Origin of the sequence: Pseudomonas protegens CHA0, assembly GCF_000397205.1 — a bacterium.
GTDB lineage: Bacteria > Pseudomonadota > Gammaproteobacteria > Pseudomonadales > Pseudomonadaceae > Aquipseudomonas > Aquipseudomonas protegens.
The window spans coordinates 355687-412110 of sequence record NC_021237.1 but is presented as its reverse complement, the minus strand read 5'-3'; the positions used below and the strand labels follow the sequence as shown (position 1 = coordinate 412110).

General features: G+C 63.6%; 51 protein-coding genes and 1 tRNA gene (2 of these 52 cut by a window edge). 31 read left to right on the top strand and 21 right to left on the bottom strand.

Going from position 1 to position 56424, the window contains the following annotated elements:
- Positions 1-1139, top strand: the 3' portion of a protein-coding gene (locus PFLCHA0_RS01810; RefSeq protein ID WP_015633823.1) for a Fic family protein. The gene continues 16 nt to the left of window position 1, outside the view; the window shows 1139 of its 1155 coding nt (coding positions 17-1155); the start codon falls outside the window, past its left edge; the stop codon is at positions 1137-1139.
- 73 nt (positions 1140-1212) lie between these two features.
- Here the strand turns inward: PFLCHA0_RS01810 and PFLCHA0_RS01805 are convergent, their stop codons facing one another.
- The 4 genes from PFLCHA0_RS01805 to PFLCHA0_RS01790 form a co-directional block, all read right to left on the bottom strand.
- Positions 1213-1491, bottom strand: a complete 279-nt coding sequence (locus PFLCHA0_RS01805) for a hypothetical protein (RefSeq protein ID WP_015633822.1) — start codon at positions 1489-1491, stop codon at positions 1213-1215.
- A gap of 290 nt (positions 1492-1781) precedes the next feature.
- Complete coding sequence (locus PFLCHA0_RS01800; RefSeq protein WP_015633821.1) at positions 1782-2822, bottom strand: DMT family transporter; 1041 nt, start codon at positions 2820-2822, stop codon at positions 1782-1784.
- 202 nt (positions 2823-3024) lie between these two features.
- The gene (locus PFLCHA0_RS01795) at positions 3025-3483 is read right to left on the bottom strand and encodes a hypothetical protein (protein WP_015633820.1); all 459 of its coding nucleotides are present in this window, start codon (positions 3481-3483) and stop codon (positions 3025-3027) included.
- A gap of 252 nt (positions 3484-3735) precedes the next feature.
- A complete protein-coding gene (locus PFLCHA0_RS01790; protein ID WP_011058729.1) occupies positions 3736-4077 on the bottom strand; it encodes an isochorismate lyase in 342 nt (113 codons plus the stop codon).
- A gap of 122 nt (positions 4078-4199) precedes the next feature.
- Between PFLCHA0_RS01790 and PFLCHA0_RS01785 the strand changes: the two genes are divergently transcribed.
- Positions 4200-4529, top strand: a complete 330-nt coding sequence (locus PFLCHA0_RS01785) for a hypothetical protein (RefSeq protein WP_041751913.1) — start codon at positions 4200-4202, stop codon at positions 4527-4529.
- A gap of 49 nt (positions 4530-4578) precedes the next feature.
- Positions 4579-5556 carry an alpha/beta hydrolase family protein gene (locus tag PFLCHA0_RS01780; RefSeq protein WP_015633819.1) on the top strand — a complete coding sequence of 326 codons (978 nt, stop codon included), beginning with the start codon at positions 4579-4581 and terminating at the stop codon, positions 5554-5556.
- Here the strand turns inward: PFLCHA0_RS01780 and gltS are convergent, their stop codons facing one another.
- The 3 genes from gltS to PFLCHA0_RS01765 are packed head-to-tail and all read right to left on the bottom strand — an operon-like array spanning position 5557 to position 8500.
- A complete protein-coding gene (gene gltS, locus PFLCHA0_RS01775) occupies positions 5557-6765 on the bottom strand; it encodes a sodium/glutamate symporter (RefSeq protein WP_041120523.1) in 1209 nt (402 codons plus the stop codon).
- Between the two features lie 52 nt (positions 6766-6817).
- Entirely contained in the window at positions 6818-7756 is a 939-nt protein-coding gene (gene hutG / locus PFLCHA0_RS01770) for a formimidoylglutamase (RefSeq protein WP_015633817.1), read from the bottom strand.
- 18 nt (positions 7757-7774) lie between these two features.
- On the bottom strand, positions 7775-8500 hold the full coding sequence (locus PFLCHA0_RS01765) for an IclR family transcriptional regulator (RefSeq protein WP_019093890.1): 726 nt from the start codon (positions 8498-8500) through the stop codon (positions 7775-7777).
- A 259-nt stretch (positions 8501-8759) separates the two neighbouring features.
- Between PFLCHA0_RS01765 and PFLCHA0_RS01760 the strand changes: the two genes are divergently transcribed.
- Positions 8760-9170 carry a hypothetical protein gene (locus PFLCHA0_RS01760; protein ID WP_011058723.1) on the top strand — a complete coding sequence of 137 codons (411 nt, stop codon included), beginning with the start codon at positions 8760-8762 and terminating at the stop codon, positions 9168-9170.
- Positions 9171-9252: 82 nt separating this feature from the next.
- Here the strand turns inward: PFLCHA0_RS01760 and PFLCHA0_RS01755 are convergent, their stop codons facing one another.
- From PFLCHA0_RS01755 to gabP, 3 genes are all read right to left on the bottom strand, one after another.
- Positions 9253-9573, bottom strand: coding sequence for a hypothetical protein (locus PFLCHA0_RS01755; protein WP_011058722.1), 321 nt, complete (start codon positions 9571-9573; stop codon positions 9253-9255).
- A gap of 358 nt (positions 9574-9931) precedes the next feature.
- Positions 9932-11962, bottom strand: a complete 2031-nt coding sequence (locus tag PFLCHA0_RS01750; protein ID WP_015633815.1) for a DKNYY domain-containing protein — start codon at positions 11960-11962, stop codon at positions 9932-9934.
- A 187-nt stretch (positions 11963-12149) separates the two neighbouring features.
- On the bottom strand, positions 12150-13541 hold the full coding sequence (gene gabP / locus PFLCHA0_RS01745; protein ID WP_015633814.1) for a GABA permease: 1392 nt from the start codon (positions 13539-13541) through the stop codon (positions 12150-12152).
- A gap of 565 nt (positions 13542-14106) precedes the next feature.
- Between gabP and PFLCHA0_RS01740 the strand changes: the two genes are divergently transcribed.
- The 6 genes from PFLCHA0_RS01740 (at position 14107) to PFLCHA0_RS01715 (ending at position 20280) form a co-directional block, all read left to right on the top strand.
- Positions 14107-14880 (top strand): ABC transporter ATP-binding protein, encoded by a 774-nt coding sequence (locus PFLCHA0_RS01740; protein WP_011058719.1) that lies wholly within the window; start codon positions 14107-14109, stop codon positions 14878-14880.
- Between the two features lie 13 nt (positions 14881-14893).
- Entirely contained in the window at positions 14894-15646 is a 753-nt protein-coding gene (locus PFLCHA0_RS01735; protein ID WP_011058718.1) for an ABC transporter substrate-binding protein, read from the top strand.
- Between the two features lie 65 nt (positions 15647-15711).
- Positions 15712-16404, top strand: a complete 693-nt coding sequence (locus PFLCHA0_RS01730) for an ABC transporter permease (protein WP_011058717.1) — start codon at positions 15712-15714, stop codon at positions 16402-16404.
- Complete coding sequence (locus tag PFLCHA0_RS01725) at positions 16404-17093, top strand: ABC transporter permease (RefSeq protein ID WP_011058716.1); 690 nt, start codon at positions 16404-16406, stop codon at positions 17091-17093. The genes PFLCHA0_RS01730 and PFLCHA0_RS01725 overlap by 1 nt, the downstream gene beginning before the upstream one ends.
- A gap of 49 nt (positions 17094-17142) precedes the next feature.
- Positions 17143-18354, top strand: a complete 1212-nt coding sequence (locus PFLCHA0_RS01720) for a methyltransferase (RefSeq protein ID WP_041752715.1) — start codon at positions 17143-17145, stop codon at positions 18352-18354.
- Between the two features lie 294 nt (positions 18355-18648).
- On the top strand, positions 18649-20280 hold the full coding sequence (locus PFLCHA0_RS01715) for a BBE domain-containing protein (protein WP_015633812.1): 1632 nt from the start codon (positions 18649-18651) through the stop codon (positions 20278-20280).
- A 383-nt stretch (positions 20281-20663) separates the two neighbouring features.
- Here PFLCHA0_RS01715 and PFLCHA0_RS01710 read toward each other — a convergent pair whose 3' ends face one another.
- Positions 20664-22247 carry a zinc-binding metallopeptidase family protein gene (locus tag PFLCHA0_RS01710; RefSeq protein ID WP_015633811.1) on the bottom strand — a complete coding sequence of 528 codons (1584 nt, stop codon included), beginning with the start codon at positions 22245-22247 and terminating at the stop codon, positions 20664-20666.
- A 283-nt stretch (positions 22248-22530) separates the two neighbouring features.
- Here PFLCHA0_RS01710 and PFLCHA0_RS01705 point away from each other — a divergent pair, with 283 nt between their 5' ends.
- From PFLCHA0_RS01705 to PFLCHA0_RS01665, 9 genes are all read left to right on the top strand, one after another.
- Positions 22531-23448, top strand: a complete 918-nt coding sequence (locus PFLCHA0_RS01705; RefSeq protein WP_011058712.1) for a LysR substrate-binding domain-containing protein — start codon at positions 22531-22533, stop codon at positions 23446-23448.
- A 149-nt stretch (positions 23449-23597) separates the two neighbouring features.
- Positions 23598-24689, top strand: coding sequence for an ABC transporter ATP-binding protein (locus tag PFLCHA0_RS01700; protein WP_015633810.1), 1092 nt, complete (start codon positions 23598-23600; stop codon positions 24687-24689).
- A gap of 85 nt (positions 24690-24774) precedes the next feature.
- Positions 24775-25887 carry an ABC transporter substrate-binding protein gene (locus tag PFLCHA0_RS01695; protein ID WP_015633809.1) on the top strand — a complete coding sequence of 371 codons (1113 nt, stop codon included), beginning with the start codon at positions 24775-24777 and terminating at the stop codon, positions 25885-25887.
- A gap of 10 nt (positions 25888-25897) precedes the next feature.
- Positions 25898-26734, top strand: coding sequence for an ABC transporter permease (locus PFLCHA0_RS01690; RefSeq protein ID WP_015633808.1), 837 nt, complete (start codon positions 25898-25900; stop codon positions 26732-26734).
- A gap of 7 nt (positions 26735-26741) precedes the next feature.
- Positions 26742-27557 carry an ABC transporter permease gene (locus PFLCHA0_RS01685; protein WP_015633807.1) on the top strand — a complete coding sequence of 272 codons (816 nt, stop codon included), beginning with the start codon at positions 26742-26744 and terminating at the stop codon, positions 27555-27557.
- Positions 27558-27961: 404 nt separating this feature from the next.
- Positions 27962-28438 (top strand): formate dehydrogenase subunit gamma, encoded by a 477-nt coding sequence (locus PFLCHA0_RS01680; RefSeq protein ID WP_015633806.1) that lies wholly within the window; start codon positions 27962-27964, stop codon positions 28436-28438.
- Positions 28438-29997 (top strand): formate dehydrogenase beta subunit, encoded by a 1560-nt coding sequence (locus tag PFLCHA0_RS01675; protein ID WP_015633805.1) that lies wholly within the window; start codon positions 28438-28440, stop codon positions 29995-29997. The genes PFLCHA0_RS01680 and PFLCHA0_RS01675 overlap by 1 nt, the downstream gene beginning before the upstream one ends.
- Positions 29994-32891 (top strand): formate dehydrogenase subunit alpha, encoded by a 2898-nt coding sequence (fdhF, locus tag PFLCHA0_RS01670; RefSeq protein WP_015633804.1) that lies wholly within the window; start codon positions 29994-29996, stop codon positions 32889-32891. The genes PFLCHA0_RS01675 and fdhF overlap by 4 nt, the downstream gene beginning before the upstream one ends.
- A complete protein-coding gene (locus tag PFLCHA0_RS01665) occupies positions 32888-33109 on the top strand; it encodes a formate dehydrogenase subunit delta (protein ID WP_011058705.1) in 222 nt (73 codons plus the stop codon). Before fdhF ends, PFLCHA0_RS01665 begins: the two co-directional genes overlap by 4 nt.
- A gap of 53 nt (positions 33110-33162) precedes the next feature.
- On the opposite strand, the gene PFLCHA0_RS01660 is transcribed toward PFLCHA0_RS01665, so the two are convergent.
- Positions 33163-33807: a hypothetical protein gene (locus PFLCHA0_RS01660; RefSeq protein WP_015633803.1), complete on the bottom strand. Its 645-nt coding sequence runs from the start codon at positions 33805-33807 to the stop codon at positions 33163-33165.
- Between the two features lie 198 nt (positions 33808-34005).
- Between PFLCHA0_RS01660 and PFLCHA0_RS01655 the strand changes: the two genes are divergently transcribed.
- From PFLCHA0_RS01655 to PFLCHA0_RS01610, 10 genes are all read left to right on the top strand, one after another.
- Complete coding sequence (locus PFLCHA0_RS01655) at positions 34006-35391, top strand: sodium:solute symporter family protein (RefSeq protein ID WP_015633802.1); 1386 nt, start codon at positions 34006-34008, stop codon at positions 35389-35391.
- A gap of 29 nt (positions 35392-35420) precedes the next feature.
- Positions 35421-36377 carry an agmatinase gene (gene speB / locus PFLCHA0_RS01650; protein ID WP_015633801.1) on the top strand — a complete coding sequence of 319 codons (957 nt, stop codon included), beginning with the start codon at positions 35421-35423 and terminating at the stop codon, positions 36375-36377.
- A gap of 113 nt (positions 36378-36490) precedes the next feature.
- A tRNA-Thr gene (locus PFLCHA0_RS01645) sits at positions 36491-36566 on the top strand.
- Positions 36567-36831: 265 nt separating this feature from the next.
- Positions 36832-37815: a helix-turn-helix domain-containing protein gene (locus PFLCHA0_RS01640; RefSeq protein ID WP_015633800.1), complete on the top strand. Its 984-nt coding sequence runs from the start codon at positions 36832-36834 to the stop codon at positions 37813-37815.
- A 161-nt stretch (positions 37816-37976) separates the two neighbouring features.
- Positions 37977-39011, top strand: a complete 1035-nt coding sequence (locus PFLCHA0_RS01635) for a DUF1254 domain-containing protein (RefSeq protein ID WP_015633799.1) — start codon at positions 37977-37979, stop codon at positions 39009-39011.
- A gap of 213 nt (positions 39012-39224) precedes the next feature.
- Entirely contained in the window at positions 39225-40076 is an 852-nt protein-coding gene (locus PFLCHA0_RS01630; protein WP_015633798.1) for a MipA/OmpV family protein, read from the top strand.
- 35 nt (positions 40077-40111) lie between these two features.
- Positions 40112-40939 (top strand): acid phosphatase, encoded by an 828-nt coding sequence (locus PFLCHA0_RS01625; protein ID WP_015633797.1) that lies wholly within the window; start codon positions 40112-40114, stop codon positions 40937-40939.
- A gap of 13 nt (positions 40940-40952) precedes the next feature.
- Positions 40953-41747 carry a hypothetical protein gene (locus PFLCHA0_RS01620; protein WP_015633796.1) on the top strand — a complete coding sequence of 265 codons (795 nt, stop codon included), beginning with the start codon at positions 40953-40955 and terminating at the stop codon, positions 41745-41747.
- Positions 41748-41826: 79 nt separating this feature from the next.
- On the top strand, positions 41827-42213 hold the full coding sequence (locus PFLCHA0_RS01615) for a c-type cytochrome (protein WP_011058696.1): 387 nt from the start codon (positions 41827-41829) through the stop codon (positions 42211-42213).
- Between the two features lie 24 nt (positions 42214-42237).
- Positions 42238-43359, top strand: a complete 1122-nt coding sequence (locus PFLCHA0_RS01610; RefSeq protein WP_015633795.1) for a lysozyme inhibitor LprI family protein — start codon at positions 42238-42240, stop codon at positions 43357-43359.
- A 72-nt stretch (positions 43360-43431) separates the two neighbouring features.
- On the opposite strand, the gene PFLCHA0_RS01605 is transcribed toward PFLCHA0_RS01610, so the two are convergent.
- The 5 genes from PFLCHA0_RS01605 to PFLCHA0_RS01585 all read right to left on the bottom strand — a co-directional run bounded on the left by PFLCHA0_RS01605 (position 43432) and on the right by PFLCHA0_RS01585 (position 47642).
- A complete protein-coding gene (locus PFLCHA0_RS01605; RefSeq protein WP_011058694.1) occupies positions 43432-44127 on the bottom strand; it encodes a tetratricopeptide repeat protein in 696 nt (231 codons plus the stop codon).
- Between the two features lie 5 nt (positions 44128-44132).
- On the bottom strand, positions 44133-44798 hold the full coding sequence (locus tag PFLCHA0_RS01600; protein ID WP_230493583.1) for a hypothetical protein: 666 nt from the start codon (positions 44796-44798) through the stop codon (positions 44133-44135).
- A gap of 206 nt (positions 44799-45004) precedes the next feature.
- On the bottom strand, positions 45005-46291 hold the full coding sequence (locus tag PFLCHA0_RS01595) for an OprD family porin (RefSeq protein WP_015633793.1): 1287 nt from the start codon (positions 46289-46291) through the stop codon (positions 45005-45007).
- 238 nt (positions 46292-46529) lie between these two features.
- Complete coding sequence (locus PFLCHA0_RS01590) at positions 46530-46919, bottom strand: nuclear transport factor 2 family protein (protein ID WP_015633792.1); 390 nt, start codon at positions 46917-46919, stop codon at positions 46530-46532.
- A gap of 27 nt (positions 46920-46946) precedes the next feature.
- The gene (locus PFLCHA0_RS01585; protein WP_015633791.1) at positions 46947-47642 is read right to left on the bottom strand and encodes a DsbA family protein; all 696 of its coding nucleotides are present in this window, start codon (positions 47640-47642) and stop codon (positions 46947-46949) included.
- A 262-nt stretch (positions 47643-47904) separates the two neighbouring features.
- On the opposite strand from PFLCHA0_RS01585, the gene PFLCHA0_RS01580 reads away from it, so the two are divergent.
- Positions 47905-50004 (top strand): TonB-dependent receptor, encoded by a 2100-nt coding sequence (locus PFLCHA0_RS01580; protein WP_015633790.1) that lies wholly within the window; start codon positions 47905-47907, stop codon positions 50002-50004.
- Between the two features lie 81 nt (positions 50005-50085).
- On the opposite strand, the gene PFLCHA0_RS01575 is transcribed toward PFLCHA0_RS01580, so the two are convergent.
- From PFLCHA0_RS01575 to PFLCHA0_RS01560, 4 genes are all read right to left on the bottom strand, one after another.
- Positions 50086-50286 carry a hypothetical protein gene (locus PFLCHA0_RS01575; RefSeq protein WP_011058687.1) on the bottom strand — a complete coding sequence of 67 codons (201 nt, stop codon included), beginning with the start codon at positions 50284-50286 and terminating at the stop codon, positions 50086-50088.
- Positions 50287-50530: 244 nt separating this feature from the next.
- A complete protein-coding gene (gene aguA, locus PFLCHA0_RS01570; protein WP_015633789.1) occupies positions 50531-51637 on the bottom strand; it encodes an agmatine deiminase in 1107 nt (368 codons plus the stop codon).
- A gap of 5 nt (positions 51638-51642) precedes the next feature.
- Positions 51643-52521 (bottom strand): N-carbamoylputrescine amidase, encoded by an 879-nt coding sequence (aguB, locus tag PFLCHA0_RS01565; RefSeq protein WP_015633788.1) that lies wholly within the window; start codon positions 52519-52521, stop codon positions 51643-51645.
- A 269-nt stretch (positions 52522-52790) separates the two neighbouring features.
- Positions 52791-55709: an aminotransferase gene (locus PFLCHA0_RS01560; RefSeq protein WP_015633787.1), complete on the bottom strand. Its 2919-nt coding sequence runs from the start codon at positions 55707-55709 to the stop codon at positions 52791-52793.
- Positions 55710-55948: 239 nt separating this feature from the next.
- On the opposite strand from PFLCHA0_RS01560, the gene rfbB reads away from it, so the two are divergent.
- On the top strand, positions 55949-56424 hold the 5' end (the start) of the coding sequence (rfbB, locus tag PFLCHA0_RS01555; protein ID WP_015633786.1) for a dTDP-glucose 4,6-dehydratase. The gene runs 607 nt beyond the window's last position; only the first 476 of its 1083 coding nucleotides appear in the window; its start codon is at positions 55949-55951; the stop codon falls past the right edge of the window.

Below are 56424 nucleotides of genomic sequence, written 5' to 3'. Positions count from 1 at the left end.
ATCACGAACTTGAGCTGCTAAACCCATCCTTCGACTCCCCTCTGGTGGACGTGCTGAGCGAGCTTGAGCACCTTCGGCGCTTGCGATTGGAAGGCGATACGCCGCCTGCGGTCTTCTATCAGCTGAAAACGATCTTCCACATCCTGGAAAGCCTGGGTTCGGCGCGCATCGAGGGCAACCACACAACGCTTGCCGACTACATCGAGAGCAAGGTGGAAGGCACAGCCCAGGACACCGACCCGTTACGCGAAGTGGCGAACATCGAAAAATCCATGGATTACATCGAGCAAACCATTGGCCCGGGAACACCAATCACCGAGCTCACCATCAGAGAGCTGCACGCGATGACCGTCCAGGACCTGGAGCGAGAGGGCGATAAGACGCCTGGAGCGTATCGCCAGGGCGAAGTACAGATCGCTCAGGCCGCCCACCTACCTCCTGATGCCCTGATGGTGCCCAGCTACATGCAAGAGCTGGTGGAGTTCGTCAATCGAGAGGACCTACCCAAATACGACCTGATGAAAGTGGCCTTGACCCATCACCGGTTTGGTTGGATTCACCCATTTGGCAACGGCAATGGCCGCGAGGTGCGCCTCCTGACTTATGCACAGCTGATGAAATATGGCTTCAACGTCGATACGGGTGGCCGTGTACTCAACCCTACCGCTGTTTTTTTCAATGATCGGGAACGTTACTACGCCATGCTCGCCACCGCGGACCAAGGAACCAAGGCCGGGCTGGAGGCCTGGTGCACTTACGTTCTAGAGGGCATTAGGGACGACCTGGAAAAGGTCAATCGCCTCACCGACTATCGCTACCTGACCCGGCACATCCTGGCTCCTGCCATTACCTTTGCTCGGGATCGACAATGGATCACTGCAGCGGAAGAAACAGTACTGACCACAGCGATCAAGTCAGGCGTTGTTAAGTCGAGCGACATCGCCCAGGCACTGCCCAAGCTGACTGCCGGACAAAGGACCTATCAAATAAAGAAACTGGTGGACCAGGGCATGCTATTGCCCATCAGCGCCAACGCCCGGCAATACACCATCGGTTTCTCCAACAGCTACCTCATCAGAGGAATGATCAAGGCGCTTCGAGAGCAAGGGTTCATACCGGCACCGCTTGAGGCGCCATGACACTCTCTCGGGCTCTCCAAGGGCGCCCAGAATCAAACTGATCCTGGGCGCGCTGGCGCAGCGCCTGCGCCAATCAGAAGGCCTTATCCGCCCGCTCCATCTCCCGCCCCTGAGCCACATCGAGCAGGGCCACGCCATCACCGAGCAGCAGCGCGGCGATGTCGGCGATCTGGAACAGGTCGCTGGCGTCGGCCGTTTGCGCGGTCATGCAGGACAGGCTGTTCATCAGTTTGTGAAGGGCGCGTATGCGCTGATCGGCGCAGGCCAGGAGATCGACCAGCGGCGCATGGGGATTGATCAGCAGGACGGGGTTGTCCGCTGGCGTGTGGTGAAGAGGGATATATCCGTTCATTGGTGAAACTCCTTGTGTGTGAGGAGCTACCACCCAACTTCCTACCGGCCAGGTGGCAGCTGCACGCGGGGGTAGGAACCGGTCACAAGATCCGGCCACGCCGAAGCGTGCCCGCGTACAGCTGCCATAACGCATAGACAGCAAACAACACCCAAAGCGCTGGGTGCTGGTACGCATCTTATGATCGGGTTCCTACGCCCGGCCGCTGATTTGGCAGCGACCGGCGCAGAGCAAAGAGCAGGTCCGAGCAGCGCAAGCCCTCACCTGGTGACTGAAAGTAACCGGCCCGCTCAGTGCTTGTGCCGATGATGAATATCGGGGAAGTGCGCGTGGCTATGCCGGATCGGCGCGTGCTCATGGGGATGACTGTGGGGCTCTGAGCCGTCCCACTCAAAGCCGTGTTCATGCTGGTGGTGCTCGTCATGCCGGTGGCGATGGTTGTGCGCGAGAGGCTCATGCTGATGCTCGTGGGCATGATTCTCCATGAGGTGAATCCACACGCCGATGGCCATCAGTGCCGCCGCCACCAGGAACCACAGAGAAACCGGCTCGCCCAGGATCAGAATCGAGATCACTGCTCCCAGGAATGGCGCCGTGGAGAAGTACGCCCCGGTTCGCGCACTGCCCAGCCCACGCAGGGCCAGGACGAACAACACCAGGCTGACGCCGTACCCCAGAAACCCCACCAGCAGTATCGGGCCCAGCGTGGTCACAGCAGGCAGTTGCGCGCCGATGGCCAACGCCAGGCTGGTGTTGACCACCCCCGCCGCCAAGCCTTTGCTGCCCGCAATGAACAGCGCATCCGAGGCGGAGACTTTCCGGGTCAGGTTGTTATCAATGGCCCAGCAAAGGCAGGCGAAAGCCACCGCCAGCGGTCCCGTCCAGTCATGCGCAGTGGCGCTCTGGTGCGGCCATGACAGAACGATCCCGCCTAATACGATGGCAATCATGCCGATCACGATCCGTCGATCGGCGTTCTCCCTGAACACCACCCACGCCAGCAACGCCGTGAGTACCGACTCCAGGTTGAGCATCAATGAGGCGGTGGCACCCGCCGTCCGTGTCAGGCCGAACATCAGGGCGACCGGGGCAAGCACGCCGCCAAAGAGGATGGCTCCCATCAGCCACGGCCACTCGCGCACCGTCAGCCCCGTACGTTGCCAACCTCGATCCCGAGCGAAACGAACAATGGCCAGGCCGACACCACTGCTCAGATACAACAACCCGGCCAGGAGCATCGGCGCAACATCCACCCCCAACAGCTTGGCCAGCGGCGTACTGGCGCCGAACAAGGCGGCGGCAGCCAATGCATAGAGAACACTCAGATTCATATTCGGATCGCCTGTCAGGCTCGTTGCGTGCGGTGACGCATGATGGCTTGGCCTGTGTGGAAATGATGTGAATCGCCCCGCACCAGACAAGCGCGCCCTCTCCCAGCCAATAGCAAAAACCCTGAACCTTTCGATTCAGGGTTTTCAGACCTGGAATTGGGCATCACCCATGCTCAACGCCGGGCACCCCACCACCCCTCTCTCAGTAACCGTTATTCCAGTGGATGTTGAGATCGCGCATAGCCGCCACTTTCATGTCGACCATGCTGCGCTGTTCCAGCCCTTTGCGGGTGGTGATGACCTGGTATCTGCCGGCCGGCAACTGCACAAAGACGATCGGGCCCGCTCCGCTCAGGCTCAACAGCTGATGCCCTTGCGGGTTCTGGATCAGCACATCGACATCCGAGGTGTATTCATTCCCTGAGCCGACGGAAAAGGTCATGTGCAGGTTGTAACCCTTGGCCTGCTGAATGGCCCGCGACTCGTCCAGGCCGATGCCGCCGCTGACATAGGAAATGCCGTTCTGTTGCAGCGGCTCCAATTGCACGCCAGCCGGGTCGATCGGCTCATTGCTGGTGGAGGCGGAGCGCACGCTCACTGGTGCAGCCAATAGCAGCACCGCGATAACACCTGACAGGACACTCATAGAAAAGGACTTCATGATGACCACTCCCGGGTTCGTCTCGAACCACTGAATGGGACGCCACCGTCAGGCCTCTGGCCCCGGGACGGCAGCGCCCGGGTCTCCCCTGCTTCATCTTGAATGGCCAGGCCATGTCTCAGACCAGAAGCCGAATGAAAACCCTCGCTCGCCTTGTGCAACCAGGCTCGCCCATAGCTCCTGCTATTGAGTGTAAAACCTGACACAGGGCGGTTTAGATCGATTCGGCGTGAGGCCTTTAACCAAAGGTACCTAGGCTAGAGGACCAGCCCCTCGGCTCGGAGCCTGCGCCGCCTGCCAATGCTTCATCTCCTCGGCGATGAAATGCTGCACCAGATCGCTGTACATCTTCTCGATGGCATCCGGGTTCAGGCCTTCGGCCGCCGCCCAATCGCGACGAGTGGCCAACATGGCTTTGAAACGCTCCTCGGCGCGTACGGTGGCCGCCGAGGTCTTGAATTTCGATGCCGCCAGTACGTACTGGAAGCGCGCGCCGAGCAAGGCGATGACCGCTCGATCCAGGGCATCGATTTCCCGGCGGATATCGTCCATGCCCTGGCATTGTTCCGGGCTCATCTGGTTCTTCACTTCCATGCTCAAGGCTCCATCGACGAATAGGGATACCCGGGCTCGACCGGGCCCGGATTATTCCCATGGGCCCGCCTGGGAGTAAAGTTGCAGGCATCCGCCCATCCGGGCGCAAAGGAACTGCTCTCGTGAACCAGAAGCGAACCCGAGTCCGCCTGCCCCACCCCCAGCCCGGCAAGACCCGCAGCGGGGCCTGGTTTTTTTTGCTGATCGGCAGCGTGCTGCTGGCACTGACTGCACTGCTGGGCTGGACCCTGGTAAGCGCGCTGCTGGACGGACAGATCGTCACCAGCAACCGTGCCGGGCCGAAGCTCGCCTACAGCCAGGCGTTGCAGCCCACCAAGTTTTATATCGAGCTGCTCTGGCAGGGCACCAGCACCCTGTTGCTGGGTGCCCTGGCAGTTGCCGCGCTGTGGATCGCCCGGGTATTAATGGGCGCACAAAAAAATCGTCGCTGAACGCCAGGGGTCGCTCCGGCCCGTTACAGCCGCCAAGGAACAACCGCCCATGTCCCTGCTGCCCTCGCCCGACCTGCCTGCCGCCCGCCCCGCCACTGCCGAGCCGGCGCCCGGCCCCAGTGAACGCTTCAGCGAAGTGGCGGCGGACGGTTTCCGCCTTGGCGGCTTCAGCTGGCGCCACGCGCAAGCCGATCCGGCGCGCGCAGTGGTGATCATCAACGCCGCGACCTCGGTGCGCTGCCGCTATTACTTTCGCTTCGCCGACTACCTGTTCGCCAACGGCTTAGACGTGATGACCTACGACTACCGCGGCATCGGCGAGTCGCGCCCGGCCTCGCTCAAGGGGCTCAAGGCATCCTGGTCGGATTGGGGCGCGCTGGATTTCGAAGCCATGCTGCAACGCGCCCGGCGCGAGTTTCCCGGGCAACCGATCGACGTGGTGGGCCACAGCTTCGGCGGCTGCGCCCTGGGCCTGGCGGCCTCCGCCGGGGTGATCCGCCGCGCGGCCACCATGGGCGCGCAGTTCGCCTACTGGCGCGACTACGTGCCCGCCCAACGCTGGCGCATGCTGGGCAAGTGGCATGTGCTGATGCCCCTGCTGACCCGCCTGTACGGCTACTTCCCCGGCAAGCGCCTGGGCTGGATGGAAGACACCCCCGCCGGGGTGGTCCGCGACTGGGCCACCCCGCATCCACGCTACGAAGGCCGCCCCAGCGGCCGCAGGCTGGCCGCAGAGCGCAGTGGGCAGCCCTTCGCCCAGGTCAGCGCCCCGATCCTCGCCATCAGCGTCAGCGACGACCCCTTTGGCACCGTGGCAGCCATCGAGCGGCTACTGGGCTACTTCGACAACAGCACGCGCACCCATTGGCGCATTCGCCCCGAGGACATCGGTGAGGTCGAGATCGGCCACTTCGCCTTCTTCCACAGCCGCTTCGAAAGCCGGCTCTGGCCGCTGCTGCTGCACTGGCTGCAGCACGCAAGCCCGGCCCCGAACAGCCCGGGGCAAGAGCTGACGCCGGGGCGCTGATCAGGCAAAGGCGTTGATGAACCAGGTGATCAGCGGGATCGCCACGATGTCGATCAATACCGCACCGCACAGCGGCACGATGATGAAGGCCTTGTAGGAAAAGACCTTGTAGTGATCACAGATCGCGCCCATGTTGGCCACCGCATTGGGCGTGGCCCCCAGGCCGTGGCCCATGAAGCCGGCACACAACACCGCCGCGTCGTAGTTGCCGCCAAACAGGCGGAACAGCAGGAATACGCACAGCAGCACCATCACCAGCACCTGCACCACCAGGATCACCAGCAGCGGCAGGCCGAGCTGTTCCAGTTCCCAGAACTTCAGGCTCATCATGGCCATGGTCAGGAACACCCCCAGGCATACGTCGCCCAGGGTGCTCACGGCGCTGTCGGGGATGTCGATGATCCGCGCCCGGTCATTGAGATTGCGCAGGATGATCGCCACGAACATCGCCCCCACGTAGCTTGGCAGGACGATGCCCAGGTGCTCGTTCAGCGCGCTGCCGATCCAGAAACCCAGCACCATGATCAGCAGAATGCAGGTCAGCAGGCGCAGCAGGGTCGGCGCATCCAAAGGCGCCACCGAACCCTGGGCAGCGCTTTCCAGGTGCTGCAGGGTACTGACCTGATCGGCCTGGATCTGCAGGCGGTTGCGCTCGATCAGCCAGCGCGCCAGCGGGCTGCCCAGCAAGCCGCCGGCAACCATGCCGAAGGTGGCCGAGGCCAGGGCCGCCGTGGTGGCCCCCACCGCCCCGAGGTTTTCCGCGATCGGGCCAAAGGCCGCCGCCGCGCCAAAGCCACCCTCCAGGGACACCGCACCGGCCATGATGCCCAGCAGCGGGTCGATGCCCAGCGCCTTGGCGGCACCGACCCCCACCAGGTTCTGCAGCAGCGCCAGGGACCAGCAGGCCCCCAGGTAGACGAACAGGATCTTGCCGCCACGACGCAGCAGGCCGAGGCTGCCCCCCAGGCCCACGGTGGTAAAGAACGCCACCATCAAGGGCGTCTGGATCGCGGTGTCGAGCTTGATCGCCAGCAGTTGCTGATCGCGCAGCAGCCAGACGATCAGGGCAAAGCCGAAACCGCCGATCACCGGCGCCGGGACACAGAGCTGGGTCAGCCAGCGGCTGCATTTCTTCAGCTGGGCTCCCACCCCCAGCAGGATCAGGGCCAGCGCCAGGGTGGTCAGCGCGTCCAATTCAAAAGTCGGCATGGCAAACATCTCTTCTTGTCATTGTGGTGTTGCGCGGCGAGGGGCATGCCCCTCAGTGAATCAGGCTGGCCAGCAGACGCGCGGCCACGCGGGCGGTGCGCTGGTCCTGGTCGAGCCCGGGATTGAGTTCGGCAATGTCGGCCACGCGCAATTTGCCGCTGGCCCGAGCACGGCGTACCAGGTGCTCGACCACCTGCACATCCACCCCATAGGCCGAGGGCGCGCTGACGCCGGGAGCCTGGCTGGCCGGCAGCACATCCAGGCACAGGGTCATGTAGAGCACGTCGATACCGTCGAGAAAAGTGTCCAGGCAGGCCTCGACTGCCGGCAGGTTCCAGCCCTGCATCTGCCGGTCCAGCAAGTAGCGCACATCGAGCTCCCGGGCTTGCTCGAACAGCGCCTGGGTGTTGCTCAACTCGCTGACCCCCAGGCAGCAATACTCGAAAGGCATGCCGGCCTGCCGGCAGTATTCGGCGATCTGCCGGAACGGCGTGCCCGAACTGCTTTGCGGCGCATGGCGCAGATCGAAGTGGGCATCGAAATTGAGAATGCCGATGCGCGGGCAGGGCTGTTGGCGGCGCAGGTGATCGGCCAGGCCACTGAAGCTAGCAAAGGCGATTTCATGACCACCGCCCAGCCCCAGGGCCAGGTGCCCCTGTTCGAGCAACAGGCCGAGGCGCTCGGCGTAGCGCTGCTGGGCGCTTTCCAGGTGGTGGTCGGTGCAGGTCACGTCCCCTGCGTCGTACAGCGGGCCGGTGCCGTGCCAGGCCAGGTTGGCCAGGGCCGCGCGCAAGGCTGCCGGGCCCTGGCTGGCACCGGTGCGCCCCTGGTTGCGCTTGACCCCTTCGTCACAGGCCAGCCCGAGCAAGGCGATACCCGCCGGCTGCTGTTCGGCCCAGGGCTGCACCCACTGGTGCCAGCGCCGGGCGGCAAGGCCTTCGGCCAGGTCGATACGACCCTGCCACAGGTGCATGGGGGCGGTGCTGATCATGGTCTTGCTCCAGTCAATTCAATCCAGTCGGGCGCTCAGGCGCTGGGCCGCTTCGCGGGTCCAGCGGATCAGCCGCTCACTGCGCTGTTCGGCGCGGAACGCCGGGGCCATGAGGCTGATGGCGCCTTGCAAGCGGTCACGGCTGTCCAGCAAGGGCGCGCTGACACCCCAGATGCCCAGATCGATCTCGCTCAGGCTCACCGCATGCCCGGCGGCGCGAATGGCCCCGTAGCTGTCCAGGTGCGCGGCGAAATCCGCCTCCTCGACGCCCTGCTGGCGCAGGATCGACAAGCACAGCTCAGGCTCCATGTAGGCCAGCAACACCTTGGCCGAGGCGCCCAGCAGCAGCGGCTGCGCCAGGCCTTTCTGGTAGCAGCAGCGCAAGGGCTGCGGGCTGTCCACCAGCTCGATGCAGATCGCCTGCCCGTTGCTTGGCACCATCAGCGCGACGCTTTCCTGGCTGAGTTCGGCCAGACGGTTGAGCTCCGGCTTGGCCAGGGTCACCAGCAGGCCTTCGCGGTCGAACTTCTTCGCCAGTTGCAGGCAAGCAGGCCCGGGCAGGTAACGGCCCTGGCCATTGTCCTGGGCCAGCCCCCAGCGCAGCAGGGTCTTGAGGTGGCGATAGGTGCTGCTCAGGGGCTGCTGCAGGTTCAGCGACAGCTCCTTGGCAGACATGGCCTCCGGGGATTGCCCCAGGGCCACGAGTATTTGCAGCAGACGGTCAGTGGGCGTGTGGTAGTGCATAGCGGCCTCTTGCAGCCATGGTGCATGGAGATTCCCGGCAAATGAAATCAGATTCCCAGGCAGTGGGAAAAGGCTGCAAAAAACCTTTGGCACAGGTGCTGCGCCGCAATGGACCTCGGCCCATGCAGGATCGTCGGTACTCGCCTTGAGGCCTTGGCGGGTGCCAGCGCAGCGATTTGCTGGCATCCTTTCCCGCCTGACCGGCCGTTCGCCCCGAATCCGCGAGCGCCGCCCCTTTGCGCAACAAGGTAAGACGCCCATGGCATCGATCGACAAACAACACAAACGTGCCGCCCGGGCAAAGGCCAAGGCCAAGCAGAACCGCGCCAAGCGCACTGCACCGACCTCGGAGCTGGAACTGGACCCCAACGACAGCCGCATCGACTTCGAATCGGTGGACCTGACCGAGCTGTTCGTGAAGATGCGCGACGCCGAGAAAACCAGCCAGCAGGCGCTGTGCACGGTCTTCCTCTCGGACCCGCTGCTGGAACTGGTCTATGAGCAGGAGGGCGAACAGGGCGCCACGGACTTCATCCTTGCGGCGCTGATCGAATACCGTAACTGGTCCACCGAGGCCGACGAGGCCACGGCCCTGGCCTGGATCGAGTCAGAGGCCTTCCAGGCCGACTACATGGCCGCATCCCAGGCACTGTTCAGCGCCGAAGGCTGAGTTTCTTCCGGGAATGAAAAAAGGGCGCATTCAGCAATGAATGCGCCCTTTTCCGTTTCAGCTAAACAGCCTGGCGTGATGCTCAGGCAGCTTCCAGCCGAGGGATTTCCATGCCGATGCGCGAGCTGGCGAAGTTCAGGTCGCCGCTGGCGATGGACTGGGCCTTGAAGCCTGCGCCGATCAGGTCGCGGACATACAGCTTGTTGTAGATGAACATGAACACCAGGTTGCTCAGGCCGAAGGTGAACATGGCCAGCAGGAACATGATGGCAGCCCATTTCCAGTCGGCGCGGAACAGTGCCGGGATGAAGCCGAAGAAGAACACGGTCCAGGAGAAACCAACTGGCGCTTCCTTGATGGCTCCGGTGTTCGGGTTTTTGAAGATGATTTTAGTGAACGCCATGCGCGTCTCCTTGCCGCCCTTTCTTTAAGGGACCAATGGCCGGGCGATCACCATTGAACCCTGAATGCTCGTTCTTCGAACCGGGACTGTCAGGCAGGCGCTGACACTCAGGAACCATGGCGGCTACGCAGGGAACAAGGGACAGAGGCAGAAGGCGGATTCAGGGCCCCGACAAGCATTCAATCCCTTGCAATACAGCGCTATTCCATAGCTCCTCTCACGCTGGCACGCAAGAGCTCTTATCGAAGAGCGCGCAGGCTACTATTTCGCCAGCGGGCTGTCCATGAAACGCCATGTAACAAGTCACAAATCCAGCAAAAAGGCCACCGTCAATGCTGACGGCAGCCTTTTTTGCCTTTCAGAACGCCAAACTCTCAGAGCCGGCGTCCCCTGCCGGGGCCTTCTTCAGTGCCTGGTGGTACTGCTCGGCGCTGATTTCGCTGAGTGTCGCGTAGCCGTCGTACTGGTAGAAACGCTGTTTGTCGCGAGCATAGCGGTCCGCGACAAACTCCAGGCTGGCCAGGTCGATGCGCTTGGCACTCACCGGCCGCCGGCCACAGAACAGCTTGCGCGTGCCCAATTGCAGAAAGTCCGGATGAGGAACCATCACTTCCTCCGGGCTGAATTCCACCTCCAGCGGTTTGCCGGCAGCAAACATCAGTGTCGCGGTGAAGGCGTAGCTGCCCATGACGCGAGTGTGCGCCGGGTCGAGGGGCTTCTTTCTTGCGCCGTAGTAATACACCGCCCCCTTGTCCCGGGCCCAGCCATGCCCGCATGACTCGAAGCTGGCCAGATCCGCTTTGGCCATAGGCTCGGGCACCTGATAAAAGACACTGTGGCAAAAAACCCTCTGGCCATCTGTCAGGTACGGGCCGCCCAGGGCACGGTAATGATCGGCGCAGGCCGAAGAGAATCGCTCCGGCACCCGGGTCTCGGCGCGATGAAAGGGGATCAGGTACAAGCCATTGGCGTCGCCACACAGGTGTGTGTCCAGCAGCTTGAAACTGCCGGCATCCAGACCATTGATGGGGCGGCCATGGAAGTGCACCTGGCTCCCCAGCTCGAACCCGGAGCCGATGGAACGCAAGGCCTGGGCTGTTGACGCCGATGGTGCCTGCAAGCGATGCCACCAATAACCTTGCAACTGCGGATGCGCCTCGAAGTACGCCGACCACTCTTGCAGCATGGTGTCATCGATCACCCCATCCGAACCGAGCGGGCCGTGCCTGTCACCCACCAGCAACGGCGAATAGTTGCCTTCGCCACGCTCCAGCTGGGCCACTACAAAACTCTCTACATCCACGTCCAGCGGCTTGCTGCGCCGGTAGACGCGATGCCGGTCAGCGTAGTAGTCGAATCCCAGGTGACGGAAACTCGGGCCATCGGCACCACGCAGGCGGGTGCCATTGCGGTAGACGAACTGATCATCCACGGCAAAGTACGGGTCCGCCGCTTCACTCTGGCTCAAGATCCGGCCACCGGCATCGAACACCGACTGAACACGGTTCAGCAGGCGGAAGTCACCGACATAGCGCAGGGTTTTTCCGGTCAGGTAATAAGCCCGCCGTGCGTCCTTGGCGTAGCGCTCGTTGAGCACGCTGAAAGTCGCCAGATCGACGTTGTCGATGCGGTAGAAATACTCATAGGCGATGCTCGAGCCCTGCTGCGCCTGGACGATCACCGAATGCCCATCCGTACCCCAGCGCCAGGCCAGCATCTGGAAGCCATCCGGATTGGCAATCGGCAACGGCGAACCGTCCTTCTGATGCAGCACAACGCCGCCCCGGCAGACTTGGCCGCTGATCACTTGATAAGCCGGATGGTTGGTACCGCGTACCTGCTGCTCCGCGCTGGCGATCGCCCGGGCGCCGAGGAAGACCTTGTCCCCGTCACTGAACAGCACCGACCCCGCAGGCCAGTTTTCTGGCACCGGGTGCACAAGCGCCAGGCGCTCAGGCTGCGCGCCGTCGATCACCTCCTGCCCGTAGTCATGACAGAAGTAGGCACGGCACTGATCACGCCAATGGTCATGGCCCAGGCTCTGCAAGCCCCGACACACACGCACCGGCAAGGCTTGCAACGGGTGGTAGCCATAACGCGCGAAGTAACGGGGCAACGCATAATAATCGGCCCGCGCATCACGCAGCAGGTGCCGATGAACACGATGTCGCCAGAGCGGCTCGCCCTCTACCAGGGGGGAAGCCGGGAATTGCTCGGTCGCGGCCTGGCAAGCCTGCTCAGCCGGGGTCCGCCCTTCACGCTGCAGCATGAGGTACACGTCCCGGGCTCGCTCCTCCACCAACAGCGCCCCCTCTACGAAGGCGAACCCTTGATGCCATTCGAGGTCGAGCAGTTCCCACTCGGCATTATCCATATCCAGGTCTTTCATCGCTGCATCCCAAGCTAACCGAGTGGCGGATTATCAGCAGGCGCCCCGGGTGGGTAAAGCGTCCCGTCGCCAGGCCGCGAGCGAGCCTCTGCCCGCCACCAGCAGCCCCCCCCAAGTTGCATCCGGACATGAAAAAGGCCGCGGTCATTTCTGAGCGCGGCCTTTTCATAAAGAGCGGAGCAAACCGTCAGTTCAGTGCCAGGGCACCATTGCGCTCGGCCTTGCGCCGACGGGCCACCAACAGGCCGGCAGCGATGACGATGACACTGAGCAGGCCAGTGGCAAGGATCTCCACCCGGTGCTCTTCCTGGAACAGCATGATGCCCAGCACCGCGACGATGAACACGATCACAGCGTAAGTCAGGCCCGGGAACAGCCACATGCGGAAGGCGATCTTCTCGCCGGCAGCCATGCGCTTGTGGCGCATGCGCAGTTGCGAGACGGCAATCACCAGGTACACCAGCAAAGCGATGGCGCCGGAGCTGGCCAGGAGGAATTCGAACACCGCCGCCGGAGCGACATAGTTGGCGAACACCGCGAGGAAGGCCGCAGCGGTGGACAGGATCACCGCCCAATAAGGCGTGCCGCTGGCGTTGGTGCGCTTGGCGGCGGCCGGGGCATCGCCACGCTTGCCCAGGGAGAACAGCATGCGCGAGGCAGTGTAGAGCGCCGAGTTCAGGCAACTGGTCACGGCCACCAGCACCACCAGGTCAACGATCAGCTTGGCATTGGGGATGCCCATGCGGTCGAGCACGGTCTGGTAGGAGCCGACCTGCGCCAGGCTCGGGTCGTTCCACGGCACCAGGGCCACAACGATAAAGATCGATACCAGGTAGAACAGGCCGATCCGCCAGATCACCGAGTTGGTGGCCTTGGAGATCTGCTTGCCCGGGTTGTGGGATTCCGCCGCGGCGATGGTGACGATCTCGGTGCCCATGAAGGAGAACATGGTGGTCAGCATGGCGGCCAGCACCGCGCCCATGCCGTTGGGCATGAAGCCTTGGGTGTCCACCAGATGCGAGACGCCGCTGACCTGGCTGTTGGGCAGTAAGCCGCAAATGGCCGCCAGGCCGAGGATCACGAAGCCGATGATGGCTACCACCTTGATCAGGGCGAACCAGAACTCGAACTCACCGTAGTTCTTCACGCTGAACAGGTTGGTGGCGGTCAGCAGCAGGGTGATCACCAGAGTGAAGACCCAGATCGCCACGTTGGGGAACCAGGCATGCAGGATGGTCGCGGCAGCGTTGGCTTCCAGGGGAATCACCAGCACCCAGAACCACCAGTACAGCCAACCGATGGTGAAACCGGCCCAGTGGCCGATGGCGCGGTCCGCGTAGGTGGAGAACGATCCGGTGTCCGGCGAAGCCACGGCCATTTCCGCCAGCATGCGCATCACCAGCACCACCAGGGTGCCGGCGGCAGCATAGGCCAGCAGCACGGCGGGGCCGGCTTCGGCAATGGCGTGGCCGGAGCCGACGAAGAGGCCTGCGCCGATCACACCGGCAATCGACAGCATGGTCACATGCCGCGGTTTGAGCCCCTGTTCGAGGTCATTGGAGAGTTGCGTACCGCTCATGAAAAGCACCTTTGCAACGAAAAAAGAGTAACTCCACCCGGTCTGCATTCGTTCTCGTAAAAAGAATCCAACAGGGCGTTCTTTATATCGCACGCAAGAATTGCGCCAAAATGTTACAGAACCCCGGGCAACAAGGGTTGGCGAGCCGACCGATGGAAATCCCAAGCCATTGAGAACAATGGCATTTCGCTATTTCGTTACCAGCCGACTCACTTGCAGGACGAAATGGCGCACCAAAAACACACCCGAAAAGCAGTCGATGAGCGATTAGAGTGCAGATCCATGACCTTTGGCCCGTTAACCCTTCCAACACCCGGCCAAAGCTGGCACCATCGCGCCTTTTTTTACGCGACACCTACCGGATTTCAGGCGGATCCAGGGTTCAAACAGGCGTTCGGTTGTTGATGGGGCGACAGTCTTCTGTGCTGATGCGACAACCTGCCACACACCGTCTGTTTACCTCCGGTAGCGCTGTTGGCTGCGCTTGGAACCCTATGCTAGCTTGGCGCCTCGCCAGGAAGGCCGCCCAACAGCAGGAGCACAATGAACTCAATGAGGACCGCACATGGCTGAGGCCACGCCCGCGCTTGAAATCCGCAACTTGCACAAACGCTACGGCACTCAGGAGGTACTCAAGGGTATCTCGCTGACCGCACGCGACGGTGACGTGATATCGATCCTGGGTTCCTCCGGCTCCGGCAAGTCCACTTTCCTGCGCTGCATCAACCTGCTGGAAAACCCGCACCAGGGCCAGATCCTGGTGGCCGGCGAAGAGCTCAAGCTCAAGGCCGCGAAAAACGGCGAGCTGGTAGCCGCCGACGGCAAGCAGATCAACCGCCTGCGCAGCGAAATCGGGTTCGTCTTCCAGAATTTCAATCTCTGGCCGCACATGAGCGTGCTCGACAACATCATCGAGGCGCCACGCCGGGTGCTGGGCCAGAGCAAGGCCGAGGCCATCGAAGTGGCCGAGGCGCTGCTGGCCAAGGTCGGCATCGCCGACAAGCGCCACGCCTACCCGGCACAGCTGTCCGGCGGCCAGCAGCAACGCGCCGCCATCGCCCGGACCCTGGCGATGCAACCCAAAGTCATCCTGTTCGACGAGCCGACCTCGGCCCTGGACCCGGAAATGGTCCAGGAAGTCCTCAACGTGATCCGCGCCCTGGCCGAAGAAGGCCGCACCATGCTGCTGGTCACCCACGAAATGAGCTTTGCCCGTCAGGTCTCCAGCGAAGTGGTGTTTCTGCACCAGGGTCTGGTAGAAGAGCAAGGATCGCCACAGCAGGTCTTCGAGAACCCGCTTTCGGCACGCTGCAAACAATTCATGTCCAGCAACCGCTAACGGAGCTACACGCATGCAGAGCTATAAGAAAATCCTCCTGGCCGCTGCCGTCACCCTGGCCTTCAGCGCCAGCGCTGCCGCCGAGACCCTGAAGATGGGCATCGAAGCAGCCTACCCGCCGTTCAACAACAAGGATGCCAGCGGCCAAGTGGTCGGCTTCGACAAGGACATCGGCGACGCCCTGTGCGCCAAGATGAAAGTCGAGTGCACCGTGGTCACCTCCGACTGGGACGGCATCATTCCGGCCCTGAACGCGAAGAAGTTCGACTTCCTGATCTCCTCGCTGTCGATCACCGATGAGCGCAAGCAGGCGGTGGACTTCACCGACCCGTACTACTCCAACAAGCTGCAGTTCATCGCTCCCAAGGCCAAGACCGACTTCAAGACCGACAAGGCCTCGCTCAAGGGCAAGATCATCGGCGCGCAACGGGCGACCCTGGCCGGCACCTGGCTGGAAGACAACCTGGGCGACGACATCACCATCAAGCTCTACGACACCCAGGAAAACGCTTACCTGGACCTGACTTCCGGCCGCCTGGACGCGATCCTGGCCGACAAGTACGTCAACTACGAGTGGCTCAAGAGCGACGCGGGCAAGCCTTATGAGTTCAAGGGCGAGCCTATGGTGGAAAGCGACAAGATCGGGATTGCCGTGCGCAAGAAAGATCCACTGCGCGAAAAGCTGAACGCCGCCCTGAAAGAAATCGTGGCCGACGGCACCTACAAGAAAATCAACGACAAGTACTTCCCGTTCAGCATCTATTGATACTGACTTGCCTGACCGGCGCTCGCCCCCTGGGCGCCGGTCCTTAGCAAAGCCATCCAGACCCCATGAATATCGATCTCTACGGATTCGGCCCGGCGCTCGCCGCCGGCGCGCTGATGACCGTCAAGCTGGCCCTCTCGGCGTTATGCCTGGGACTGGTGCTCGGCCTGCTCGGCGCCTTGGCCAAGACTTCCCCGTACAAGCCATTGCGCTGGCTTGGCGAAACCTATTCGACCATCGTGCGTGGCGTCCCGGAACTGCTGTGGGTGCTGCTGATCTACTACGGCACGGTGAACATGATGAGCGCGCTGGGCGAGCATTTCGGCAACCCCGATCTGGCCCTCAGTCCGTTTCTCGCCGGGGTGATCGCCCTCGGGCTGTGCTTTGGCGCCTATGCCACTGAAGTGTTTCGTGGCGCGATCCTGGCCATCCCCAAGGGCCACCGCGAGGCCGGCACCGCGCTGGGCCTTTCCAAGTTTCGGATATTCAGCCGCCTGATCCTGCCGCAGATGTGGCGCATCGCCCTGCCGGGCCTGGGCAACCTGTTCATGATCCTGATGAAGGACACCGCGCTGGTGTCGGTAATCGGCCTTGAAGAAATCATGCGCCACGCGCAGAACGCCGTGACCTTCGCCAAGCATCCCTTCACCTTCTTCATGGTCGCGGCCTTCATGTACCTGGGCCTGACCGTGCTGGCCATGACCGGCATGCACTTCCTGGAAAAACGCGCCGCCCGCGGCTTTGTGAGGACGACGTAATGGAATGGGAAGTCATCTACAAATGGCTGCCGAAGTTCATCCAGGGCGCGACGCTGACCCTGGAGTTGGTGGGCATCGCCGTGATTCTCGGTTTGCTGCTGGCCATCCCCTTGGGCATCGCCCGTTCGTCCAAGCTCTGGTACGTGCGCGCCCTGCCCTACGCCTACATCTTCTTCTTTCGCGGCACGCCGCTGCTGGTGCAGCTGTTCCTGGTGTATTACGGCCTGGCGCAGTTCGATGCGGTGCGCGACAGCTTCATGTGGCCCTACCTGCGCGACCCGTTCTGGTGCGCGACCGCCACCATGACCCTGCACACCGCGGCCTACATCGCCGAGATCCTGCGCGGCGCCATCCAGGCCATTCCCCCCGGTGAGATCGAAGCCGCGCGGGCCCTGGGCATGTCCCGGCCCAAGGCGCTGTTCTATATCATCCTGCCGCGGGCGGCGCGCATCGGCCTGCCGGCCTACAGCAACGAAGTGATCCTGATGCTCAAGGCCAGCTCCCTGGCCAGTACCGTGACCCTGCTGGAACTGACCGGCATGGCGCGCACCATCATCGCCCGCAACTACCTGACGGTGGACATGTTCTTCACCGCCGGGGTGTTCTACCTGTTGATGTCGTTCATCCTGGTCCAGGCGTTCCGCCAACTGGAACGCTGGCTGCGGGTCGACGCCTGCCAGGGACGCTGATCTTCTCCCGCTCCCGCCAGGGAGCGGGCCTGCCCCGGACGCCATGACCATGCCTGCGATTCTCCAAGGCCCTGCGCTGCTCAGCCGTTTCCAGGCCCTGGACCGTTTTTTGCTGGAACACCAGGCCCTCTGGCGCCCGCGTCCGTTCAACCACCTGCAACTGCCGTGGGAAACCGCTCATCCCGAACTCGCCCAGTGGTTGCGCCAGCGCTCCCTGGAAGACGCCGAAGCGGCCCACAACCACCCGGAGCAACTCCAGGCACCGGCCCCCTTTACCCCACTGGCGGATCAAGCCCGAGCACTCGGTGCGGTGGGCGAACTCCCCATAAAGGCACTGCCCGCGCCTCACCCACGCCTCAATGTCGACGTGCCCGGGCGCAAGTGGCAGCAGATCGAAGCCTTCGCCGCCTGCCTGCAATTCGACCGCACACCGACTCACTGGCTCGACTGGTGCTCCGGCAAGGGCCACCTCGGCAGGCGCCTGCTGCAACCCGAGCAGCAACTGACCTGCCTGGAATACGACCCGGCGCTGATCGAGAGTGGCGAGCAACTGAGCCGGCACCACGGTTTGCCCGCCCGCCATCTGCAACAGGACGTGCTGGCCGATGACACAGCCCTGCGCCTGCACGCCGAGCACAGCCCGGTGGCCCTGCACGCGTGCGGCGATCTGCATGTGCGCTTGATCCAGCTGGCCAGCCAGCAGGGTTGTCCACAGCTGGCCATCGCCCCCTGCTGCTACAACCGCACCCGCGCCAGCCACTACCAGGGCTTATCCACAGCCGCCCAGGCATCCCCCCTGGACCTGTCCCTGGAAGACCTGGCCTTGCCCATGAGCGAAACCGTCACTGCCGGTGCCCGAGTTCGGCGTCAGCGCGACACCTCCATGGCCCGCCGCCTGGCATTCGACCTGCTGCAACGGCAAGTGCGTGGCCTCGACGAATACCTGCCGACGCCATCCCTGCCCAGCCACTGGCTGGACAAACCCTTCGCCGACTACTGCCGCGACCTCGCCGCCCTCAAGGACTTATCCACAGTCGATTGCCAGGATTGGGCCGCGCTCGAAGCGGCCGGCTGGCAGCGCCTGGCCCAGGTGCGCAACCTGGAACTGCTGCGGGGCCTGTTCCGCCGCCCCATGGAGTTGTGGCTGGCGTTGGACCGCGGGCTGTTCCTGCAAGAGCAGGGCTATGCCGTGCGCCTCGGAACCTTCTGCGAGGCCCCCTTGACCCCGCGCAATCTGCTGCTGCTGGCAGAGCGCCCGTAACCGCCTGGTACGACAGGTCCGACCCAAGCTGTTTATGCATAACCACTGCGGCCAGTGACCTCACTAACGGACGTCGGACACCCCATGGGTAACCCACAACCCATTGAAAGTCGCCGATCAAGCCGGGGGATTCCCCTCAACTTCACGAAAGAAAAAAACCAAGCTCATTACGCCTACTAGTCTCTAAGGCGAGCTGGACACCAGCAGCACTCAAGCCACAGCTCTGGCGCAACTAAAGCGGTCATTTTTCGACAGGAAGTCGCCAAGTCCCAACACACATACAGGGAGTTACTCATGAACGTCATAGACCCTCAGTCACACACCTACGAAACCCTGCAAAAGGGGTTCAACTTGCGCTGGCCGCCCAGTATCGAACAGGGCGCAAAGCGGATTTATGTGTGTACGACACCCGATGAAGTTCTGGCCGCAGCCAATACGGCACTGCGTGACGGCTATCGCATCACGGTGCGCAGTGGCGGCCACTGCTACGAGGGTTTTGTTTCCAACAAGTTAAGCGGCGAGACAGAAAGCCTGGCAATTATCGACATCGGTGAAATGAAAGGCCTGAAGTACGAAGAGAGCCAATCCATCACATCTCCCTGGGACAACCAGAACAAGAAGTATCGATTCATGGCATTAACCGGCAATCAGAACTGGGACGGTTACCTGTCGCTGTACAAGCAGGCCGGGCGCACCATTCCTGGTGGCTCATGCTATTCGGTCGGTTTGGGCGGGCACATCAGCGGCGGCGGTTACGGTTTGTTATCGCGCCTTCAGGGCTTGACCGTGGACTGGGTAACCGGCGTCGACATTCTTGTGCCTGTGGAAAACTCGCGGCAACTTAAGTTCCGGCATGTTCGCGCAGACAGTCCATCGAACGAAGACAAGGCATTGTTTACCGCCTGTTGCGGGGCCGGCGGTGGCAACTTCGGCATCATCATCGGCTACTACTTCGACCAACTGCCCCAAGCCCCGCAACAAGCCTACTGGATTCCCCTGGCCTACCCGTGGAAAGAGCTGATTCCCAACTTCTCGAACTTCCTGCGGGCCTATTGGCAATGGTTCTCGGATAACGACGCCGCCGCGACCAGCCCAGTGGAAGGGGTTGGCAATGGTGGATTGTTCACCCTGCTGAAACTGAACCATGTGGATACCTCCGACCATGTGGTGCTGGCGATCCAATACACCGGTCCCAATGGCCTGGTCGGCGGCGCAAACGATGTACCGCTCAACGACTTCATCAGCAAGATGAATGCCGCGGCGGGCATCACGCCGACTCTCCATGACGGTTTCATCGCACCCAACATTGCACCGCTCAGGCACCCGCTTGCCGGCAGGAAGTTCAAAGGGGCGGTGGCTGAACACACGGCGATGGATTGGCTGTACGTCACTCAAATGATCAACGGCTCGGGCAACAATCAGCGGGGCAAATACAAGTCTGACTATCAGGTCGAACAGTTCTCCGAGCAGGCCTGCAACGCGTTGCTGACGCACTTGACCGAAGCCACGCCAGACAAACGCTTCAGCCAGTCGCTGGTACAGATCGACTCCTACGGCGGGGCGATCAATAAAAAGGGCATGGGAACAACTGCCGTTCCTCAAAGAAGCTCACTGCTTAAAGCCCAATACCAGACGTACTGGACCAACGCTGCCGATGACGCGGTGCAAATAGCCTGGATTCGCAACATCTTCAATGCCGTACACGGCGGCAAGCCGAAAAGACCCGCCTACGATGGCTGCTACATCAACTACCCCGATGTCGATATGAAGTACACCGCTACAGGCGCTGTAGACCCCGACTGGTTGAACTTGTACTACGGCTGGAACACACCACTCATCAACACACTTTGCAACCTGAAGGCCTCAATTGACCCCAACAACCTGTTCCGTCATGAAATGTCCATCCCGGCCACAAAGGCGGAATAGGTACCGACCCGAGCACAGCACAACGGCATAACCACAGCGTGCTCGATTGAGCCTCCAGGCGTCCGTGCGCCATTGGCTCGATGAGCATGCTGTGCGCTTGTGCGACAGGCTGTCGCGACCTGTGGATAAGTCTGTTGATGGAATTCTGGCAAAGCCTTGGATTGCTTGGCCTTGGATGACCTTCACGGACTGGTCATTTTTTGTTCACAAAATAAAAGCCCGAAAAAACAGCCAGTTGCATAAAGATGAGAACGGCTCCACAAATTCGACAGTTCCCGGCCCTGGCAACCCATCCGTTGTGCATAAACACCTGAGCGAACAGGCATAACGCCATTCGCCCAGGTGCCATGGGACGATCTCAGGCAAGGGCCTGATAGCGGCGGCTACTCATCGGCCCGCGCCGGAATCCACCACTCTTCGCCTCGGGCCGTGCTGATGTACTCCGGCCAGCGGAAGTCGTGGGGCACCTGGAAGTCCTTGGGCAGCAGCGGCGCCTGCCAGCGACTGCCGCCGATACCGCCACCGGTGCGCTCGACGAACTCGGCCTTGGCCGCGCTGAGCAACGCCTCGTCGGTCAGCAGGTCCACCAGGGTCGCGGCAATGGTCTTGGCCGCCACTTCGATCATCGGGTCGATGGTCTGGCGGATGCCGCCCAGGGCGTTGGACACCCAGTCCGGATAGACCGTGCCAGCTGGCGCGCTGAGCATCGGCCGGGCCACCAGCAGGCGCACGGTGGGGCAGTGCCAGGTGTATTCCGGGTAGTCATCGGAGGTCAGGTAGTTCTGCCAGGCGGGCATTTGCAGGCGCATCTGGCGCTCGCATTCCTGGGGTTCGATCAAGGCTTCGGTGGCCGGCAGAAATGGCCGTTCCATGGCTTCGAGGCCAAGGTTGCGCTGGATTTCCCGAGCGATCTCCCGGGCTTCTTCGTCCCACTGTGGAGCACCCACCGCCGCCAGGTTGTCGTAGGTGACCTGGGCCATGACGTAGTTGGGCAGGCCGCCCCGGGACTTGCACACCCAGGTCTTTTTCCAGCGGCAGCCGGTGGCCATGGCGGCCGCTGCGGCGTTGTTGTCCATGACCTGGGAGATGGTCTCGGCCTGCTCGATGGAATCGCAGCGCAGCAGGTACTGGATCTGCGACAGGTGCGGCGGCAGGTTGTCCGCGGTGGCCTGGCCGGCGGTGAGAATCGCCTCGTTGTAGCTCCACAGGCCGGTGAACGGCAGGGTCGAACGGCGCAGGCTTTCGTTCAGGGTGTAGAAATGCACCAGGGCGTCGTTGGCCCCCGGCGCCCGGGCCGCCAGATGGTTCTGCGGGATCGGGCTGTAGCGATCGGCGGCGATCCAGTTCTGCGGATCCTCGCAGGTAAAGCTGTAGATGTAGGCGTAGGCGATGCCGCAGTGGGTGTCCCAGGTGGTGGTGTTGTTCAGCGGCAACATGTAGGTGGGGTGGAAGCTGATGGCGGCATCCAGGTCATCGTAGTAGCCCTTGGCGGCGTGGACCGGCTTGGAGGCGCGGAGCTTTTCCGCCGGCTCGCCGAAGAACCTGATACTGCCCTGCAGGCCGAATTCCACCATGGTCGCCTTGGCCGCCAGGGCCCCGCCCAGGGCGCTGATGCCCAGGGCCGAGTGCGGGTCGGTGTGCCCCGGAGCGAAGCGCGACAGACCATCGCGCGGCTGCTTGCGGGTAGTGGCCGCCTGGCAGTTGCCAGGCACCGCATCGTATTCGCCGTAGGTGGCCAGCAGCGGTCCCTGGCCCTGGGTGAAGGTGGCGCAGAAGGCCGTGGGCATGCCGCCGCTGGCGCGCTCGACGGTGAAGCCCTCGGCTTCCAGCAGTTGCACGTACCAGGCGCTGGACTTGTATTCACGAAAGGCCGGCTCGGCGTAATGCCAGATGATCTGGTGCCAGTCCGACAGTTGCTGGCGGTGGCGCTCAACCCAATCCATGGCGAATTCTTTGTAACGGGACATCCGCGGCACTCCTGGTTATCCAGGTTCCGGCCGGCCGGCGCCAGGACGCCACAGCGCCCCCACTCGGCCTGCGGGACCTCTTGTTGTTATTAGGCTTGTCCGGTCGGCTACAGGCCGGATCGAGGCTCAGTATTGGTGAAGCACCGATTACATCAATCGAATTTTTTAGGCGGCAATGTCAAAGTAAATTGACCAGTTTGCCGAGAGGTCGGCCCATACTGCGCCGCACTATGTGCGGAATACGAACGCCGTCGAACACAGGTTCCCTTGACCCGGAGGTTGTATGCGCTACCCCTCGATCACCGCCCTGCGCGCCCTCGACGCGGTCGCCCGGCTGGGCAGCGTCACTGCTGCCGCCCAGCAACTGAGCCTGACCCGCAGCGCCATCAGCCACCAGATCATCAGCCTGGAACAGAGCCTGGGTTTTGCCCTCACCGAACGGGTCGGGCGCGGCATCGGCCTGACCTACCAGGGCCAGTGCTATGCCCGGGAGGTGCGGCGCATCCTGGCCGACATCCAGGACGCCGGGCGGCGTTTCGACGGCCTGTCGGTGTCCGGAAAACTGCGCATCAGCTGCAACCCGGGGTTCGCCAGTTTCTGGCTGTGCAATCACATCAACGGTTTCCTGCGCCAGTACCCCCAGGTGCAGTTGCAGGTGGTCAGCCCGCGCTCCCAGGACGACACCAGCGACGCCGAAGCCGACCTGTTCATCGCCTATGGCATCGGCGACTGGCCGGGGCTGCTGGTGGAGCAGATCGTTACCCTGCGCTTCTCGCCGGTGTGCAGCCCGCGCCTGATCAACGCCATCGGCGGCCTGAAGACCCCACTGGACCTCAAGGACTTCCCGCTGATCCACATGAGCGACACCAGCGACTGGCGGGTCTGGCTGGCAGCGGCGGGCGCCAGCCAGGTCAACGCCGACAGCGGCATCACCTTCTCCGATGCGCACTGTGCCCAGTCGGCCTGCATCGCCGCCCAGGGCGTGGCGATTGGCGACAACCTGCTCAGTGGCGACGCCCTGGCCCGGGGCCTGCTGGTGCGCCCGTTCGACATCAGCATCAGCGCCTTGCGCGGCTACTTCCTGGTGATCGACCCGGCCAAGGCCGAGCGCTCGGTGGTCCAGGCCTTCAGCGCCTGGTTGAAGAACCAGTTGCAGACCAGCGCCCAGCACATCTCGGACGCCCCCTCCGGCGAACCCTGAGGCGCTCGCGACTGGGAAATTTCACTCACCAATGAGACAAAAATTATTCCATTGATGTGGCGTTGCTTTTCACAATAATGAGCCGACCGCCTGCTGTTCCGACAATAAAAATTCCATAGCGCAGGCCGGCTTTGCGGGAGATCTCCGTAGTGTCCAGCAGTCCCTCGACTCAACTCAGCGCCCAAGGAATCAGCCAGTTCTACGGCAACTTCACTGCCCTGGACGGCATCGACCTCGACGTTCGCCAAGGCGAATTCCTCACCCTGCTCGGCCCCTCGGGCTCAGGCAAGACCACCCTGTTGATGATCCTCGCGGGCTTCCTCACCCCCAGCGTCGGCAAGCTGCTGGAGCGCGGTGTGGACATCAGCCGGCGGCCGGCGGAAAAACGCAACTACGGCATGGTGTTCCAGGGCTACGCGCTGTTTCCCCACATGAGCGTGGCCGACAACGTCGCCTACCCGTTGCGCATCCGAGGCGTGAAAGCCGAGGAGCGCCAGCGCCGGGTCAAGCACATCCTCGAAGTGGTGGGCCTGGGCGCCCACCTGAACAAGAAGCCGTCCGAACTTTCCGGTGGCCAGCAACAGCGCGTCGCCATCGCCCGGGCCCTGGTGTTCGAGCCGGACATGCTGCTGCTGGACGAGCCGCTCTCGGCCCTGGACAAGAACCTGCGCGAGCAACTGCAGACCGAGCTGCAACGCATTCATCGCCAGGTCGGCACCAGCTTCGTCTTCGTCACCCATGACCAGGGTGAAGCCCTGGCGCTGTCGACCCGCATCGCCATCTTCAACCAGGGGCGGCTGGCACAGATCGACACCCCGGAAACCATCTACGACCGCCCGCGCAACCGCTTCGTCGCCGAGTTCCTGGGCAAGATGAACCTGTTCCCGCTGCAGGGCATTTCCCGTAACGGCAGCCAGGCCAGCGGACGCTTTGGCGACAGCCCGTTGCAGGCCACCACAAACGGGGAAATCAGCAACCAGCCGCAGTTGCTGGCGGTACGCCCGGAACACATGACCCTGCACACCGAGCGCCCGCAAGCCGGCGAACACAATGTGCTGCCCGCCTGCCTCGGCGAGCGGGTGTACCAGGGCTCCAGCACCCACCTGGCGCTGAACATCAGCCCGGAACTGGCACCGGTAAACCTCTCGGTGCCCGGCGATCACCCCGGCGCCCGATTGCCCAGCGGCACCCCGGTGTGGCTGAGCTGGCCGGTACGCCACAGCTTCCTGCTGGAAGCCTGAGCCGGCCGCTCCCCCATCGCGCACAGCTCTCCCATAACAATAATCGGCCGGCGCGCCCTGCACCGGCCTCGCGAGGACTTGCCCCATGAGCCAGCACCATCAACGCGACTGCATTGAAATCCTCATCGAAAAAGCCCGCGGCGGGCAGGTCAGCCGCCGCACCTTCCTCCAGGCCATGGGCCTGCTGGCGGCGGTGCCCCTGGCATTGCGCAGCGGTATCAGCTGGGCCGCCGACAAGCCCCTGGTGGTGGTCAACTGGGGCGGCGACGCACTCAATGCCTTTCGCAGCGCCTGGACCGACAGCTTCACCAAGAGCACCGGCATCCCGGTGCGCATCGACGGCGCCGGCCCCACCGAAGGGGCCATCCGTTCGCAGCTGGCCAGCGGCCGGCCGAGCTGGGACGTGGTCGACGTGGACAGCTACAGCGCCATGACCCTGGGCCGCGACAAGGTCCTGCAACCCCTGGACTACAGCGTGGTGCAGCGGGACCTGGTGGCGCCGTCGCTGTCCCACGAGCACGGCATCGCCGGCTACCTGTTCAGCTACGTGATCGCCTGGGACAGCCAGAAGTTCGGCGACAACGGCCCCAAGGACTGGGCGGACTTCTGGAACGTGGAGAAATTCCCCGGCAAGCGCACCCTCTACAAGTGGATGAACGGCATGCTCGAAGCCGCGCTGCTGGCCGATGGCGTGGCCGCCGAGCAGTTGTACCCGCTGGACGTGCCCCGGGCCTTGCGCAAGATCGATGAGCTCAAGCCCCATGTCCTGTCGTTCTGGGGCTCGGGCGCCGAAAGCCAGCAGTTGATGATCGAAGGCGAAGCCTCCATGGGCGCCATCTGGCACACCCGCGCCACCCTGCTCCACGAAGACAGCGGCGGCCGCATCAAGTGGGGCTTCGACCATGCCTTCCTCAACGCCAGCAGCTGGGGCGTGCTCAAGGACAACCCCGCGGGCACCGCACCGGCCATGCAGTTCATCCAGCACGCCTTGCAGCCGGCCGGGCAACTGAAGCTGTTCGAGGCCCTGGGCAACGGCCCGTCCAACGCCGCCACCCAGCAATTGATGAGCGCCGAACAGCGGGAGATCAACTGCGCCTCCGAAGCCAACATGAAGAAGCAGATCTTCCTCGACACCCAGTGGTACGCCGACCACTACTCCAGCACCCTGGAGCAGTACCTGACCCACCTGTCCAAATGAGCCGCCGACCATGAGTGCAACCCGAACCGCACGCCTGGAACGCAGCCTGCTGCTGTTCCCGCTGCCGCTGCTGCTGGTGGTGTTCTATCTGTTGCCGTTCTTCGGCGTGGTGAGCTGGAGCTTCACCCTGCCGGAGACAGGCTTCGGGCAGTACCAGCGCATCGCAACCGACCCGGCGATCCACGACATGCTCCTGCGCACCCTGCGCCTGTGCCTGATCGTGAGCCTCTTGGCCCTGGTGATCGGCTACCTGCTGGCCTACTGCTGGGTGTTCAGCCCGCCGTTCTGGCAGCGCATGGTGGAGATCTGCGTGTTCATCCCGTTCTGGATCTCGGTGCTGGTGCGGGCCTTCGGCTGGCTGATCGCCCTGCGCAGCAACGGCGTGGTCAACGACAGCCTGCTGTCCCTGGGCTGGATCGATCACCCCTTGCAACTGACCCGCAACGAACTGGGGGTGGTGATCGGCATGCTGCACTTCATGATCCCCTATGCCCTGTTCCCGCTGCTGTCGAGCATGCGCCAGCTGGATCAACGGGTGCTGCTGGCCTCACGCGGCCTGGGGGCCGGCGCCCTGCGCACCTTCTGGCAGGTGCTGCTGCCGCAGACCCTGCCGGGGCTGCTGGGGGCCTTCATCATGGTCTTCGTGTTCTGCCTGGGCTTCTTCATCACCCCGGTGCTGCTGGGCGGCGGGCAGACGGTGATGATTGCCGAATACGTGTTCCTGCAGATGTTCCAGACCAGCAACTGGGGCCTGGGCGCGGCCCTGAGCCTGGTGCTGCTGACCCTGGTCAGCGCGCTGATCTGGCTGCTGATGCGCATCACCCGTGTCAATCGACTGGTGGGTTGAGATCACTATGAATACACATCGCACTGCCCTGAGTACCCGCTTGATCGCCGTGGTCGCCATGGCCTTCATGCTGTTCCCGCTGCTGACGGTGATCCCGGTGTCCTTCACCGCCAAGCGCTACCTGTCGATGCCCGAGGGCAACTGGTCGCTGCGTCACTACGAGGCGTTGCTGAGCAACCCCGACTGGCTGTCGAGCATCGGCCAGAGCCTGGCCATCGCCAGCGCCACCAGCCTGATCGCCACCTTGCTGGCGGTGAGCTTCAGCCTCGGCATCTGGTACCTGCGCTCGCGCCTGGCAACCCTGCTGATCGGTCTGGTGCTGCTGCCCATGGCCATTCCGCCGGTGATCTCGGCGCTGGTGCTGTACTTCATGGAAACCAACCTCGGGCGCATCGCCCCGGGCTGGGGCTACGACACCCTGCCCGGGGTGGTGATCGCCCACGTGGTGATGGTGGTGCCCTACGGCGTGGTGACCATGCTGGTGGCCCTGAGCCAGGTGGACCGGCGCATCGAGCTGGCCTCGCGCAACCTGGGGGCGAGCCTGATGCAGACCGCCTTCCTGGTGATGTTGCCGAACCTCAAGCTGGGGATCTTCTCCACCGCGCTGCTGAGCTTTGCCCTGTCCTGGGAGGAAGTGGCGGTGACCCTGTTCATCACCAGTGTCGACGTCAACACCCTGCCGCGGCGGATCTGGAGCGGCCTGCGCGATAACGTCGACCCCAGCGTGGCGGCGATCTCGGTGCTGCTGATCGGCCTGACCCTGCTGGTACTCATGGGCCGCCTGGCCTTGCAGTACGCCGCCCAGCGCCGCGCCCGCTCCTAGCGCCCGTGGCGAGGGAGCTTGCTCCCTCGCCACGGGGCCCACCCTACTCCCTGGCTATTCGCTTCCGAGCTGACCGAAGTCATCCCTCACTCCCCGCGTTTTATCCGATAGTGCCCCGCTCGCCCACCCGGTTGCCCAGGCTCTTCTAGACTCAATGGGTGGTCGTAGATGGAACCGAACAAGTCGCTTTCGTGCAGATGAACCAGAAGCAGCGTGTCAAGCTGCCCTTTATGCCCTGAACAGGTGCGGCAACGACCGCGCCGGGTACAACAAGATGCCCATTCAGGGTGCATGGCCAACGGCCTGAAACGCCGCGCTACCGTGACGCGGCAACCAGCGCCGCAGCCGACACTTTCGGACAGCCGACAACCACCAGGTGCGTCCGTGACCGTGAGGAATGCTGTATGCCTGATGAAACACTGCACCTGCCTCTGATCCAACGCCTGCTGGAGCGCCACAAAGACTCCCCGGGCGCGCTGCTGCCGATCCTCCACCAGATCCAGGAAGAGCTCGGCTACATCCCCGATCCCGCCATCCCGGAAATAGCCCACAGCCTCAACCTGAGCCAGGCCGAAGTTCGCGGGGTAATCAGCTTCTACCATGACTTTCGTACCTCGCCGCCGGCGCGGCACATCCTGCGCCTGTGCCGCGCCGAATCCTGCCAGAGCCGCGGCGCCGAGCAACTGGCGGCGCAGCTGCGCGAGCGCCTGCAACTGGACGACCACGGCAGCAGCGCCGACGGCAACATCAGCCTGCGGCCGGTATATTGCCTGGGGGCCTGCGCCTGCTCGCCAGCCCTGGAGCTGGATGGCCAGCTGCATGCACGCCTGAGCGCAGAGCGCCTGGACGCGCTGCTCGACAGCTGCCGGGAGGACGCGTGATGCCCAGCCTCTACCTGCCCTGTGATTCCCTGGCCCGCGCCGTGGGCGCCGATGAAGTGGCCAAGGCCATCGCCACCCAGGCCGAACAGCGCCAGCTACCGCTGCAACTGCAACGCACCAGCTCCCGTGGCCTGTACTGGCTGGAGCCGCTGCTGGAAGTCGACACCCCGGACGGGCGCCTGGGCTTCGGCCCGGTGGGCGCCGCCGACGTACCGGCGCTGCTGGACGCCCTGCAAGGCGATGCCGCCAGCCATCCCCTGGCCCTGGGCCGGGTCGAAGACCTGCCCTACCTGAAGAACCAGCAACGCCTGCTGTTCGCCCGCGCCGGCATTACCCGGCCGCTGTCCCTGGCCGACTACCGGGCCCACGGCGGCTTCGAGGGCCTGACCCGCTCCATCGCCCTGGGCGGCGAGCAGACCGTGGCCGCGGTGCTCGACTCCGGCCTGCGTGGCCGCGGCGGCGCGGCCTTCCCCGCCGGGATCAAATGGCGCACCGTGCGCGACACGCCGCCGCAGCAGAAGTACGTGGTGTGCAACGCCGACGAAGGCGACTCCGGCACCTTCGCCGACCGCATGCTGATGGAGGGCGACCCGTTCCTGCTGATCGAAGGCATGGCCATTGCCGGCCTCGCGGTCGGCGCCAGCTACGGCTACATCTACGTACGCTCGGAATACCCCCAGGCCGTGGCGACCCTGCGCGAGGCCCTGGACATCGCCCGGGATGCCGGTTACCTCGGGGCCAACGCCGGCGGTAGCGGCCAGGCCTTCGACATGGAAGTGCGGGTCGGTGCCGGGGCCTATATCTGCGGCGAGGAAACCGCCCTGCTGGACTCCCTGGAAGGCAAGCGCGGCATCGTCCGCGCCAAGCCGCCGATCCCGGCGCTGCAAGGCCTGTTCGGCCAGCCGACCCTGGTGCACAACGTGCTGACCCTGGCCTCGGTGCCGCTGATCCTGGCCAAGGGCGCGGCGTTCTATCGCGACTACGGCATGGGCCGCTCCCTGGGCACCATGCCCTTCCAACTGGCGGGCAACGTGCGCCACGGCGGTCTGGTGGAGCGGGCCTTCGGCCTGACCCTGCGCGAGCTGGTGGAAGGCTATGGCGGCGGCACCGCCAGTGGCCGGCCACTGAAGGCGGCGCAAGTCGGTGGCCCCCTGGGCGCCTGGGTACCGCCTTCGCAGTTCGATACGCCGCTGGATTACGAAGCCTTCGCCGCCATGGGCGCGATGCTCGGCCACGGCGGTGTGGTGGTGGCCGATGACAGCCTGGACCTGGCCCGCATGGCGCGCTTCGCCCTGCAGTTCTGCGCCGAGGAATCCTGCGGCAAATGCACCCCGTGCCGCATCGGCTCGACCCGCGGCGTGGAGGTCATCGATCGCCTGCTGGCCGCTCCCGATCAAGGCCGCCGCGATGAGCAGGCGCTGATCCTCAAGGACCTGTGCGACACCCTGCAATACGGCTCGCTGTGCGCCCTGGGCGGGATGACCTCCTACCCGGTGGCCAGCGCCCTGAAGCACTTTCCCGCCGACTTCGGTCTGGCGTCCTCGGAGGCCGAGCAATGATCAGTATTTTCGACCCAGCCACAGACATCGATCTCAATGCCGTGGACTTCGGCACCCCGGCCCGCGACAGCCAGGTGCAGGTCAGCCTGAACATCGACGGGCGCAGCATCAGCGTGCCCCAGGGCACCTCGGTGATGCGCGCCGCGGCCCTGATGGGCACCACCATTCCCAAACTCTGCGCCACCGACAGCCTGGAAGCCTTCGGCTCGTGCCGCATGTGCCTGGTGGAGATCGACGGCATGCGCGGCTACCCGGCCTCCTGCACCACCCCGGTCAGCGAAGGCATGGTGGTGCATACGCAAACGCCGAAACTGGCGACCCTGCGCCGCAACGTGATGGAGCTGTACATCTCCGACCACCCGCTGGATTGCCTGACCTGCTCGGCCAACGGCAACTGCGAACTGCAGACCGTGGCCGGCCAGGTGGGCCTGCGGGAAGTGCGCTACGGCTATGACGGCGCCAACCACCTGCAGGATCAGAAAGACACCTCCAACCCCTACTTCGACTACGACCCGAGCAAGTGCATCGTCTGCAACCGCTGCGTGCGCGCCTGCGAGGAAACCCAGGGCACCTTCGCCCTGACCATCAGCGGCCGCGGCTTCGAATCCCGGGTTGCGGCGGCCGGTGGCGACAACTTCCTGGACTCCGAATGCGTGTCCTGCGGCGCCTGCGTGCAGGCCTGCCCCACCGCCACCCTGATGGAAAAGAGCGTGGTGCAGATGGGCCAGCCGGAGCGGGCGGTGATCACCACCTGCGCCTACTGCGGCGTGGGTTGCTCGTTCCGCGCCGAGATGAAGGGCGACCAGCTGGTGCGCATGGTTCCGGACAAGAACGGCCAGGCCAACCACGGCCACTCCTGCGTCAAGGGCCGCTTCGCCTGGGGCTACGCCACCCACCCGGACCGCATCACCAAGCCGATGATCCGCAAGCACATCAGCGACCCTTGGCAGGAAGTCAGCTGGGACGAAGCAGTGTCCTACGCCGCCAGCGAACTGCGGCGCATCCAGTTCAAATATGGCCGCGATTCCATCGGCGGCATCACCTCCAGCCGTTGTACCAACGAGGAAACCTACCTGGTGCAGAAGCTGGTGCGGGCGGCCTTCGGCAACAACAACGTCGACACCTGCGCCCGGGTCTGCCACTCGCCTACCGGCTACGGCCTCAAGCAGACCCTGGGGGAATCCGCCGGGACCCAGAGCTTCGACTCGGTGATGCAGGCCGACGTAATCCTGGTGATGGGCGCCAACCCCAGCGACGCCCACCCGGTGTTCGGTTCCCAGCTCAAACGGCGCCTGCGTGAAGGGGCCAAGCTGATCGTCATCGACCCGCGGCGCATCGACCTGGTGGACTCGGTGCACGCCCGCGCCGAGCTGCACCTGGCCCTGCGCCCCGGCACCAACGTGGCCATGCTCAATGCCCTGGCACATGTGATAGTCACTGAAGGGCTGGTCGACCAGGAGTTCGTCAGCGCCCGCTGCGAGCCCGAGGCCTTCGCCCTGTGGAGCGCCTTCGTCAGCCGCGCGGACAACTCGCCGGAAGTGCTCGGCGCCATCTGCGGCGTGCCCGCCGCCGATATCCGTGCCGCCGCCCGCCTCTACGCCACTGGCGGCAACGCGGCGATCTACTACGGCCTGGGGGTCACTGAGCACAGCCAGGGCAGCACCTCGGTCATGGGCATCGCCAACCTGGCCATGGCCACCGGCAACATCGGCCGCGAAGGGGTGGGCGTGAACCCGCTGCGAGGGCAAAACAACGTCCAGGGTTCCTGCGACATGGGCTCCTTCCCCCACGAGCTGCCGGGCTATCGGCACATCTCCAACCAGGCGGTGCGCCAGCAGTTCGAGCAGGCCTGGAACGTCACCCTGCAGGCCGATCCCGGGCTGCGCATTCCAAACATGTTCGAAGCAGCCCTGGGCGGCAGCTTCAAGGGCCTGTACTGCCAGGGCGAGGACATCGCCCAGAGCGACCCCAACACCCAGCACGTGACCGCGGCCCTGTCGGCCATGGAATGCGTGGTGGTGCAGGACATCTTCCTCAACGAAACCGCCAAGTTCGCCCACGTGTTCCTGCCGGGCAGCTCGTTCCTGGAAAAGGACGGCACTTTCACCAACGCCGAACGGCGCATCTCCCGGGTGCGCAAGGTCATGGAGCCGCTGGGCGGCAAGGCCGACTGGGAAGGCACCCTGGCCCTGGCCGCGGCCCTGGGCTACCCGATGCACTACAGCCATCCCTCGGAAATCATGGATGAGATCGCCCGCCTGACCCCGACCTTCACCGGCGTCAGCTACGCCAGCCTGGACCGCCACGGCAGCCTGCAATGGCCGTGCAACGACGCCGCGCCTGACGGCACGCCGACCATGCACATCGACGAGTTCGTGCGTGGCAAGGGGCGCTTCATGCTCACCGGCTACGTGCCCACCGACGAGAAGGTCAATGGCCGCTACCCGCTGCTGCTGACCACCGGCCGCATCCTCAGCCAGTACAACGTCGGCGCCCAGACCCGGCGTACCGACAACGTCGCCTGGCACGCCGAGGACCGCCTGGAAATCCACCCCACCGATGCCGAGAGCCGGGGCATCAACGAAGGCGATTGGGTGGGCATCGGCAGCCGCGCCGGGCAGACCGTGCTGCGGGCCCGGGTCACCGAACGGGTGGCACCGGGGGTGGTCTACACCACCTTCCACTTCCCCGAGTCGGGGGCCAACGTGATCACCACCGACAACTCCGACTGGGCCACCAACTGTCCGGAATACAAGGTCACCGCGGTGGAAGTCAGCCGCGTCTACCACCCTTCCGAATGGCAGAAGCGCTACCAGGCATTCAGCGAAGAGCAGCATCGCCTGCTGGACAAGCGTGGCCGCTCCCGGGGCGGCAAGGCGGAGGTGCGCCGATGAGCACCGCCAACCTGATCAAGATGGCCAACCAGATCGCCTCGTACTTCGCCAATGAGCCGGACCAGGTACAGGCCGTGCTCAGCGTGCGCAACCACATGCAGATGTTCTGGACCCCAGGCATGCGCAAGGAACTGCTGGCCTGGCAGACCGAGCAGCAAGGGGCCGAACTGCACCCGCTGGTGCAGCAGGCGGTGCGCGACGCGGGCTGGGAGGCCTAGACAAGCCATCACCCCCGGCCTGCTACCCCAGGCCGGGGCTACCCTCCAACGGCTCAGCTACCCGGGCACTTGCTGTCCACCGGCGGCTTGGCCTGGACCGCCATCGGCATGACCGCTCCCGGCTTGCCCAGGGGCAACAACTGGTACACCGCAAAGGCACACATGGCTGCGGTTTCGCCGTTCGCCTGGGGGATGTAGTTCAGACCGACATAGGCCTCGTAGCTCTTGCCCGGCTCGAACAGCACCACCTTCCTCACCTCAGGGCAGGTGCTGTAGGTGCTGCCATAGCCACCTGCCGCCACGCCCCCGCCTTCCAGCAGGAAAGGCCGGCCCGCCGGTACCCGGTACTCGGTGGCGATCTCGTTGTAGGCGCCCTCGCCCCTGCGGATCGCCCCTGCGTAGGCCGGCAGTTTCGGCGCGAACCTGGGCAGCATGTCGATCTGCCGGGGCTGCACCGGGAACTGCGGGTAGTTGATGTTGGCCTGTTGATCGCTGCCGAAACGCCCGGCCTTGGCCAGGCGCTTGCTGTCCCCCAGGCACCCGGCATAGGCGTCCCCGCGCACCTCGCCGTTGGTGATCACCCGCAACTGCGCGGTCGGCACGCTCAGGGGCGGTTCCGAATAGGGCTGTACCGGTTTGGCACTGCAAGCGCCGAGCAACGCCAACGCGGCCAGCAGGGTGGGAGTTGCGAGATTCATCACTGAAGTTTCCTTTGACTGAGGCGGCCACCGGGCCCGCACAGGCTATCGGCCGAGTGCCCGCAGCCTTCACTGCCACCCAGGCACTTTCCACAAAACACAAGCCAGCTTGTGCCCGCCGGGATGTACCCGGCAACCCCTGCCACCTACGCTGCGCCGACCTGCCTTCAACAACAAAAACAAAAGGAAGCGACGGTTATGGCACTCGATTATCTGGTAATGGCGATCTACGTCCTGCTGATGGCCGGCCTCGGCTGGTGGGGCATGCGCAAAGTGAAAAACCAGGATGACTTTCTGGTGGCCGGGCGCCGCCTGGGCCCGGCCCTGTACCTGGGCACGCTGTCGGCGGTGATGCTCGGCGGCGCTTCCACCATAGGCTCGGTGCGCCTGGGCTACAGCTACGGCATTTCCGGGCTGTGGCTGGTGTTCATGCTGGGCCTGGGGATCATCGTGCTGAGCCTGGTGTTCTCCCGGCAGATCGCCCAGTTGCGGGTCTTTACCGTGACCCAGATCCTAGAGCAGCGCTACCAGGCGTCCTCGCGGCTGATCGGTGGCTGCGTGATGGTGGCCTACGACCTGATGGTGGCGGTGACCGCCACCATCGCCATCGGCTCGATCACCGAAGTGGTGTTCGAGATCCCGCGGATCACAGCGATCCTCTGCGGAGGCGGCCTGGTGATCTTCTACTCGGTGATCGGCGGCATGTGGTCGCTGACCCTCACCGACATCATCCAGTTCGTGATCATGACCCTGGGGATCTTCGGCGTCCTGCTGCCCATGAGCCTGGGCCAGGCCGGCGGCCTGGAAGCCTTGCAGGCCAACCTGCCGGCGGGCTTCTTCGAGCTGGGCAATATCGGCCTGGACACCATCCTCACCTACTTCCTGCTGTACTTCTTCGGCGCCCTGATCGGCCAGGACATCTGGCAGCGGCTGTTCACCGCCCGCAGTGAAAGCGTGGTGCGCTACGCCGGGCTCGGCGCCGGGATCTACTGCATGTTCTATGGCGCCGCCTGCGCCCTGGTGGGAGCCGCCGCCAAGCTGCTGCTGCCGGACCTGGCGGTGGCGGAAAACGCCTTCGCCGAAATCACCCGCAGCGTGTTGCCCGCCGGCCTGCGCGGCTTGGTGGTGGCCGCTGCCCTGGCCGCCATCATGTCCACCGCCAGCGCCTGCCTGCTGGCTTCGGCCACGGTGCTCAAGGAAGACATCTACAGCCGCTTCCTTACCCGGGGCGGGGAAAACCACCTGGCCAGCAGCCGCTGGATCACCCTCGGGCTGGGGGCGGCGATGCTGTTGATGGCGTGCCTGGTGAACGACGTGATCGCCGGGCTGAGCATCGCCTACAACCTGCTGGTGGGCGGCCTGCTGGTGCCGATCATGGGCGCGCTGCTGTGGCGCCGCGCCTCGGCCAGGGGCGCCATCGCCTGCATGCTCACCGGCAGCCTGACGGTGATCGCGTTCATGGTCCGCGACGGCATTCTCGCCAACACCCCGATCTACTACGGGCTCGGGGTCAGCCTGCTGACCTTTGTCGGCGTCAGCCTGACAAGCCGGGCGGCACCGGCACTGCGCAGCGCCACCGAATAAATCCTTCACAGCGAACAAGGAACCCCGCCATGTCCAAGCCCTTTCCCCAACCCGTGGATGCCGCCCTGGTCCCACGCTTCGCCGGCATTCCAAGCTTCATGCGCCTGCCGCTGTTCAACGACCCGGCCCAGGTGCAGATCGCCCTGGTGGGCGTGCCCTGGGACGGCGGCACCACCAACCGTGCCGGTGCCCGCCACGGCCCGCGGGAGGTGCGCAACCAGTCGAGCCTGATGCGCAAGGTGCACCATGTCAGCCGCATCGCCCCTTATGACCTGGTCCGGGTCGGTGACCTGGGTGATGCACCGGTGAACCCCATCGACCTGCTGGATTCGCTGAAACAGATCGAAGGTTTCTTCAGCCAATTGCACCAGGCCGGCGCCGTGCCCCTGGCGGTGGGTGGCGACCACCTGGTGACCCTGCCGATCTTCCGCGCCCTGGCCCGCCACCGCCCCATCGGCATGGTGCACTTCGATGCCCACTCCGACACCAACGACCGCTACTTCGGCGACAACCTCTACACCCACGGCACGCCCTTTCGCCGCGCCATCGAAGAAGGCCTGCTGGACCCCAAGCGCACGGTGCAGATCGGCATTCGCGGTTCGATCTACAGCGCCGACGACGAGGCTTTCGCCCGGGACTGCGGGATTCGCGTGATCCACATGGAAGAGTTCGCCGACATCGGCGTCGAAGCCACCCTGGCCGAAGCCCGGCGCGTGGTGGGCGACGGCCCGACCTACATCAGCTTCGACGTCGACGTGCTCGACCCGGCCTTCGCCCCCGGCACCGGCACCCCGGAGATCGGCGGCATGAACACCCTCCAGGCCCAGCAGATGATCCGCGGCCTGCGCGGCCTGAACCTGGTCGGCGCCGACGTGGTGGAAGTCTCGCCGCCCTTCGACGTCGGCGGCGCCACCGCCCTGGTGGGCGCGACCCTGATGTTCGAGTTGCTGTGCATCCTCGCCGAATCGATAGCGCAAGGCTCCTGAGGAGGGCCAGCCAATCGTTTGCCAGCGGACGCGGCCCTGAGCGCTTCGCAAAAATAGTCAGATTTCAGGGGTTTACAGAAGCCCGCCAATCGCTATAATCGTCGCCCTGACACGCCGGTATAGCTCAGTTGGTAGAGCAACTGACTTGTAATCAGTAGGTCCCGGGTTCGACTCCTGGTGCCGGCACCATACAAAACAAAGCCCTCGCAGCGATGCGAGGGCTTTGTTGTTTCCAGGGTCAAACAATCCTCTCCCGATGCCTTCAGCACCTTGCTGGACCCGGCATCACTGCGCTTCAGCCCCCCTTACCCTTCTTCGCAAGTCCCACAAGCACAACGTCCTTCGTGTTTAATGCACATCGCCAGCACGACTCCGGCAGGTGTTTTGCGCTAGTGTTTCCTGCGGACTCGGACGTTCCTCACGTGCACGGCCTTTGAACCAGGTGCAAACGCTCATGACCCATGCAACGCCCTCCATCAAACTCAGCACGCTTCAGCAAATAGCGCCCTACCTGAGCATGCGCGGGGTGTCGCCGCTGGAGTTCTTCCGGCGTTACGGGATTTCCCCGCAGGTTTTTCAATACCCGGATGCCTGGGTGCCGCGAGCGACCTGTTTTCACATCGCCAATGAAATGGCCGCGGTCGCACAGGACCCCTTCGCGGGTGCAACGGTGGGGCACCTGATCGAAGTACGCTCACTCGGCGCCTGGGGCGGGTTGATCCTGGGTTCGACCAACCTTGCCCAGGCGTGCGCAGTGGCAGCGATCCATACGGACTTACTGCATCAAGGAAGTGACGTAAGAATCGTTACCGAAGGCCGTACGACGAAGCTGATCCAGCAATTCACCGGGCAGCACGGGGCTGATCCGAAGCAGGTCATTCTCGGCACTCTGGCGCTGCTGAGGAAAGTGCCGCTCATGTCCGGCGAGCCTTGCGCCATACGGGTGCATCTGCAAAACCCGCGGGAGCGAGGAGATGAGGCGCTGGAGGAGTACCTGGGGCCGAATCTGCACATGAACGCGAAGCACAACATGATCGAATTCGACCGTGAGCTGCTCGACACCCCACTGCAACCTGCCCGGGATGACGCCTGGAAAGTCACCGAGGCCTTGAAGTCGACCGCGCAAGCCGCCGGTGTGCTGATCGAACGGATCGCGGATCAGGATCGATCCAAACTTACCGCTATTTCAAGAAACATCGGCTTGTCTTCCCGAACGCTACAGCGTCGCCTCAAGTACTGCGGCATCGACTTCGAAGACCTGCGTGACGAAACCCGTCGCAGCGAAGCACTGCAATTGATTGCCAGCGGCAAATACACCGCGACCGAGATTGCCTACATGGTGGGCTACAGTGATCAGGCGCACTTTACCCGAGCCTTCAAGCGCTGGACCGGAAGTTCGCCGTCGCGCTACCGCTCGCTCTTGGAAGATGATCGTTAACCTCTTTGCCTGACCCTCCCGCCCCACTATCGGGCGCCTTCAAATAACCCACTTCGCGGTACTTGCCTGTTGTGCTTTTGGCACCAAATGGCAAGTTTCCAGCAGGGTGTTCTTATAAAGTCTGAAAAGGTAATGCCCACTTAAAAGAGCTAGAGGTTTACATGCCCGATTCATCCACGGCCTGCATCGTCGCCCTGACGCTGGCCACTTTTGCCAGTGCACACGCTCAGTCATCCGCTGATGCGCCGGTGCGGGTAAATGTCGATAACTTTGCTCGCGCCGAGTCCGACCTCTACATGGGCAAGAGTGTGAAGAGTGGAGGCTTGGGGCGGTTTGTTCACAGCCGCGAAGCGGTTGCCATCGACGCTCAGGATGTCATCCGCATGAACAGGGACACGCTTTACTCGTCAGCGGTGTTCGATCTCGATGCCGGCCCGGTGACTGTCACCTTGCCTGAAGCCGGTGAGAGGTTCATGTCGATGCAAGTGGTCAACGAAGATCACTACGTGCCGGCAGTCATTTATGGGCCCGGTCCCCATACGCTGGCGAAAGAGGACATCGGCACACGCTATGTATTTGTCGCTATCCGCCTGTTCTTCGACCCCACGGATCGCAAAGACCTCGAGCAGGTGCATGCGCTGCAGGACGCCATCCAGGTCAGCCAGGCCAGGCACGGGGAGTTCGTGGTTCCGAAGTGGGATCAGGCGAGCCAGAAAAAAGTGCGTGATGCCCTGGCTGTTCTGGGTTCGACCCTTCCCGACTACAACCAGTCCTTTGGCCCGAAAGGCAGGGTCGATCCGGTGCGCCACCTGATCGGAACCGCAACGGGCTGGGGCGGCAACCCGAGCAGGGACGCCATCTACCTCGGAGCAGTATTGCCGCACAACGATGGAAAAACCGTCTACCGGCTCAAGGTTGAACAGGTACCGGTCAAGAGTTTCTGGTCTGTGAGTGTTTACAACGTCGACGGGTACTTTCAGAAAAACCCCTATGACGCCTATTCGCTGAACAACCTCACTGCCAAGAAAAGTGCCGATGGTTCAATTGTCATCCAGTTCGGGGGTTGCGAGGCCAAGGTCGTCAATTGCCTGGTTACGACACCCGGCTGGAACTACACCGTCAGGCTCTATCGACCGAGTAACGAAATACTCAGTGGCCAATGGCGTTTTCCACAGCCCGAGCCCGTCGATTTGTAAATTCGATTATTCGAGCAAGTGCAAGTTTGTCGAAACGACGGACTCCTGCCATCGGTACTTGTAAACGCACTGTGGCGATCAATGAGGCCAGCGCTTGCGCCGGGGGTTTACCGGCCTGCGCTCACCTCGGATACCAGCACCTGCAAGTTGAATATTAGTGATCAACTCAGCAATGGCTCTGCACTACAGAGTTCACACCCAAGGAAATGAACAATGACACTCAAGGATCATTCACATTCTTTCAGGTCTCCCGTGGTGTTCTCCCTAAGTGCAGCCCTTGCATTGATGCTAGTGCCGCCTGCCCAGGCTGCCCCGGCCGATTCAGGCGGCACGCCATCGGTGAAGGTAGGCGGTGGCTTGGCGGTTGGCCCGTTGTACCAGGGCGCTTCCCACTACGCCGCCTTCCCGTCACTGAAGCTCAAGGCGGTTATGCCGACCCAGGACTGGGGCACCTTTACTGCGGCCTTTCCGGAAGGGCTGCGATGGGATCTGCCGGGGCTGGCGCCTTTCGGCGTGGCCCTGCTGGTGGGTTATGACCCGGGGCGCAAGGAACGCATTCACACCCTGGACGGCCGTGATGACTACCTGCGGGGCATGGGCAACCTGGACAGCACCGCCCTGGTGGGGGCAGAAGCGTACTGGATCCTGCCCGCCGGCCGCTTGTTCGTACGCGGCCTGCAATCGAGCCAGAGGCGCAATTACGGTGGCGAAAGCCTGGGCCGTACGGCGTACCTGGAAGCTGGGGTTGCCACCACCTATCCGCTGTCTTCGACCTTGACCCTGGACTCGACGCTGTACGGCACCTGGAGCAACGAGAACGACATGATGGCCCGCTTCGGCGTCACCGCCCAGCAAGCCGCACGCACCCGGTTCGATGAATACCACCCCGGTGGCGGGATGCGCGACGTGACCTTGAAGCTGGGCCTGACCTGGCAATGGCAGCCACAGCTGGCACTGGAAGGTGGCATCAAGACCTACGCCCTGGTCTCCGACGCCCGTGACAGCCCGCTGACGGGGGAAAAGGTCGGTGCCGGAGCCTATCTGGACGCCTTGTACCGATTCTGATCAGCCGTGGTCATGGATAGAAAAGAGAACGCACGATGAAAAAAATACCTGAACCCTTCGCGGTGACACTGTCCCTGGCCGGCCTGCTCTGGTCGGCATGGGCGCTGGCCGAGGACGCCGCCACGAAGGTCACCGACCCGCACTTCAAGCTGGCGCCAGGCTACCTTGAACCGGCTGACTTGCCTATACGCCTGGCCTTGCTCGGGGCCCCGCCAAAACCGGGCTCCGCGGCCCTCGCGCGGGATGAAGAAGCACGGCGTGCGGCGCTGGCGCTGCGTGGCTCGAGCCGGGAGAAACTCGCGGCAACCGATGCAGAACTGTCATTCCCCGGCCCGGCGAAAACCTTCTCTTGCGCACTGGGCACGCAGATCAGCGAAAAGAGCACACCCCATCTCTATACCTTGATGCAGCGCACCCTGACGGATGCGGGGGGCTCCACCTACGCCGGAAAGAATGCCTACAACCGTACTCGCCCCTTCGTGGTGCATGACGAAGGCACGTGCCGCAAGGACATGGAGCCACTGCTGCGCACGGATGGCTCCTGGCCCTCCGGCCACTCCGCAGCGGGCTGGGCCTGGGGCCTGGTCCTGGCCGAGATCAGCCCGGCCCGCGCCACCGAACTGATGACCCGTGGCCTGGCATACGGCCAGAGCCGGATCATCTGCGACGCCCACTGGCAGAGCGACGTGGACGCTGGCCGCATCATGGGGGCCGCGACGGTCGCCAGCCTGCATGGCAATCCGGCATTCCTCGCCGATCTGGCGGCCGCGAAGGAGGAGGTCAAGGCAGCGCAGCAGGCCGGCCTGAAGCCTGCCGAGGACTGCGCAGCCGAAGGCGTGGCCCTTGGGCTGACCCAGCACTGATCGGAGAAACAGCATGATCCACCGTGACCATCCGCACTCACCGTTGCTGCACCGGCGTACCCGCCTGGCGCTGCTGCTCGGTGCCTTGACGACCGCCGGAACCAGCCTGCCGCCCGTGGCCATGGCGGCAGACGACGATGGCTGGCGGTTCAACGGCGGCCCGTACGTGTGGGGCGCCGGGATCCGCGGGCACGTAGGCCACCGCAGCACAGGGACCCAGTTCATCAAGTCCGACTTCTCGGACATCGCGCGCAGTGTCGACATGTCGGTGATGCTGATGGGCGAAGCGCGGCGCGGCCCCTACAGCGTGCTCGCCGACCTGATGTACATCGACACCGACACCCGCAACCGGCTGCCAGCCGGAGCGCTGGCGTCCAAGCTTGAGGTGCAGAGCAAGACCGCCTCGGGTTTCCTGGGGGGCGGCTACCAGGTGCTGGGGGATGACGATCATCGCCTGGACATCGCCGGCGGCGTGCGCGTCTGGTACAGCAGCACCAGCATCACCCTGCACGGTGGGCCGGCCGGGGGCCTGTCGGGCTCGGACAGGGCCACCTGGGCCGACGCGATGGCGGGGTTGCGCGGGCACTACGCCGTGAACGAGCGGTTCTGGCTCTCCGCCTGGGGCATGGCGGGCGCCGGGCAGTCCCGGGAAGACTGGGACCTGGCCGCACTGGCGGGCTGGGAGTTCCTGCCGGGCTTTTCGGCGGTGGCCGGCTACCGGGCCATGGGGGTCGATTATCGCCATGACGGGTTTGTCTACGACATCGTCCAGAAGGGCCCGCTGCTGGGTATCAGTGGGCGCTTCTGAGCCTTGTATCGCAAGGCTCCCCCCAGGCATGCGCTTCATGCTCCAATAGCCGCCGATTCCAGCTGCACGCAGGCCGCCCATGAAGCCCATCGCCGTATCGATTCTGACCCTGTTGCTCCACTCCCTGCTATTCAGCGCCCCGGCCCTGGCCGGTGATGCCGAAGCCGGCGCCAAGCTGTTCAAGCGCCTGTGCAGCGGCTGCCATAACATCGGGCCTTCGGTGCGCAGTTCCTTCGGGCCGCAGCTCAATGGCATCATCGACCGCCCCGCCGGCAGCGCCGCGGACTACCAGTACTCGACGGCCATGAAGTCCTCGGGCATTGTCTGGAGCCGGGACAAGCTCATCCAGTACCTGGAAGACCCCAAGGCCGTGGTGCCCGGTACCCGGATGATTTTCTGGGGGCTGAGCGATGAGGAAAAAATCGATAATCTGCTGGCCTATCTGCAGACGTTCCAGACCCCCTGACCCGTTTTCGACAAGGATGTGTTGATGAAGCTCCCTTTGCTCTCGCTGGCGGCCATGAGCCTCGCGCTGGCGCCCGATCTGCAGGCCGCCGGCTTCGACTGCGCCAAGGCCTCGACCCAAGTGGAAAAGACTGTCTGCGCCACGCCGACGCTGTCCGCCAAGGACGAGGAGATGACCCGCCGCTACCAGGCGCTGAAGCACTTGCAGGTGTTCCGCCTGCTGCAAGGCCACTGGTTGAAGAACACCCGCAATACCTGCCCCGACACCGATTGCCTGGAGTCGGTCTACCGGGCCCAGGTGAAAATGCTCACGTCGCTGCCGATTCCTCCCGAGCCCGCCCCGGACGCACTGCGCCCACTGGCTCCCGGCGAGGCGTACCTGGTCTATGACCCGGACGACTGGCAGAACTTCACCCTGGCCACCTTCAACAGCACCCTGCCCCAGGGCGACCAGCAGATCGTCGATGCCCAGGTGATAGCCGGGGTGCTGCATGTGGTGCTGTTTGTCGGGCGCTATCAGCAGGGCAAGCCGGTGTATGTCGGCACCCTGTATGAGTACGCCGATGACCAGCCGGGGCTGCATCCCATCGCCCAGGACATCGCCTTCGCCGGCTGGGCCAATCCCGGGGCCAACGACCAGGGGCCGCGCTACGCCGGGATAGTCGATGGCCAGTTCTACTACCGCGAGCAGCTGGCGGGCCAGTTGCAGCAAAGCATGGTCTACCGCCTGGGTTCGCGCAGCGCGCCCGCCAGCACCCAGCAGGTGTTCCAGGTTGGCTCCAACACCTTCATGCACGCCCGGGCACGGGTGGAGCAGGACCTCAATCGCGACAGCAGCCAGCTGTCCCTGAACTATGAGCGCGCCAACGCGGGCAGCCATTCGGAGAACATCACCGAGCAGAAACAGCCCGATGCCGGATGGGCCATCGTCAACCCGACCTGGAGCACCACGCGCCCGGTGCTGTACTTCGATAACCAAGGGCCCCGGGCCTGTATCTGGCGGGTCGATATGCGGGGCAAGGAGTTGTCGAAGATAGTCACCGATCACGACGCAATGTCGGCCCGGCCGGTGGATATCCATGGCCGTGAAGCGGTGGTCTACCTGCAGAGCAACCAGCTGAAGTTCGCCATCAATCCGGACGACTGACGAACAGCGTTCGCGGATAAAAAAAGGCTCGCGATCAGGCGAGCCTTTTTTATTGCATCAACCACGCTGCATTCAAGGCAGCTTGATCTTGTACTCGGCCAGCTTGGCCTGGTGCTGCGGCTCGACGTACTTCTGGTTCACCAGCTTGGCGAACTGTGCAAAGTCGGCGCGGGCGTCGTCGGTCTGGCCCAGTTTGTCGTAGGCCAGGCCGCGGTGGTAGAAGGCCCAGGCATAGTCGGGCTGCTTCAACAGGCCGGTGCTGTAGGCTTCCGCGGCCTCGCGATAGCGACCCAGGTCGTACAGCGTCTGGCCCAGGTGGTAGTAGGTCGGCATGTTGAAACCACTGCCCTTGCCCGCCTCGCCCAGGTTGTTGTCAAGGTTGGACTGCACCAGCTCCAGGGCCTTTTGCGGGTTGCCCGCTTCGCGATACAGACGGCTCAGGTCCAGCACCGCCCGAGCATCGGGCTTGGGGCCCAACTCGATGGATTTTTCCTTGGCGGCGATGGCTTCCGGGTAACGCTTGAAGCTGGCGTAGGCATCGGATTTGAGCCAGTACACCAGGCTCTGCATGGGCTGGCTCAGCTGGTTCTTCTCAAGGCACAGGTCGGCCTCTTGCAGCACCACGTCGAATTTTTCGGCCTTGGAAGCCTGGCCCACCATGCGGCAATGGGCGTAGTTGATCTGGTCCTGGCTCTGCAGGCTGGCGCAGCCAGTCACAGCAAGGGCACACACAAGCAGGAGCGACCCGCGTACAGACAATGAAGGCATGTTTTTCAATCCAGCAGATGGGCGTTGAGGTCAGGGCGATACACCTGCAGCAACGGCGCGGTGACCGTACCCTGCAAGCTGCAGAAGATCGTGGTGCGTCCGGCAATCGGCGCGTTGGTGGTACCGATGTCGATGCTCAGGATGCGTTCGACATAACCGAACGGCGTAGCCACGCCACCGCCCGCCAGGCCTTCGGTGCGCCACTGGTCGATGGGGTCGCCGACCCGGCGGATCTCCACCCGGCTCATGGCGCTGCGGTCTGCCTTCAGGCGGCTGTTGTCCACCAGCAGCGGCTTGAGCGCCGCGGCCACGTCCTTGGGCTGGCCCTCGGCGACAAAGCCCCAGAACAGCAGGTTGCCCACCGACTTCAGCGACTGAGCTTCGTTGTAGTAGCCCACCAGGCGCACGCCATTGACCAGCAGCGGCTGTTCGAAGGCCTGGTAGCGCCCGCCTTCCTGCAAAGGGTTCATGACCTTGGGCGCGCTTACCGCACCGTACCGGGCCAGGCTCAAGGTGCCGGTCGGCAGTCGGGCGGTATTCAGGTTCTGGAAGAACTGCGCATCACAGCGGGAGAAGTCGCTCAGCAACTGCTCGGGCGCAGTCGCTTGCTGGCCGTGGGCGATGCTGGCGACGCTCAGCAGGCACAGGCCGGATAGCAGGGTACGGAACATCGAAATCATCCGTGACAAGACAGGGGGGTGGACTGTAACAAGATTGATATGCGCCAACCACTGGCTGAAAAAAGCACCCGGGCGAGAACAGTCACCCGCCATCCCGGGCATTTCTGCAACCCGGATGCCCAGGCACAAAAAAGCCCCGAACCAGTCGGGGCTTTTTCCATTGCGCCACCTGAAGTCAGGCGGTGATCAGGCGTTCATCAGAACACGTTGATCGGGTAGTCGACGAACACACGCAGTTCGTTGCCGCCCACGTTGTACTCGGAAGACTTCTGCGAAACGCGCAGTACCGAGCTGCGTACTTTCACGCTCAGGTCTTTGGCTGGGCCACTCTGTACTACGTACTTGAACTGGTTGAAGATTTCCCGCTCGCTGCCGCCGGTGGAGGTCGAGGTGGTGATGTTGTCGCCACGCACGTAGGCCACGTTATAGGTCAGGCCCGGTACGCCGAAGGCGCCGAAGTCCAGACCGTAGCCCAGCTGCCAGCTGCGCTCGTCTTCGGCGTTGAAGTCGGACCAGTAGGAGTTGGCCAGGTAGATGGTGTTGCCGCCATCGCCCACGCGGTTCTGACCGCGCTGGTAGCCGCCGTAGGCATAGCCCAGGTGGCTGTCGCCGGTGCTGCGCTGGTGCGCCAGGGTGAAGGAGTGCGGGCCCATGGCGTAGGTGGCTGCCAGGCTCCAGATCTTGTTGTCTTCGCCGCCGGCTTTAGCCTTCTCGGCGTAGGACTTGTCCAGCTCGGTACGGTAGCCGTTGAAGTCCAGGGTCAGGGACTGGTCAGTGGCCAGCGGGAACACGTAGTTCAGGTTGATGTACTGCTTCTTCAGCACGTCTTCGACGTCGGAAGCGTACAGCGCGCCCTTGAACTGCTCGGTGAACTGGTAGCTACCGCCCAATACGTTGATCGACTTCAGGCCACCACTGTCACGGCCTTCGGCGCTCTTGCGCGATTCGGCGGTGAAGTGACCGGCGTTCAGCTCCAGGCCCTTGATCTCCTTGGAGGTGATCAGGGTACCGGTGTAGCTTTCCGGCAGCAGGCGCGAGTTGTCGTAGTTCAGCACCGGCAGGGCCGGCATCTGGTCACCGTAGGTCAGCACAGTGTTGGAGAAACGGAACTTGACTGCAGCACCGGCCTTGGCCAGGTCGTCTGCAGCGCTACCGCTGTCACCCTGCTTGAAGAAGTCGATGCCGCCGGCACCGCTGCGACCCTTGCCGCCGTCCAGGCGCAGTGCGTACAGGCCGAAGGCGTCAACGCCCACGCCCACGGTGCCTTGGGTGAAGCCCGAGGAGAAGGTGCCGATGAAACCCTGGCCCCATTCAGCCTTGTCCGGGTTGCCATCTTTGTAGTCACGGTTGATGTAAGCGTTGCGCAACAGCACTTTCAGGCTGCTGTCTTCAACAAAACCCTTGGCGTCGGCCTGGCCGTCGGCCATGGCCTGTGTTGCGCTCAAAATCCCCAGTGCAACCAAGCAGATCCGCTGTTTAAACATTTTATTTTCCTTATTACGGGTTGGTGACGCGCTGTGAGCTCCGCGGCTATGGCGATTGAACGCTCTTCTACCGTTGAAACAAAAAAGCCCGACCGCGGGTGAGCACGGTGGGCCTTTTATTATTCTGAAATATGGCTCCTGGCCACAGGCGTTGGGGCGAATCCTATCTGCGCCTTTAACAACGTGTCAATTTCGTGAATCGTCTTTGAATAGCTGAAAATATTCTAAGAACTGCGGGCTAGAGCATTGCCAGCTGCACACTGTGACTGTCCACGAATTGTTCGAAGTGGGTGACCTTGCCATCTTTAAGTGTCCACAAGTGAGCCACCCGTACATCGATCGGTTTGCCCGAGGCCTTGTAGACGCCCTGGTAATTGCCATAGGCGAACACCTTGTCGCCCTGGGCCACATAGTTCTCGACCTTGAAGGTGAAGTCCTGCCATTCCGAGCCCAGGCGCTTGAAGACGTGCTCCAGCACCGCCTCGAACCCTATGTAGGTGCCGGCATAGGGAAAGCCTGCCGCCTCGGTCCAGCGGGCATCGGGGGCCAGGGCCGCTGCGGTGTTGCGCGCATTTTCCTGGGAGTTGGCACCTTCGTAGGTGCTCTTGATCAACGCTAGGTTATCCATGGGTGACTCCACGCAGGTCAGGTGAGTTCAGGGTGTGCAACCGTCCAGGCCACAGGCCTGGACCACGCCATCGTGAGGGCCGCTATCGGCGCCCAGGGAGGTCTTCAGCCAGTCGGCGAAGGCCTCGGGTTTGCCCAGCCAGGGGCTGATGTCGAGCAACTGGTAACGACCATCGCGCTCCAGCACCAGGGTCGGGAAGCCTTGCCCGCCGACCTTGGCCAACAGCGCCCGGCTGGCCTTTATATGGTTGTCCAGTTCATGGGCCACCGCCTGGTCGAAGGCCGCCTCGAAGGCGACCGGGGCAAACCCCTGGGCCTGCGCCAGCTCCAGCAGCACCTGCCGGTCGGCGATCCTGCGTCCTTCCAGATAATGCGCCGTCTGCAACCGGCCCAGAAATTCCAGGCCCCGCCCTTCCATAGCCTGGGCCGCCAGTACGGCGGCAATCGGCGGCGCCGAGTCGAAGGTGGCCGTCTCATCCCGCAGCAGGCCCTCGAAATAGGCCTGGCCAAAAGGCTGCCCGGTGTACTCGGCGATCCGCCGGTCATGGGGCATGACGTAATCGCGCAGTTGCGGCGAGACCGGCTGGCGGTTGCGCCCGGTCATCATGCCGCCGGCATGGGCCACCACCGGCACCACCGCCTGGGCGGCCTGCACCAGCGGCTTGGCACCGTAGCACCAGCCGCACAGGGGATCATAAATATAGTGAAGGGTGGCCAAGGACATATCTGGGCTCCAGCAAGGTCTTGAAAATTCGATGTCACGCAGACTAGGCCGCGCGCGCCAAGGGAAAAACCTCGAATTGGCTTTTAGTCTGTTGCTGTAACCGGTCGAATCCGTCTGTTTAGCCTCAGTATGTGAACCGATACCTGAAAGATACATTCAGAAACAAATAGCCAGGGGAGCTTATTAGGGAATATTTAACATCTGGTAATGGCAAGCATTACCATTCGCGCCCTCGAATTTCCCCTTCTCGGATGCGTTTCAGATGCCTGCCCATTTCCGCCTCATGCCCCTGTCCCTGGGTCTTTGCACCCTGCTGGCCAACGGTTTTGCCTGCGCTGCCAGCACTACCCTGCCGATGACCTCCATCAGTGCCGAGGCCGAAGCCGACCCCGATGACCCTCGCGTCAAGGAAGTCAGCACTGCAACCCGTACCTCGACCCCGGCGCGCTACGTGCCCCAGGCCATCGACACAATCAAGACCGCCAACGTGCTGGACTACGGCGTCAACGACCTGGGCAGCGCCCTGAGTGGCATTCCCAACGTCAGCAGCGGCTCGGACACGCGCTTCGACAGCCTGCGGATCCGCGGCTTCGATGCCAGTAACGACTTCTACCTGGACGGCATCCGCGACGACAGCCAATACGTGCGCGACCTGCACAACATCGAGCGCATCGAAGTGCTCAAGGGCCCGGCGGCAGTGCTCTACGGCCGTGGCAGCCAGGGCGGGATCATCAACCGGGTGAGCAAGCTGCCGGAATTCGGCCGCCGCTCCAGCGTCGAAGTCCAGGGCGGCAGCCAGGACCTGCGCAGCCTGTATGCCGACCTCAGCGCCGACCCGACAGAGAACGTCAGCCTGCGCCTGAACCTGGGCAACGAGGACCGGAACAGTTTCCGCAAAGGCGTCAGCGGCAACCGCCAATTGTTCGCCCCGTCCATGAGCTGGCAACTGACCCCGGACCTGAACTGGCTGGTGCAGTACGAATACAGCCGCTACAACCGCACCCCGGACCGCGGCATCCCCGGGGTCAATGGACGCCCGGCGGACGTCAGCCGCGACACCACCTACGGCGATCACCGCGACTACATCGACGACAAGTCCCAGTCCCTGCGCTCCAAGCTGAGCTACGAGCTCAGCGAGAACTGGCAACTGCGCCACACCCTGGGGGTATTCAAGCTCGACAGCGACTTCGACAACACCTACCAGACCGGCTACAACGCCACGACGGGCAAGGTCCAACGCCAACGCTGGCAGCAAGACCTGAAGACCCGCAACGTCTACAACAACACCGAACTGGAGGGCCGTTTCGACACCTTCGGCCTGGAACATCGCCTGCTCACCGGCCTGGAGCTCGGCAGCCAGCGCCGCGACCCGATCCTCTACAACGCCACCACTTCCGGGCCGGGCAGCCAGGCGGTGCCCGCCGTCGACCTGTACAACCCCAACCCGTACCAGAGCCACACCGGCCGCATGCAGGTCTCCAGCAACAACCACACCGAGGTCGAAAGCCGGGCCCTCTATGTGCAGGACCAATTGCGCCTGAGCGATCAATGGCAATTGCTCGCCGGCCTGCGCTACGACAACTTCGATGTGCAGACCAGCAACCGCAAGAACGGGCTCTCCGAAAGCCGCGAAAGCCACAGCGTCAGCCCGCGCCTGGGGGTGGTCTGGACGCCGCTGGAGCACCACTCGTTCTATGCCTCGTGGAGCAAGTCGTTCTCACCGGTGGGCGGCGGCCTGATCGGCATCACCCCGAACGCCGCCGGTAACGGCAACGACCTGAGCCCTGAGCTCACCCGGCAGAAGGAAGTCGGAGTCAAGAGCGACTGGCTGGACGAACGCCTGAGCACCACCCTGGCGGTGTATGAGCTGGAGCTCTACAACCGTCGCACCTCCGATCCGCAAGACCGCAGCATCACCCTGCTCACCGGGCTGCAACGCTCCCGCGGCATCGAGCTGACGGGCACCGGCAAGATCGTCGGCAACTGGTACCTGCGCGGCGGCATCGGCCTGCAGGACGCCGTGGTGGTCAAGGACAACAACGGCTTCGAAGACAAGCGCGTGAACAACGTCGCCAAGCGCAATGGCAGCCTGTTCATCACCTGGAAACCGGAACTGGGCTGGTACGCCGAGACCGGCCTGACCCTGGTCGGCGACCGCTTCGCCGATAGCAGCAACACCGTGGCGCTGCCCGGTTATGGCCGCTGGGACGCCCTGGCCGGTTACCGGCACAAGGACTGGGACGTACGCGCTGCGCTGAACAATATCGCCGACCGCGAGTACTACAGTTCCGCCACCAGCGCCTTCCAGATCCAGCCGGGCGACCCTCGCAGCCTGGTGGTCACCGGCAACTACCGCTTCTGACACCCGGACGCCCGGCATCTGAATGCCAGGCAAAAAAAAGCGCTGCCATCCCGGCAGCGCTTCGCACAATCCCTTGTTTGTCTATCCTTTCACCACATCCCACAACGCCTGCAGTTCCGCCTCGCTGAGCAATCCAGCGGGGTAACGCTCAATGATGATCCGGCGCGGATCAGGTTCCCTGATCTGACGCGTTCCATTGGACTTCAACCACTGGGCCAGCACCTGCAGCGACTCGTTATTCATTGCCAAGGGATGGGACGCCCGCTCGCTGACCATGTTCATTCCAGCGCTCTCCTGGTATCTGAGCGGCCTAACTTATCCAAGCTTTATGACAGAACAACACCGTTCTCCATGTCTCAGAATCACGCCAGGAGAGATACAAGAGCTATGCCAATGTGCCACCCGTGCCGATATACGGCCATGAAAAAGCCCGCGGCCTGTCTAGGCTGCGGGCTGGCTGGCGAAGCTCAGGCCATGGGCCGGGCCGGCACCGGCAAACAACCGGCATCGGCTGTTACAACGGCACTCAAATCCGCTGTGGCGCGGGCTGTTGCTGGGTAAGGCAGTGGATATTGCCGCCCCCCAGTAACAGTTCACGGCCCGGCACCATCACCACTTCGTGCTCGGGAAACAGCTGCTGCAGGATGGCCTTGGCCTGGGCGTCCATCGGGTCGTCAAAGCTGGGCGCGATGATCCCGCCATTGACGATCAGGAAGTTCACGTAGGAACCCGCCAGGCGCACCGAAGGGTTGCGCTCCTGGCTGCCCTCTACCGCGTCGACCCCGGCGCATTCCTCTTCGGTGGCGTACAAGGGGCCGGGAATCGGCATCTTGTGCACCTTGAAGGTGCGGCCCTTGGCGTCACGGGTGTTTTCCAGCACCTGCAGGGCGGCCTGGCAACGCGGGTAGTTCGGGTCCTGGGGGTCGTCGGTCCAGGCCAGCAGCACTTCGCCCGGGCGCACATAGCAGCAGAAGTTATCCACATGGCCGTCGGTTTCGTCGTTGTACAGGCCGTCCGGCAGCCAGACGATCTGCTCCACCGCTAGATGCTCGCGCAGTACCGCCTCGATCTCTTCGCGGGACAGGTGCGGGTTGCGGTTGTGGTTGAGCAGGCATTCCTCGGTGGTGATCAGGGTGCCTTCGCCATCGACGTGGATCGAGCCACCTTCGAGCACGAAGCCCTCGGTGTGGTACTCCTGGCAACGTTCGATTTCCAGCACCTTGCTGGCGACCTGCTCGTCGCGGTTCCACGGCGAATACAGGCCGCCTTCGAAGCCGCCCCAGGCGTTGAATCCCCAGTGCACGCCGCGCACTTCGCCGCTGGCGTTGATGACGAAAGTCGGGCCGGTGTCGCGGACCCAGGCGTCGTCGCTGGACATTTCCACCACACGGATATTGGGCACGTCCAGGCGTGCCCGGGCGTTTTCATACTGGGCCGCGGACACCGCTACGGTCACCGGTTCAAAGCGCGCGATGGCCTTGGCCACCGCGGCATGGGCGGCCTGCGCCGGCTTGCCGCCCAGGCGCCAGTTGTCCGGGCGCTCGGGCCAGATCATCCAGGCCTGGGTCTGGGTCGCCCATTCGGCGGGCATGTAGAAACCGTCGGCGCGCGGCGTGCTGTGCAAAGTGCTCATAGTGTTCAGGACTCCAGGGAACCGTCGAGGGTTTTCAGCGCGCCATAGAGGTTCGGACGACGGTCACGGAAACTGCCCCAGGCGCTGCGGATGTGCTCGAGCTCGTCGAGGTCGAAGCTGTGCACAAGGATACCTTCTTCAGTTTGGTTGAGCTCCTGAACCTTCTCGCCGAACTGATTGGCGATGAAGGACGAGCCGTAGAAGGTGATGTCGTAGCCGTCCTGCTCTTCGTTGCCGATGCGGTTGCTGGCGATCAGCGGCATCAGGTTGGCCCCGGCATGGCCCTGCTGCACCCGCTGCCAGTGGTCGCGGGAGGAAATTGTCTGGTCGTGGGGCTCGCTGCCGATGGCGGTGGGGTAGAAGAGAAGCTCCGCGCCTTGCAGGGCCATGCTGCGGGCGCACTCGGGGAACCACTGGTCCCAGCAGATGCCCACGCCGATCTTCGCGTAGCGGGTGTTCCATACCTTGAAGCCGGTATCGCCCGGGTTGAAGTAGTACTTTTCGTGGTAGCCGGGGCCATCCGGGATGTGGCTTTTCCGATAAATCCCGAGGTTGCTGCCATCGGCATCGATGATCGCGATGCTGTTGAAACGCGCCCGCCCGGCCAGCTCGTAGAAGCTGATGGGCAGCACCACTTGCAGCTCCCTGGCGACTTTCTGGAAGTGCGCGATGGCGGCGTTGCTGTCCACCGTGGTGGCCAGTTGCAGGTAATCCGGATTGGGCTTCTGGCAGAAGTAAGGCGCCTCGAACAGTTCCTGGATCAGGATGATCTGCGCCCCCTTGGCCGCGGCTTCGCGTACCAGTTTCTCAGCGGTTTCGAGGTTGGCCTCAAGGTCCCAGGAACAGGCCATCTGGGTAGCGGCGACGGTAACGGTACGGCTCATGGATCAACTCCTGGGCAAGGCGAAGCGGTCGATGACAACGGACACAAGGCACCGGGCACGGCGAGGCCGGGCCTGGATATGGCCACTTTATATCCGATAAATATCGACTTTAAAAGCTGAAAAACTATTAGCCACGATAAATTACCGACAAAAAGCCGATAACAATCGAATTATCAAGAAACGTATTCGCCGGCAAGCCGGCTCCTACCAAGCGTTGCAGGAGCCGGCCTGCCGGCGAATGGAGGTCAACGCAAAGCAGAGCCCTGCGCCTACAGCTCTTCGCTCAACACCTTGGCCAGCATGTCGACGAAGAAATCCACGCTCTGGCGAGTCGTGACCATCGGCGGCTTGATCTTGAGGATGTTCAGGTGATCGCCGGTAGGTTGCATGAAAATCCCCAGCTCGCGCAGGCGTTCGCACAGCAGGGTGGTTTCCTCGGTGGCCGGTTCCAGGGTGGCGTGATCGCGGATCAGTTCCAGCCCAAGGTAGAAACCGGAACCATGCACCGCTCCCACCAGCGGGTGGTTTTCCTTGAGCGCCTCCAGGCGCTGCCGGAAGTGTTCACCGACCACCTGGGCGTTTTCCCAGAGTTTCTCTTCCTGCATCACGTCCAGCACCGCAATGCCGATGCGGCAACTGACCGGGCTGCCGCCGGACGAGGAGAAGAAATAGCCTTCGGCCTCCAGCGCTTCGGCGATTTCCCGCCGGGTGATCACCGCACCCAGGGGCTGGCCGTTGCCCATGCCCTTGGCCATGGTGATGATGTCCGGGGTCACGCCCTGCTCCTCGAAGCCCCAGAAGAACTGGCCCATGCGCCCGTAGCCGACCTGGATCTCGTCGGCGATGCACACCCCGCCCCGAGCCCGCACCCGCTCGTAGACCTGCTGCAGGTAGCCCGGTGGCAGCGAAATCCCTCCGGCGTTGCCATACACGGGTTCGCAGATGAAACCGGCCAGCTGGCGTTGCTGCTCATCCAGCTTGTGCAGTTGCTGGTCGACGCTGCGCAGGTAGTGCGGGGTGCTGTCCTGGCCGCGGAACTCGCCGCGATAGGTGTTGGGCGCGGTCACCGGGTGCACCCACTCCGGACGGCTGGTGAGGGCCTGGGGGTTGTCGGCGATGGAGGTGGACACTGCGTCAGCCGCCACCGACCAGCCGTGGTAGGCCTCCAGCACACTGAGCATGTCGCGCCCGCCGCTGTAGGCCCAGGCCAGGCGGATCGCCAGGTCATTGGCCTCGGTGCCGCTGTTGACCAGGAACACCCGGTCCATGGAATCCGGTGCCAGGGCCAGCAGGCGCTCGGAGAACTCGGCGATCGCCGCATAGTGGAAACGCGAGTTGGTGTTGAGCAGCGACCATTGCCGCGCCGCTTCAGCGGCCATGCGCGGGTGACCGTGGCCCAGCACCGCGACGTTGTTGAGCATGTCCAGGTAGGAACGCCCCTGCATGTCGATCAAGTGGTTGCGCCAGCCGCGCTCGATCCGCGGCGGATCGACGTAATAGTGCTTCTGCGAGCGGGCAAAACTGGCGTCACGACGCTCCAGCAGGGTTTGCGGATCCAGTTCCGGCTCGGCATCGCAGGCCAGCCCCAGCAGCGCCGCCGGCGAGGGGCAAAGGGCTTGCCAGGCCGGGGCTCGGGACGGTGTACAGAACAGCGGCGGACCCAGTTCGGCAGCCCGACACAGCTGCACCTTGAGCCGACCATCCGCCGCCACGGCGCCCAGCACCTGGCCCTTGACCAGCGCCGCTCCCGGCTGCAACGAAGGCTCGACGCCCCACAGGTGCACACTCAGGGTCGGGCCATCGAGGCGCAACAGGCCTTGCTCGGCACGGTGCAGGACCCCGGCGAACGGCGCTTCCACAGCGGTGCCTGGCGGCACTTGCAGTTGTACATGCAAGGGGCAGGTCGAGGGTTCCTCGGCGCTATCGGGACGGGTCTGCGACAGGCGGTACTGTCCATAGCGGCTGGCTGCCAGGCCATGGGCGGCGCCGGCTTCGGCCAACAGGCGATCGTCGATCCCCGGCTGCTCCCAATTGCCCGCCTCGAAGTGCGGGCTGAGCACGCCCAGGTCGATCAGGGCGAATTCGCGCCCCACCAGGCTCGGCAACAGCGGGGCGAACCCCTCACCACCGATGGCAGGCAGTGCGTGCCCGACAGCGGTGAGAATCGCCGCCTCCATGAACTCGAACGACACCGAGTTGGCGACCTGGAAAATCTCCCACTCGTGGCTCAGGTTGGCACGGCTGTAGGCATTGCCCGGGTCGATGCTGACCTGCTGCTCGCCACTGAGCACCAGCACCGCCGCCCGGGCCACGATCAGAGGCCAGAGCGCCAGCAGTTCCGCACGTTGCAACGGGTTGACCTGATGGTAGGCCTGGATCGCCGGGAGGATGCGCAGCGGGTCGCCCTCGGCGTGATGCAGCAGCGCCGCGCAGGTCACCGACAGGTCGGTGATGCGCCAGGTGCGGATCAGGTCGCCGAAATCGATCACCCCCTGCACCTGCCAGTGCCGTGCTTCATCCCGCTGCCAGACCACGTTGTCATCGGTGATGTCCATATGGATGGCCTGCACCGGCAGTTGCTCCAGCAGCGGATGCAGGCGGCGCTCGGCGCGTTGCGCGGCGCTGGCGATCACCGCTCGTTGCTGCGGGTCGGCAATGATCGGCAGCAGATGCCCGATCAATGCCTGGGCATGCCGGGCGTCCCATTGCAGGGTGCGCTCCAGGCCCGGATGCTCGAAATCCGCCAGGGCCAGGTCCATCTGCCCGCACAGCCGGCCCAGGCCCGCCACCAGCTCGCCGCCCAGGTGCGGCAGCTGGGTCAGGGAGCGGCCTTCTATATAGTCCAGCAGGCGCACGTGCAGCGCTTGCCCGGCGATCTCCAGGGACAGCAGGTCCGCGCCGTTTGTCGCCGGGATGACCCTGGGCACTCGCAGCTCCGGGTGCTGTTGCAGATGCTTGAGGCCGGCGTGCTGCGCCTGCAACTCCAGGACCGAGTAGTCGCCGCGGCAGATCTTCAGGACAAACCGCCCCTGGGGGCTGTCGACGCGATAGTTGAGGTCTTGCTGGCTGCCCAGCGAGTGCAGGGTGCCGTGCAGGCCGTAGTGGCTTTCCAGCAACTCCAGCGCTTGCTGCGCTAAGACTTGCGGGCTGGGCAGACTGGCACGGTGGATCAAGGTGGCGAGCAACATACAACGACCCCTGGAATTGTTATAGGGCGCTTATATCGCCACTGCGCAAGTTAATGCGCAACCCCAAAGCGCACAGGCAAGACCAGAGCCTTGCCTGCTGTAAACTTCGGCCGGCGAAATTTCCGACGGTTCGCAGAGCAATCAAGCGGTTGTTGCTATTGCACCCTAGGCGTCCTATCGACAAGCTATGCTGCATTCGTCGCAGCAAATGACCGTTTTCAAGGATACAGGCCCCAAATATGCGCATTCTCGTTACCGGCGGAGCCGGTTTTATCGGCTCGGCCCTGGTCCGCCATCTGCTTCAGCACACGGAACACGAAGTGCTGAACCTGGACAAACTGACCTACGCAGGCAACCTGGAATCGCTGCACAGCATCGCCAGCAACAGCCGCTATGAGTTCGTCAAGGCCGATATCGTCGACCAGGCCACCGTCAGCGCCGTGCTGGCGCGCTTCCAGCCCCACGCGATCATGCACCTGGCTGCCGAGTCCCATGTCGACCGCTCCATCGACGGGCCGTCCGACTTCATCCAGACCAATATCGTCGGCACCTACAGCCTGCTGGAAGCGACCCGCGCCTACTGGCACACATTGCCCGAGGCGGAAAAAGCCGCTTTCCGTTTCCACCATATTTCCACCGATGAGGTCTATGGCGACCTGCATGGCGTCGATGACCTGTTCACCGAAACCACGCCCTACGCCCCCAGCTCGCCCTA

What these genes read in the sequence shown, in the direction of transcription:
- PFLCHA0_RS01805 (WP_015633822.1), bottom strand. Translation starts at nt 1,491, where the DNA reads ATGAACGGATATATCCCTCTTCACCACACGCCAGCGGACAACCCCGTC.
- PFLCHA0_RS01800 (WP_015633821.1), bottom strand. Translation starts at nt 2,822, where the DNA reads ATGAATCTGAGTGTTCTCTATGCATTGGCTGCCGCCGCCTTGTTCGGC.
- PFLCHA0_RS01795 (WP_015633820.1), bottom strand. Translation starts at nt 3,483, where the DNA reads ATGAAGTCCTTTTCTATGAGTGTCCTGTCAGGTGTTATCGCGGTGCTG.
- PFLCHA0_RS01790 (WP_011058729.1), bottom strand. Translation starts at nt 4,077, where the DNA reads ATGGAAGTGAAGAACCAGATGAGCCCGGAACAATGCCAGGGCATGGAC.
- PFLCHA0_RS01780 (WP_015633819.1), top strand. Translation starts at nt 4,579, where the DNA reads ATGTCCCTGCTGCCCTCGCCCGACCTGCCTGCCGCCCGCCCCGCCACT.
- gltS (WP_041120523.1), bottom strand. Translation starts at nt 6,765, where the DNA reads ATGCCGACTTTTGAATTGGACGCGCTGACCACCCTGGCGCTGGCCCTG.
- hutG (WP_015633817.1), bottom strand. Translation starts at nt 7,756, where the DNA reads ATGATCAGCACCGCCCCCATGCACCTGTGGCAGGGTCGTATCGACCTG.
- PFLCHA0_RS01765 (WP_019093890.1), bottom strand. Translation starts at nt 8,500, where the DNA reads ATGCACTACCACACGCCCACTGACCGTCTGCTGCAAATACTCGTGGCC.
- PFLCHA0_RS01760 (WP_011058723.1), top strand. Translation starts at nt 8,760, where the DNA reads ATGGCATCGATCGACAAACAACACAAACGTGCCGCCCGGGCAAAGGCC.
- PFLCHA0_RS01755 (WP_011058722.1), bottom strand. Translation starts at nt 9,573, where the DNA reads ATGGCGTTCACTAAAATCATCTTCAAAAACCCGAACACCGGAGCCATC.
- PFLCHA0_RS01750 (WP_015633815.1), bottom strand. Translation starts at nt 11,962, where the DNA reads ATGAAAGACCTGGATATGGATAATGCCGAGTGGGAACTGCTCGACCTC.
- gabP (WP_015633814.1), bottom strand. Translation starts at nt 13,541, where the DNA reads ATGAGCGGTACGCAACTCTCCAATGACCTCGAACAGGGGCTCAAACCG.
- PFLCHA0_RS01740 (WP_011058719.1), top strand. Translation starts at nt 14,107, where the DNA reads ATGGCTGAGGCCACGCCCGCGCTTGAAATCCGCAACTTGCACAAACGC.
- PFLCHA0_RS01735 (WP_011058718.1), top strand. Translation starts at nt 14,894, where the DNA reads ATGCAGAGCTATAAGAAAATCCTCCTGGCCGCTGCCGTCACCCTGGCC.
- PFLCHA0_RS01730 (WP_011058717.1), top strand. Translation starts at nt 15,712, where the DNA reads ATGAATATCGATCTCTACGGATTCGGCCCGGCGCTCGCCGCCGGCGCG.
- PFLCHA0_RS01725 (WP_011058716.1), top strand. Translation starts at nt 16,404, where the DNA reads ATGGAATGGGAAGTCATCTACAAATGGCTGCCGAAGTTCATCCAGGGC.
- PFLCHA0_RS01720 (WP_041752715.1), top strand. Translation starts at nt 17,143, where the DNA reads ATGCCTGCGATTCTCCAAGGCCCTGCGCTGCTCAGCCGTTTCCAGGCC.
- PFLCHA0_RS01715 (WP_015633812.1), top strand. Translation starts at nt 18,649, where the DNA reads ATGAACGTCATAGACCCTCAGTCACACACCTACGAAACCCTGCAAAAG.
- PFLCHA0_RS01710 (WP_015633811.1), bottom strand. Translation starts at nt 22,247, where the DNA reads ATGTCCCGTTACAAAGAATTCGCCATGGATTGGGTTGAGCGCCACCGC.
- PFLCHA0_RS01705 (WP_011058712.1), top strand. Translation starts at nt 22,531, where the DNA reads ATGCGCTACCCCTCGATCACCGCCCTGCGCGCCCTCGACGCGGTCGCC.
- PFLCHA0_RS01695 (WP_015633809.1), top strand. Translation starts at nt 24,775, where the DNA reads ATGAGCCAGCACCATCAACGCGACTGCATTGAAATCCTCATCGAAAAA.
- PFLCHA0_RS01690 (WP_015633808.1), top strand. Translation starts at nt 25,898, where the DNA reads ATGAGTGCAACCCGAACCGCACGCCTGGAACGCAGCCTGCTGCTGTTC.
- PFLCHA0_RS01685 (WP_015633807.1), top strand. Translation starts at nt 26,742, where the DNA reads ATGAATACACATCGCACTGCCCTGAGTACCCGCTTGATCGCCGTGGTC.
- PFLCHA0_RS01680 (WP_015633806.1), top strand. Translation starts at nt 27,962, where the DNA reads ATGCCTGATGAAACACTGCACCTGCCTCTGATCCAACGCCTGCTGGAG.
- PFLCHA0_RS01675 (WP_015633805.1), top strand. Translation starts at nt 28,438, where the DNA reads ATGCCCAGCCTCTACCTGCCCTGTGATTCCCTGGCCCGCGCCGTGGGC.
- fdhF (WP_015633804.1), top strand. Translation starts at nt 29,994, where the DNA reads ATGATCAGTATTTTCGACCCAGCCACAGACATCGATCTCAATGCCGTG.
- PFLCHA0_RS01665 (WP_011058705.1), top strand. Translation starts at nt 32,888, where the DNA reads ATGAGCACCGCCAACCTGATCAAGATGGCCAACCAGATCGCCTCGTAC.
- PFLCHA0_RS01660 (WP_015633803.1), bottom strand. Translation starts at nt 33,807, where the DNA reads ATGAATCTCGCAACTCCCACCCTGCTGGCCGCGTTGGCGTTGCTCGGC.
- PFLCHA0_RS01655 (WP_015633802.1), top strand. Translation starts at nt 34,006, where the DNA reads ATGGCACTCGATTATCTGGTAATGGCGATCTACGTCCTGCTGATGGCC.
- speB (WP_015633801.1), top strand. Translation starts at nt 35,421, where the DNA reads ATGTCCAAGCCCTTTCCCCAACCCGTGGATGCCGCCCTGGTCCCACGC.
- PFLCHA0_RS01640 (WP_015633800.1), top strand. Translation starts at nt 36,832, where the DNA reads ATGACCCATGCAACGCCCTCCATCAAACTCAGCACGCTTCAGCAAATA.
- PFLCHA0_RS01635 (WP_015633799.1), top strand. Translation starts at nt 37,977, where the DNA reads ATGCCCGATTCATCCACGGCCTGCATCGTCGCCCTGACGCTGGCCACT.
- PFLCHA0_RS01630 (WP_015633798.1), top strand. Translation starts at nt 39,225, where the DNA reads ATGACACTCAAGGATCATTCACATTCTTTCAGGTCTCCCGTGGTGTTC.
- PFLCHA0_RS01625 (WP_015633797.1), top strand. Translation starts at nt 40,112, where the DNA reads ATGAAAAAAATACCTGAACCCTTCGCGGTGACACTGTCCCTGGCCGGC.
- PFLCHA0_RS01620 (WP_015633796.1), top strand. Translation starts at nt 40,953, where the DNA reads ATGATCCACCGTGACCATCCGCACTCACCGTTGCTGCACCGGCGTACC.
- PFLCHA0_RS01615 (WP_011058696.1), top strand. Translation starts at nt 41,827, where the DNA reads ATGAAGCCCATCGCCGTATCGATTCTGACCCTGTTGCTCCACTCCCTG.
- PFLCHA0_RS01610 (WP_015633795.1), top strand. Translation starts at nt 42,238, where the DNA reads ATGAAGCTCCCTTTGCTCTCGCTGGCGGCCATGAGCCTCGCGCTGGCG.
- PFLCHA0_RS01605 (WP_011058694.1), bottom strand. Translation starts at nt 44,127, where the DNA reads ATGCCTTCATTGTCTGTACGCGGGTCGCTCCTGCTTGTGTGTGCCCTT.
- PFLCHA0_RS01600 (WP_230493583.1), bottom strand. Translation starts at nt 44,798, where the DNA reads ATGTTCCGTACCCTGCTATCCGGCCTGTGCCTGCTGAGCGTCGCCAGC.
- PFLCHA0_RS01595 (WP_015633793.1), bottom strand. Translation starts at nt 46,291, where the DNA reads ATGTTTAAACAGCGGATCTGCTTGGTTGCACTGGGGATTTTGAGCGCA.
- PFLCHA0_RS01590 (WP_015633792.1), bottom strand. Translation starts at nt 46,919, where the DNA reads ATGGATAACCTAGCGTTGATCAAGAGCACCTACGAAGGTGCCAACTCC.
- PFLCHA0_RS01585 (WP_015633791.1), bottom strand. Translation starts at nt 47,642, where the DNA reads ATGTCCTTGGCCACCCTTCACTATATTTATGATCCCCTGTGCGGCTGG.
- PFLCHA0_RS01580 (WP_015633790.1), top strand. Translation starts at nt 47,905, where the DNA reads ATGCCTGCCCATTTCCGCCTCATGCCCCTGTCCCTGGGTCTTTGCACC.
- PFLCHA0_RS01575 (WP_011058687.1), bottom strand. Translation starts at nt 50,286, where the DNA reads ATGAACATGGTCAGCGAGCGGGCGTCCCATCCCTTGGCAATGAATAAC.
- aguA (WP_015633789.1), bottom strand. Translation starts at nt 51,637, where the DNA reads ATGAGCACTTTGCACAGCACGCCGCGCGCCGACGGTTTCTACATGCCC.
- aguB (WP_015633788.1), bottom strand. Translation starts at nt 52,521, where the DNA reads ATGAGCCGTACCGTTACCGTCGCCGCTACCCAGATGGCCTGTTCCTGG.
- PFLCHA0_RS01560 (WP_015633787.1), bottom strand. Translation starts at nt 55,709, where the DNA reads ATGTTGCTCGCCACCTTGATCCACCGTGCCAGTCTGCCCAGCCCGCAA.